This is a genomic window from Paenibacillus sp. cl130 (assembly GCF_900116035.1).
Classification (GTDB): domain Bacteria; phylum Bacillota; class Bacilli; order Paenibacillales; family Paenibacillaceae; genus Paenibacillus; species Paenibacillus polymyxa_B.
Map to the genome: position 1 here is coordinate 1 of NZ_FOYG01000003.1, position 57,671 is coordinate 57,671.

A 57,671-nucleotide genomic window follows, 5' to 3' on the forward strand; every position below is an offset into this window, starting at 1 on the left:
CTTAGTACGAGAGGACCGGGATGGACGTACCGCTGGTGTACCAGTTGTTCCGCCAGGAGCACCGCTGGGTAGCTATGTACGGAAGGGATAAGCGCTGAAAGCATCTAAGCGTGAAGCCCCCCTCAAGATGAGATTTCCCAATTAGTAAGACCCCTTGAAGACGACGAGGTAGATAGGTTGGGGGTGGAAGTGCAGTAATGCATGGAGCTGACCAATACTAATCGGTCGAGGGCTTATCCTAAGAATAAAACGCAATGAGTTTCGGATCCAGTTTTCAGGGTGTAACCTTGAAAGTATGTACAAGTGACATATGATAAGCGCATGGCTATTCATTCACACGATAAGTGATGAACCGAATAACCATACGGAAGAATTTACGATGTAAATTCATGTTTGGTGGCGATAGCGGAGGGGTTCCACACGTACCCATCCCGAACACGACCGTTAAGCCCTCCAGCGCCGATGGTACTTGGACCGCAGGGTCCTGGGAGAGTAGGACGTCGCCAAGCAAGATAAAAGAGCACAGCCTTGATGGGCTGTGCTCTTTTTGTATACCATAAGGCTTTCGCGTTTTGGAAAATATACAAGAAACCCATACATATACTCCATTCCACTAAATTAATATGATTGGGGGATAACTACAATAAAGCTTACAACACTCTGCATATCGACCGATAGTGAAGTCAAACATAATGAAATTTATAAAGCAGCAAGTCTCCAACAACAGGGAGCCTTGCTGTTTGCCGTTACTGTTTTTTGAGGGGGAAGATTAAAAGTAAGGCTATAAATTTCTAGAGAACAGGTACTTTTGAAGCGAGATAGAAACGTTTCTATTAGAGTTTGAAAAGAAAATTCATAGCTTTGGGAGAGAAAAACTCAATCCGAACTGAATTTTTTAGACGAAGAGTCAGAAAAAAATATGAAAAATATAGTCATTTAGGACTATGAAATAACAATATTTATTACAAAATTAAAGAGTTATTAATTTTGGCTTATGTGAGCTTGATACAAATTAGATCCATTATTTAGGAGGTTAAAGAGAGTTGCGGAAAAAGGCGGAATTTGTCGGATGATATCAGGTTGAATTTGTTACATTTATGTTAATGGCATGTAAAGATAAAATTGTTGTAGGATAAGGGGTTGGAGCTTCAATGTAAATCATAATGAGTTTAGTTTTACAAAATTCGTGAAAACCAAAAATTTCGTTTTAAACTAAATTAACAGATCATGATTGACAGATAACTAATACAAAAAGTGAAATTGTTGCTTTTGAAGTTTGGAAACAAATAACATAATATGGATTTTGTTTTATTTTTATGAGCTCCATCAATTTAGCCCTTTTGTCCCATGCCAAGCGGTTTTAAAGTTTGTATATTTAAAAACAGTTAGAAAGTGCTGGAAGAAAAAAAGAGATATAAGGATTTACTGTAAAATTATGAACTGCATAGAGGATGGAGGAATTCATTTGACAACTCGATCACAATCTTGGTTCGCAAAAACAGAGGTCCAACCGACTGCGAAGCTCCAACTATTTTGCTTCCCCTACGCTGGTGGTGGCGCTTACATATTTAACTCTTGGAAGTCTAGGTTCGCGCCTGATATTAACGTGTTGCCTATACAACTTCCAGGACGTGAAAGCCGCTCAACAGAAGCTCCAATGGATACTCTTCAGGACATCGTTCAATCGTTGATTCCCGCTATGGCCCCATACATGCATAAGCCGTTCGCTTTTTTTGGGCACAGTATGGGTGCACTGATTGCATTTGAAACAGCACGACAGTTGTACAGCAAAACTGGAAAGCTACCTGTGCATATCATCATATCTGGTAAATCCGCACCACATCTTCCATACTCCAAAAAACGACTCCATGATTTAGCAGACGATTCTTTCACCGAAGAGCTTCGTTTGATGCAGGGAACACCTGAAGAGGTGCTGCAAAATGCAGAATTGATGCAAATTATTATGCCTCGTCTGCGTGCAGATTTTAAGGTATGTGAAACTTATGTTTATCAGCCGGGAAATCCACTGGTATGTCCGATGACCGTTTTAGGCGGAATGAAGGATTTTGAGGTTAGCACAGATTCACTCCATGCCTGGCAACAGCATACGACATCACCTATGGATGTTCAGATGTTCGAAGGTAATCACTTTTTCATCCATGAACAAGAACAAGAAGTTATGAGCGCAGTCGAGAACATTCTTTCTACATCCTCGCCGATGGCCCACGCGGCGGCAGCTCATACAGCTTACAACACAAGCACCCTACAACCACGATTCAGACAGAGTTGAATGTCCCACACATCACGATACACTTCGTTATTACCATCTCAGCAACAATCGACAACCAACCCACAAACAAGATGCAAATTCCAGCATAGTTCAAAATCGCATTTTATTCTGTACGGATACTCATGCATCCAAACCCAGAGTTTATCTCAACGACGTCCACAGCCAATATAAAAAGTTCGCACTGAAAAAGTGTGGGCAACGAAAAGAGGGATGCCCTTGTTTCGATCAAATTCTGCTTTTCGGAGACTCGCACGTTATGTAAGGCCGTATAATCTATGGGTTTTCATAACGGTGATCGCCTCCTTGTGTTTGGCAGCTATTGACATTATTTTGGGTAAGGCTATTGAGCAAATGGCACAGGGGACATTCTCCTCTACCCAGAACATGATCTATCTGGTTGTTGGGATGACGCTAATTGGAATGCCCTGTAAGTTTGTGATGAGGTACGCTTCAGCGCGTTTTAGTGTTAGTGCTCTGCGCGACTTGAGAGGCGATCTCGTACATAAGTTTTGCGATTTACCGGTTTCCAGCGTGGAAAGGAAATTTACCGGAGATTTGGTATCCCGTCTAACCAATAATACGGCAGTATTACAGAACTTTTTTATCCAGCAGTTTTCCAATCTGTTTTATTTACCGCTTGTGTTTACGGCATCACTCATATTGCTTTTACTGACAAGCTGGAAACTGATATTGGCAAGTCTTGCGCTCATGCCAATAGGAATGATCATAACATCACTAATGAGCAAGCCGATTGAAAAATATTCCGCAGATCTTCAGGAGAAAATTGCTCATTTGAACGCTGTGGGGCAAGATGCAATCGGAGGAATCCCTATCGTCAAGGCATTCAATATGCAAGCTGTGCTGTTGAAGAAGTATATGGTGATTATGGAGGAGGTCGTCAAGCGCGGCTTAAGGCTAGAAAAGCGCTATGCAGCCATTACTCCAGTAGGTGTGATGATGCTGGCAACACCAATTATTTTGGTCATTGTATACGGAGGATACCTGATACAACATGGAGAGCTGAATGCTGGAGGCATAGTACTTTTTTTATACCTGATTTCGTTCATATTACAGCCGATTGCCATGCTGCCGACAATCATTTCGCAAATGAAGGAAGCGGGTGGAGCCGCAAAGCATTTGTTTGAGGTGCTGGATTGGCAGAATGAACGTCAGGACGGCGAAATGACCTTGGTAGATCAGAGGCGAGAGAATAGGGCGCCTCATTTGGAAGACGATGCAGATGGGGAAGCCAACCGAATGAGTGAAGGCGGAGCAGAAAGCGATGATGGCGTTGATGGTGTTGCTGTAGTCAGCTTTGAGCATTTGACCTTTGGCTACGATGAAGGGAACACAGTGCTGAAGGATATCAGCTTCCAGGCAGGGCAAGGGGATATGGTGGCGATTGTCGGTGCCAGCGGTGGCGGTAAAAGCACGATTTTCAAGCTGCTTTGCGGATTTAATGAGCCTGGAGAGCATGCCGGAACCATTCAACTATTTGGAAAGAGTTTGACAGATTGGAATTTAACAAGCCTGCGCAGTCATATTTCGATGGTATCTCAGGAGTCGTCGCTTTTTCCGGCCACCATTGCAGAAAATATCGGATATGGACGTCTGGAGGCGACTCGGGAAGAAATTGTCGAGGCGGCGAAAGCGGCACATGCGCATGATTTTATTGTTCAACTTCCCGAGGGCTATGAAACCCTGTTGAGCGAGCGGGGAGGCGGATTGTCTGGCGGTCAAAAACAGCGTATTTCTATAGCAAGAGCATTACTGAAAAATGCTCCGCTGCTTTTATTGGACGAGCCGACTTCAGCACTCGATAGTCAGTCGGAGGCTCAGGTGCAGAATGCGATGAATGCGGTAATGCAAAACCGGACGGTACTGGTCATTGCTCATCGACTGTCAACCGTACGTCAGGCGAACCGTATTATTGTACTCGATCAGGGGAGCATTGTGGAATCGGGTTCTCATGAGGAATTACTAGGTCGTGATGGTGTGTACCGAAAGCTGTATTTGAAAAATTTTGAAGAAGAACAGCATACGGCGGAAAACGGTAATTCGTTGCCTGAGGAAAGGAGTGAGCGTCGTGACCTTCAAGCAGGGGTTTTATGAATTTAAGCAGTTGATGTCCCTGATGAAGCCGCATCGAAAATGGTATTTTACCGGGCTGGTTGGCAATAGTCTGACCAATGCCAGCATCACGATTTTACTTTCTTTCGTGGTGCATTATTTGCTGAATTTTGCGGTTAATGGCGATGTACAGGAGCTATACCGAGCGGTCTATTTGGTCAGTGGTACATTTTTGGCATTAAGTCTTATTTCCCCCCTGTGCAGCTATATGTATAAACGGTGTGTAAAGCTGGCGATTGCCGATGTACGAATGAAACTATTTGGCCACATTGTCAAGCTATCGTACGAAAAAGCCGAAAAACACCATTCGGGTGATCTTGTATCCCGTATGACGAACGATGTACAGGCGCTGGAGCAGGCTTACACCGTTCATATCCGCTCGATTATACTAGAAATTTCGCTTTTCTTGGGCTCGTTGGTCATTTTGATGGTTCTGGATTGGCGATTTGGGATTATGGCGGTTTTACTTGGGCTGGCTTCAGCCTGGATAAACGCTCATTTCGCGAAGAAAATGCGAAAGACGAGTGAAGAGTTACAGGGACGGATGAGCAGGTTCACGGAACGATTGAGTGATTTGCTTTCCGGTTTGCAGACGGTGAAGTTGTTTGGGTTGAGGACAAAGGTAGGTGGACTTTGTAACGATGCAAGCGAGGACATAAACCGCATCAGCATTCGGCAGGGACGTCATATGGGCTTGCAGGATATGTGCAATTTTGTCATAGAGTTCATCACGCTGGGCGGTGTGCTTGTCGCCGGATTGATTCTGGTATCGCAGAAGCAAATGGAACTGGGGGTATTGGGACAGATTGTGCAGCTGCAAACCGGTATTTCAACGGTGTTTTTGGAGCTAGGGGCGGCTGTAACACTGTTACAAAACTCCTTGGCAGGCTTGGCGCGTATCCGCGAAATTCTGGATGAGTCGAAGGAAGAGGAGCAGTTCCCCGCGGCTAAAAAGAAGGGACCGCTGACTAGGCTTATCGATCCCGAGACGGCAGCTTTATCAGCCCGTGAATCTGGGGGATTCTATGGCGATGTTGAGAGCTTGCGTTCAGACCACGCCATTGAACAGACTCCGGCTGCGCTGGAGCTGCACGACATCACCTTTGGCTATCAGCCTGACCATCCAACGCTGCAAAGGTTAAACTTGGTCGTGCCAGAAGGGCAGGTAACCGCGCTTGTCGGCCCGAGTGGTGGTGGCAAAAGCACAGTCATGAAGCTGTTGCTGGGATTTTACCCACCGGACGAAGGTGTGCTGCGGGTTCGTGGTCGCTTGGCAGAAGAATTTCCGTTGGATGAGGTCAGGGATTTAATGGCCTATGTACCACAGGAGGCTACGCTGTTCCACGGTACAGTAGCGGATAATATCCGTTTTGGCTCACCGGCTGCCACGGATGAAGAAGTAGAGGCTGCGGCCAAAACAGCCTATGCCAGCGGCTTCATAGGCGAGCTGCCAGAGGGGTACGACACGATTGTCGGTGAACGCGGAGCCAATTTGTCCGGCGGTCAAAGACAGCGGATCGCAATTGCCCGTGCTTTGCTCAAAAATGCACCGATTTTGCTGTTGGATGAAGCGACCTCGGCTTTGGATGCAGAATCGGAATATGAAGTCCAGCAGGGCTTAAATGAGCTGATGAAGGATCGTACGACATTAGTTATTGCCCATCGATTGTCTACGATTGAACGGGCGGATACGATCTGTGTCCTTGCCGATGGCGAACTGAAAGAGCAGGGTACCCATGATCAGCTCCTTGCCGAGGGAGGTCATTATGCAGAGCTGTATGAGCTTCAATTTCGAAAGCATCCCGAGGAACAAACCGCATAAATATGCGAATTTCCTTTTTACCAATATCTATTTTGCGAGGAGAGAAACGGATGACACAGCAAGATGTTCAATTGTTTTCGCTAAGCCAGCCACAGCAACGGATTTGGTATACGGAGCTTCTGTATCCTAATCGGAACACATCAACAATTATTGCAACAGTAAAAATCAGGGGAACTGTTCGTATAGATGCCTTGCAGCAAGCAATGAACCGGGTGATTGCCCAAAATGATTCTTTCCGTATCAAGATCACTGCTCAGGATGGGATTCCATATCAATATGTAGAGCCGTTTACGGCGGAAAATATAGAAACGCTCCAAGTTGCCCCGGAAGAAGCGAATGTATGGTTAAAGCGTCATAATCCACAGCCGTTCTCATTGTTGGATTCGCAGCTGTACCGATTTGTTATCTTGCAGCTCGGAGCAGAAGAAACCTGGTTTAATTTTAAAATGCATCATATTATTTCAGATGGCGTGTCCATGAATCAGGCCATTAATGAAATCACCGGACATTATATGGATATTGTGCATGGTACAGGTCAAGATGCACCGACCAAAGGCAATCCCTATCTGGATTTTATCCAGGTAGAGCAAAGCTATGAGCAATCAGACCGTTATCAGAAGGACAAAACGTACTGGACAGAAAAGTTTGCCGATTTGCCAGAGACTACAGGTTTGAAATCATATAACCCGCTGACACTGAGCACAACTGCACGCCGGGAGAGCTTTATACTGGAACATGAGTTGTATCGTGGTGTTACGGCTTTTTGCGAGGAACATAAAATTAGTATTTTCACGTTCTTCCTGGCAGCTCTGTATATTTATTTGCATAAAGTGACTGGAGAGCAGGACCTAACCGTGGGGACACTCTATGCCAACCGTACGTCTAAGAAGGAAAAGGATACCATCGGTATGTTCGTCAGCACCGTGGCTACGCGTCTGTTAGTCGAACCAGAATCCGAACTGCTGACCTTCCTGCAAGGTGTAGGGAAGGAGCAGGCGTCCATTTTGCGGCATCAGCGTTACCCATACAACAAAATTATTCAGGATTTGCGTGAACAGCAAAGCAGTCTGGACATTCAGCGTCTGTTTGGTGCTTCCATCCAGTATCGTACATTGAGTTTCTCCCGGTTTGATGAAGCCATTCAGCAGGTAGATAACGATTTCTGCGGAGATACGGTGAACGACTTCGATATTCACATGGTTGAAATGCTGGATGACGATAGACTTGTGCTGTACCTAGATTATCGTACCGAGCTGTTTACTGAACAGGAAATTGCTCGAATTATTCGACAATTTTTGAGTGTAGCGGAGCATATGGTGCAGGGCCCACACAAGCGGATACAGGAATTGTCGCTGATCAGTGAGGAAGAACGGGCACAAATCGTCGACGTATTCAATGCTACTGCGGTGGAATATCCACACGAAGCAGGCATTCATGAGTTGTTTGAGGAACAGGCTGAACGTACACCGAATCAGACAGCAGTTGTGTTCGGAAATGCCAGTTTAACTTATGGCGAACTGAATGTTAAAGCAAATCGACTGGCTCACACGTTGCGCGGATACGGTGTTACCGCCGAGCAAACTGTAGGTATCGTTGCTGAGCGTTCCACGGATATGATTGTCGGCATGTTGGCGATTCTCAAAGCGGGCGGCGCATATGTGCCGATTGACCCTGATTATCCGGCTGAACGTGTCCGTTACCTGCTGGAAGATTCGGGGGCAAAGTTGCTGCTGGTGCAGCATGCAGAACAGCAACTGGAGGAATACACCGGAATCGTACTGGATCTGAGCGATGCTAAGGTGTACGGGGCAGAGAATGACCAAGGCTTGAATACCGTACATTGGGAGCAAAACGGGGCTTATCATGCGGATTATACCAATTATACAAATCTGAAAAATGAGATTTCAAATGAATCATCCTCGTCTGTCGTAGACAGCACTGCTGGAGAACAAGAACGTAAATTTGGAAACCGACTAGCTTATTTGATGTACACTTCGGGCACGACCGGACAGCCCAAAGGGGTTATGGTAGAACATCGCAATGTCGTGCGTTTGGTGAAAAGTACAAACTATGCGCAATTGGATGCTGATACACGCATTTTGCAAACTGGCGCCGTTGTCTTTGACGCGTCCACCTTCGAAATTTGGGGTGCGCTATTGAATGGTGGACAGCTCGTGCTGGTAAGTCAGGATGTCATTTTGGACGCTCCAAAGCTCAAGGAAGCCGTGCGCAACCATGGTATCACGACAATGTGGCTGACTGCGCCGCTCTTTAACCAGCTATCTCAGCAGGACTTGGAGCTGTTCGAGGGGGTACAAGAACTGCTGGTCGGTGGTGATGTGCTGTCCGTACCGCACATTAACCGGGTGCTGGAGGCTCATCCGTCCCTGCGGATCATTAACGGCTATGGGCCGACAGAAAATACAACTTTTTCTACAACTCATGCGATTGCCAGCGTGCAATTGGAAGCGGTGCCGATTGGGCGTCCGATTCACAACTCCACAGCGTATGTCGTAGACCGTTCCATGCAGCTTCAGCCTGTCGGGGCATGGGGGGAGTTGATCGTCGGCGGCGACGGGGTGGCACGTGGCTACCGGAACCGTCCGGATTTAACGGCTGAAAAGTTTGTAGACAGCCCGTTCCGCAGCGGAGAGCGCTGCTACCGCACAGGCGATTTGGTGCGCTGGAATGAGGACGGGACGTTGGAATACAAAGGACGGATTGACGCACAGGTGAAAATCCGGGGCTACCGGATTGAGTTGGGCGAGGTGGAAGCACAGCTGCTGAAGCTGGAGGCGGTGCAAGAAGCCGTCGTCATTGCACGTGAGGATGAGCAGGGGCAAAAGCAGCTCTGTGCATATGTAGTCACCCTTGCGAATATCGCGGCTAGCGAGCTGCGAAGTGCCTTGAGCCAAGAATTGCCGGGTTACATGGTACCGTCATATTTTGTACAGTTGGAGCAATTGCCGTTGACACCAAATGGCAAAGTGGATCGTCGGGCATTGCCGCAACCAGAAGGAAGCGTGGATTCCGGTGAGGATTACATAGCGGCACGTAATGAGGTAGAACGTACGCTAGTGTCTGTGTGGCAATCTGTACTTGGTATTGAGCATATTGGTGTGCTGGATAACTTTTTCCATCTGGGGGGCGACTCGATTAAGGCCATCCAGGTGTCTTCAAGACTGCTGCAAAATGGTTACAAGCTGGAAATGAGGGAGTTGTTCCAGTATCCGACGATTGCTGAGCTGAATGGACGAGTGCAGCGGGTGAGCCGTGTTTCCGATCAAGGAGAAGTCAGTGGAAACGTGGCATTAACACCGATTCAACACTGGTTCATTGAACAGCAGCCATCCAATCCTGAACACTATAACCAGGCTCTGATGCTGCATCGTGAGGATCGATTGGATGAAACGGCGCTTCGTCAGGCACTGCAACGCATTGTCGAGCACCATGATGCTTTGCGCATCGTATTCCGCCAAAATGCGGACGGTGGGTATGAAGCATGGAACCGTGGCGTGCAAGAAGGAGAATTGTACAGCCTCGAAGTAGTTGATTTTACAAATGAGTCTGACTTTGCTCATTTGCTGGAGAACAAAGCCAGCGAAATTCAAAGCAGTATCCGTCTAGATGAAGGCCCTTTGATGAAGCTGGGTCTGTTCCGTTGCACCGATGGAGACCATTTGTTGGTAGCGATCCACCATTTTGTGGTCGACGGTGTGTCTTGGCGTATTTTGCTAGAGGATTTGGCATCCGGTTATGAGCAGGCTTTACAGGGCGAGTCTGTCCGTTTACCCAACAAAACGGATTCCTTCCGTCTGTGGGCAGATCAGCTATCCGCTTATGCGAACAGTGGCGCGTTGGAGAATGAGCGTACGTATTGGGAGCAGATTGAGCAAGCAGGGAAGAGTCAGGCATCCTTGCCTAAAGATTACACTCGTAAATCTCAGGCTAAGCCACAGCTTCGCGATGATCGGACACTGACAGTAGCGTGGACGGTAGAAGAAACGGAACAATTCTTGAAACAAGCTCATCGCGCCTACAATACGGAAGCAAACGACCTGTTGCTGACAGCTCTGGGCACTGCAATTCAGGAGTGGGCAGGCATCCGTCAGGTGCTTGTAAATCTGGAGGGTCACGGACGGGAAGCCATTTTGCCGGATGTGATTATTACGCGGACGATCGGTTGGTTTACCAGCCAATTCCCGGTTGTACTCGATATGGGCGAGGAACAGAATGTGGGACGGCGTGTCAAGAACGTCAAAGAAGGACTGCGCCGTTTGCCGCATAAAGGAATTGGATACGGGATTTTGAGATATCTTGCTGACAGGGAAGGGGAAGCACCTTTTATCAGCGAGCCGGAAATCAGCTTTAACTATCTCGGACAATTCGATCAGGATTTAAAGAATAATGCCTTTCGCATGTCTCCTTATTCCATCGGAGCTTCCATTAGTGACACGTTAACCAAGCGGTATGCTCTGGATATCAACGGCATGATCACGGACGGTGCACTGGAGTTGACGATCAGCTACAGCAACAAAATGTTCATGAAAAAGTCAATCAAAAAGCTGGCTGATCTGCTTCAGGAGAGCTTGCGTGAGGTATTGGCTCACTGTGTGGAAAAAGAGTTGCCAGAGCTGACGCCAAGCGATTTGTCCTTCCAAGGACTGACGGCTGGAGAGCTGGATCATATTGTAGAGCAGACGGCTGCTGCGGGAGAACTGGAAAATATTTATTCGCTCACACCCATGCAAAAAGGCATCCTGTTCCACGGCTTAATGGAGCCGAAATCCGGGGCGTACTTTGAGCAGGCGACATTTGATCTGCAAGGCAGCTTTCAAGTGGAGGCTTTTGCCGAAAGCTTAAATCAACTGGTGGATCGCCATCAAATATTCAGAACTAATTTTTATAGCGGCTGGAATGAGCAGCCTTTACAGGTGGTGTACCGCCACAAACATGCCGGGTTCCGCTTTGAAGATGTGCGTTCAATGGGACAAGGAGAGCAGGACGCATACATTGCTGATTTTGCTGAGCGTGACAAAGTCGAAGGTTTTAATTTCAGCTCAGGCGAGCTGATGCGGGTGTCTGTTTTGCGTACAGGCGAGGAGTCGTACCGTTTTGTATGGAGCTTCCACCATATTTTGATGGACGGCTGGTGTTTGTTCCTGGTTGTGGGGGAAGCATTTAATACGTACTTTGCCATCCTCGAAGACCGCAAGCCGGAGCTTGTCCCGATAACGCCATACAGCGAATATATTGAATGGCTGGAGCGACAGGACAACGCGGAGGCTGAACGGTTCTGGAGTGATTACTTTGCTGGTTTCGAGCAGCAGACGGTATTGCCGCAGGCAAAACAGCTGGACGGTCACGCTAAAGAATATGAAGCGGACAAGCTTTCGTTTACACTGGGCCGCGAAGTGACGGAACGGATGAACAAGCTGGTTAAGCAAAAGCAAGTGACGGTCAACACCCTTCTGCAAGCAGCATGGGGCGTTGTGCTGCAACGGTATAACAACAGTCGGGATGTTGTATTTGGCAGTGTCGTATCCGGCAGATCAGCGGATATTCCGGGCATAGACAAAATGATTGGTTTGTTCATTAATACGGTTCCTGTACGGATTCACAGTGAGAAAGATATTACGTTTGCTGCGTTAATGAAGCAGATACAGGAGCAGGCACTGGCTTCCCGTGCTTATGAAACCTATCCGTTGTATGAAATTCAGGCCCTGACAGAGCAAAAACAGGACCTGGTGAACCATATTATGGTGTTTGAAAACTACCCAGTGGAACAGCGTATGGAGCAAATGGGTAGCCGTGGTGAGAATGGTTTTACGATTACAAATGCTTCCGTATCGGAGCAAACGAACTATGATTTCAACATTACGGTTGTGCCGGGTGATGAAATTCATGTCCATTTAGAGTACAACGCGCGAGTATTGGAACGTACAGCTATAGAGCAAATCCGCGGGCATTTGCTGCATATTATTGAAGAAGCGATTAACAGACCAGATGCGCTGGTAGATGAGCTTGAGTTGGTGACTGCTTCGGAAAAAGCGAAAATCATCGACGGTTTTGGATCAGTGGGCGTATCTGCATGGAGTGATGAAAAGCAATCAGAAGGGTTGTTCCACGCCTATGTGGAAGAACAAGCGCAGCTTGTGCCGGATCACGTGGCAGTTGTATACGAGGAGCGGCAGCTTACGTATCGCGAGCTGAACGAGCGTGGGAACCAACTTGCTCGTAGATTGCGCAATGAAGGCATTGGGCGTGAATCCATTGTTGGTATTTTGAGCGAGCGCTCGGTGGACATGCTGGTCGGCGTATTGGCGGTATGGAAAGCCGGAGGTGCATATGTACCTTTAGATGCGGATTATCCGTCTGACCGTATCCGCTTTATGCTGGAGGACAGCGGCGCTACGGTGCTACTGACTCAAACAGGTTTGCAGGAGCGTGCCCAAGCATGGCTGAATGAAAGCCGATGGGCTTTGGCCGAAGTAAAGGCTGAGGGTGAGCTGGAAACGGCGGTTAGCATTGAAACGATGGAAAGAGACAGCCTTAATGAGGGATTAAGCTTGAAATCAGATTCGGAGTCTGATAGCGAAGTAGCATCCGAATCCGCAGCGAACTTGCGTCTGCATGCCGTGCTGGCGCTGGACGATGAGTCGCTGTACACCGGGGATCCCACGGATGTGGAGCACATCAATGAGCCGCAGGATCTGGCGTACGTGATCTACACGTCCGGTACAACGGGACGTCCGAAGGGCGTCATGATTGAGCATCGCAGCTTGGTGAATACAGCCGCGGCCTACCGCCGGGATTACCGTCTGAACCAGTTCCCGGTACGCCTGTTACAGCTGGCGAGCTTCTCCTTCGACGTATTCGTCGGCGATATCGCGCGGGCGCTCTATAACGGTGGAACGATGGTCATCTGCCCGAAAGATGATCGCATTGATCCAAGCCGTCTATACGGCTGGATTCGCGACTATCAGATTACGGTGTTCGAATCAACCCCGGCCTTGATTGTACCGTTTATGCAGCATGTGCATGAACACGGGCTGGACATGAGCAGTCTGGAATTGCTGATCACCAGCTCGGATAGCTGCAGCGTGACGGATTACCGGGTGCTGCAAGAACGATTTGGTGCGGATATTCGCATTATGAACAGTTATGGCGTCACGGAAGCGGCAATCGACTCCAGCTTCTACGACGAAGAACTGTCGAAGCTGCCGGACAGCGGCAGTGTGCCGATTGGTCAGGCGTGGCTGAACGCACGATTTTACATCGTGGACAGTCAGCTGAATCCGGTACCGATCGGTGTACTGGGCGAGTTGTGCATTGGCGGTGCCGGGGTGGCACGGGGATACCTGAACCGTGCCGACCTGACGGCCGAGAAGTTCGTAGCGAATCCGTATGTAGCGGGTGAACGATTGTATCGCACAGGTGACCTCGCGCGGTGGATGCCGGACGGCAATGTGGACTTTATCGGCCGGATGGATTATCAGGTCAAAATCCGGGGATATCGGATCGAGCTGGGCGAGATTGAAACGGCAATCCAGCGGGTGCCGGGTGTGCGTCAAGCGGTAGTCATCGACCGGACGGACGAACGCGGACACAAGTATTTGTGCGGATACATCACGGGAGAAGTGGAGCTGCGGATCGAGGAGGTACAGGCCGAGCTGGAAGCAGGACTGCCAGCACATATGGTGCCTGCACGCTTGATGCGACTGGAGACCTTGCCACTGACCCACAATGGAAAAATCGACCGCAAGGCCTTGCCGGAACCGGAAGGAAGTATCCATACCGGTGCAGCCTATGTGGCTCCACGTACTACGGTAGAACAGGTTTTAGCTTCAGTGTGGGCCGGGGTGCTGGGTGCCGAAATAGTAGGCACGCAGGATAACTTCTTTGAACTGGGCGGCGATTCCATCAAAGCATTGCAAGTATCATCCCGATTGCTGCAAGCAGGGTATCGACTGGACATGAAGGATTTGTTCAGCAATCCGACGGTAGCGTCACTCAGTCCTTTGCTTCGTACAGATGGCAAGATTGCCAGTCAGGAAGAGGCAGTAGGCCAGGTAGATCTGACACCCATTCAACGGTGGTTCTTCGAGCAGCAGCCGGTAGACCTGCACCACAGCAACCAGGCGATGATGCTGTATCGAGCCGGGCGCTTTGACGTCGACGCGCTGCGCTGTACGATGGAACGCATTGTCCAGCATCATGACGCATTGCGCACTGTATTCCGTGAGACGGAGCAAGGCTATGCCGCCTGGAACCGCAGTGTGGAGGAAGGCGAGCTATACACGCTGGACATCGTAGATTTTAGCGGAGTTGAAGACGAATCCACCGCTGTAGAAGCCAAGGCGAGTGAAATTCAAGCGAGCATTCACTTGAGCGAGGGTCCACTTGTGAAGCTCGGTCTGTTCCATTGCGCTGAGGGCGATCATTTGCTAATCGTCATTCATCATTTGGTTGTGGACGGTGTATCGTGGCGCATTTTGCTGGAGGACTTGGCAGCCGGATATGAGCAGGCCGTTGCAGGTAAAACGGGTAAAGCTATTCGACTGCCGCATAAAACAGATTCATTCCAGGAATGGGCTAAACAGCTGTCAGCCTACGCAAATAGTGTGACGATGGAGCGGGAGTTTGCATACTGGCAGCATATCGAACAGGCGGAAGCCAGCCTCGCGAAGCCTCTGCCGAAGGATTTTGCGAATGACAATGCTCTGCTTGGAGACAGCGAGGTAGTGACAGTCAGCTGGACGAAGCAGGAAACCGAGCAGCTGCTCAAACAAGCTCATCGCGCGTATAACACGGAAATGAATGACCTGCTGCTGGCCGCACTCGGCAAAGCCGTGTATGAATGGTCTGGTTCCGAACGGGTGCTGGTTAACTTGGAAGGCCACGGACGGGAAGCCGTTGTACCCGACGTGGATATTACGCGCACAGTCGGCTGGTTTACGAGCCAATTTCCGGTTGTACTGGATGGAAGTCTGGGACAAGGTGGAAATACCGCTCGGCTGATTAAACGGGTCAAGGAAGGGCTGCGTCATATTCCGCAAAAAGGCATCGGTTATGGTATTTTGCGATACCTGTCAGATATGAATGTTCTGGAGAAAGCAGGCGTGCAGTTAAAGACTCAGCCTGAGATCAGTTTTAACTATCTGGGCCAATTCGATCAGGATTATAAAGGTAACGATCTGAAGCCTTCCTCCTATTCCATTGGTGTGCCTGTTAGCACGAACGCGGCTATGGATTTTGCACTAGATATCAATGGATTAATCGAGGATGGCGAGCTGATGTTCACTATTCGCTACGGTACCACACAATTCCGGCACGAAACGATTGCACGGCTTGGAGAACTACTGGCATCCGGCTTGCGTGAGGTGATTAGCCATTGCATTGCGCAGGAAAGAACGGTGTTGACCCCAAGTGATGTCTTGTTAAAACATGTAACGCTGGACGAGCTGGAGCAATTGGTGAAAGATACACAAGATATGGGTGAACTAGAAAATGTGTATGCTTTGACGCCGATGCAAAAGGGCATGCTCTTCTTCAGTCTAATGGATGAGAGTTCGGCAGCTTATTTTGAACAGGCAACCTTTGAATTGAATGGATGTTTTGATGTGGTTGCTTTCAGCAAAAGCTTTGATTTGCTCGTACAGCGTCATGAGGCGTTACGGACGAACTTTATCAGTTCATGGAAGGATGAACCTGTGCAGGTCGTCTTCCGTAATCGTAGTGGGCAATTATATTATGAAGACTTGCGCGGACTAGAAAAAGAGGAACGAGAAGCTTGTGTTGAAGCTTTTGTCATCGAGGATAAAGCGAAAGGATTCAATCTTGCAGAGGATGCACTCATTCGTGTCTCCATTTTGCAAACCGGGGATGATACGTACCACTTTGTTTGGAGCTTCCATCACATTTTGATGGATGGCTGGTGCTTGTCCTTTATGACACAGGAGGTATTCGGTAGCTATCTGGCACTGCGTGCGGGTCATGAGCCAACGCTGGAGCCTGTCACGCCGTTTAGTCGATTTATTGAATGGTTGGAGCGTCAGGACCGTGAGGCAGCCTTGCAATACTGGCGTGGATATCTGGCAGACTACGAGCAGCAAATTACGCTTCCTCAGCAAAAAACACAGCCTAAATCGATGCAAGATGGGGAATATGTTGCTGAAGATCTGGAATGTGACTTCCAGCCGGAGCTGGTTGCTCAGATCGAACGGGTGGCGAAGCAAAATCAGGTGACGGTCAACACGTTGATTCAGACCGTATGGGGCGTTCTGTTGCAAAAATATAACAACAGTTCGGATGTCGTGTTCGGTAGCGTAGTGTCTGGTCGTCCAGGCGATATTCCAGGTGTGGAGCACATGATCGGGCTATTTATTAATACGATTCCAGTGCGTGTGCAGTCTGAAGAGGGCGAAGCCTTTAACGAGCTGATGAAACGAACACAGCAGCAAGCACTGGCTTCCAATGCCTATGATGCCTTCCCGCTGTATGAAATTCAAGCACTCACCGAGCAGAAGCAGGATTTAATCAATCATATTATGATATTTGAAAATTATCCGGTGGAGCAGCAGGTAGAGCAGCTGGGAGGTAAAGGACAGGAACCATTCACGATTTCGAATGTGGTGGCTACAGAGCAAACCAACTACGATCTGAACGTAGCTGTTATGCCGGGAGAAGGTATTAAGATTCGGTTTATGTATAATACGCTCTGCTTTGATCAAGCAGGCATTGAGCGTCTGTATGGACATTTTACCCGCCTCCTGGAGCAAATTTCGCTCAACCCAAATGTTCGGGTTGAAGAGTTGGAATTGGTCACAGCAGCGGAAAAGCAACAGATTACAGCAGCATTTAATGACACTGCTTGTGCATTTCCGTCCAAACAGACGATCCATCAGCTGTTCGAGGATCAGGTGGAGTGTACGCCAGACCAAGTGGCATTGGTGTTTGGAAATCAGAGTCTGACTTATCGGGAGCTGAATGAACGGGCAAATTCATTGGCCCGAATGCTTCAAGCCCAGGGAGTAGGACCTGACAAGCTGGTCGGTCTGATGGTGCAGCGCTCAGTGGAAATGATCGTAGGTCTGCTGGCCGTTCTCAAAGCAGGTGGTGCTTATGTGCCAATCGATCCCGAATTTCCGTCCTCTCGTATTGAATACATGCTGGAAGACAGCGAGGCCGCAGTGCTTCTGACCAGTCGTGAGCTGGCAGAAGAGCACCATTGCCATGCCAATACCATGTTTCTTGAGGATGCCGCATTGTATCAGGGAGAAAGTAGCAACCTGGAGACGATTGCCCGCCCAGAGCATTTGGCTTACGTCATCTATACCTCGGGTTCGACTGGAAATCCGAAAGGAGTTATGCTCCAGCATCGCTCGGTACTCAACTTTATTACCGGGATGCGCGAAGCCATTGACTTTGAAACGAGCCAAACCATTTTGTCACTCACGACCATTTCATTCGATATTTTCGTCTTGGAAACCATCCTGCCCCTGCTGGGTGGAATGTCTGTTGTGCTTGGCGACCGCCAGCATCAGGTGAATCCGCAGGCGCTTGGTGAGTTGATTACTCAACATTCTATTGAGATGTTGCAAATGACCCCATCCCGGCTGCAAATGCTGCTGGGTCATGAAGCAGGTTCCCGCGCGCTGCGAAACGTGAAGGTCATTATGGTCGGGGGTGAAGCCCTTCCGTCCAAGCTGCTCGCAGCACTGCAAGAAATAAACGGTCCCCGCATTTATAACATGTACGGACCTACAGAAACGACGGTGTGGTCGGCCGTACAGGAACTGACCCATGCTCAAGACATTAATATCGGACGTCCCATCGCGAATACCCAAATCTATATCATGAATGCGAGTGGAGAGTTGCAGCCCGTCGGTGTGCCGGGCGAGTTATGTATTGCAGGGGAAGGATTAGCCCGTGGGTATTGGAAACGTGAAGAACTGACGGCTGAGAAATTTGTAAATAATCCATTTGCTGGTGGCAAGGCAGGCCATGAGCGGATGTACCATACAGGCGATTTGGCAAGATGGACGCCGGACGGCAACATTGAATATTTGGGGCGGATGGACCATCAGGTAAAAATCCGGGGCTACCGGATTGAACTGGGCGAGATCGAATCGCAGCTGTTGCAGGTGGAGTCGGTACAAGAAGCGGTCATCATGGCCCGTGGGGACGAAACGGGCCAAACACAGCTCGTGGCGTACTACGTCGCGAGTCAAGAACTTGGAGCCGGTGAACTGAGACATGAGCTGGGGCGGGAGCTGCCAAGCTATATGATGCCGTCGTATTTCATTCAGTTGGAGCAGATGCCGCTGACACCAAACGGTAAAATCGACCGCAAGTCCCTGCCGGCACCGGAAGGCAGCCTGCAAAGCGGAGCGGATTATGTAGAGCCGCGCACTGCACCGCAACGGGCACTCGTAGCGGTCTGGCAATCCGTCCTGGGCGTGCCAACCGTCGGAATGTTGGACAATTTCTTTGACCTGGGTGGCGATTCGATCAAGGCGATTCAAATCGTGTCCCGTGCGTTCCAGGCAGGCTACAAGCTGGACATGAAGGATTTGTTCCGCTATCCCATCGTTGCAACCCTGGCACCGCATATGCACGAGGCAAGTCGTATGGTAGATCAGGGAGAAGTGAGCGGAGAAACGGCGTTGCTTCCGATCCAGCACGGGTTCTTTGCACAGGAGCAAGTGGATGCGCATCACTTTAATCAGGCCGTTATGCTGCACCGGGAGCAGGGGTTTGACGAAGCTGCTTTGCGTCAGGCGCTTATCAAGCTGACGGAGCACCACGATGCACTGCGGATGGTGTTCAGCAAGACCGAGCAAGGCTATAAAGCATGGAACCGTGGAATACAGGAAGGCGAGCTGTATCACCTGGATGTGCTGGACTTTGGGAATTTGACGGATGAAGCCATGCTCAGCGCGGCAATTGAGGCGAAATCTAGTGAAATCCAAAGTAGTATCCAACTGCAAGAAGGACCACTGTTAAAGGCTGGTTTGTTCCACTGTGCCGATGGGGATCATCTCCTGATGGCGATTCACCATTTGGTGGTGGACGGGGTATCCTGGCGTATTTTGTTTGAGGATTTGGCTACTGCCTATGAACAGGCCGTTCATCAGGAAGTGCTTCAGCTACCGGACAAAATGGATTCCTTCCGTTCCTGGTCACAAAGACTCTCCGCATATGCGAATAGCACAGCTATGGACAGTGAACACGCCTATTGGGAGCAATGGAACGCAGCCGCTTGGGCTGACCAAGTACGTTTGCCTGAGGATCAAGCGCAGGCTGAGCCATTTACCTTGGCTGACACGGATACAGTGGTCGTCCAGCTTACAGAAGAAGAGACTGAACGGCTGTTGAAGCAAGCACACCGCGCATATAACACGGAAGTGAATGATCTGCTTCTGACTGCTTTGGGCATGATGCTGTACACATGGACCGGCCATGAACGCAGCCTGATCAACCTGGAGGGACACGGACGTGAGGATATTTTGCCGGATATGGACATTTCTCGTACGGTAGGCTGGTTTACGAGTCAATATCCGGTATTGCTGGACATCGGTCGTGATCACGCCTTGTCGGGACACATCAAACAGGTCAAAGAGAGTCTGCGTCATATTCCGAATAAAGGAATGGGCTACGGAATCTGGAGATATTTGAGTGAATCCGGCCAAGCCGTTGGTCAGCAAGCAGATGCACAGCACCTTGGTCAACATCAAGTTTTTGCCGAGCCACAAGTAAGCTTTAACTATCTCGGCCAGTTTGATCAGGACTTGCAAAATAGCGATATGCGTATGTCTCCTTACTCGATTGGATCGGTCGTTAGTGACCGGACGAAGATGAAATATGCTCTGGATGTGAGCGGAATCGTAACGAACGGCATCCTGGAACTGGGCATTCGGTATAACGGCAAAGCCTTTCGTAAGGACACCGTCCACATGCTGGCTAATCTGTTAAAATCCAATCTGCTTGAAATGATCGAGCATTGTGTTACGCAGGAGAGGACCGAATTGACTCCAAGTGATGTATTGCTAAAAGGTCTGACCCTGGAGCAATTAGATACGATTAAGGAGCAGACCAAGACGGTTGGGGAATTGGAAAATATGTATCCGTTAACCCCCATGCAAAAGGGGATGCTGTTCCATAGTCTGATGAATGCAGAAACAGGCGTGTATTTTGAGCAGGCGACCTTTGATCTGGAGGGCCACTTGGAGCCGTCCCTATTCGAGGAAAGCTTGAAGCTGCTGGTTAGCCGGCATGCTATATTACGGACGAATTTCTACAGCGGCTGGTATGGTCAACCGTTGCAGATCGTCTATCGTCATAAAAATCCGAACTTCCGTTATGAGGATGTCCGAGGCCGTGAGCACGCTATAGCTGAATTTGTGGCCCAGGATAAAGCTCAAAACTTTGATTTAGGCAAGGATGCGCTCATGCGCGTAACCGTCTTCCGCACGGGTGATAGCTCCTACCGTTTTGTATGGAGCTTCCATCATATTGTGATGGACGGTTGGTGCCTGTCGCTGGTGACGGATGAAGTGTTTGGTGCCTATGTTGCCCTACTGGAGCACAAGCAGCCAGAGCTCGCACCTGTCAAGCCGTATAGTGACTATATCGAATGGTTGGAAGATCAGGATGCACAGGAAGCGACCCGTTATTGGAGTGAGTATTTGGCGGGTTATGAGCAGCAAACCTTGTTGCCTGGTGAGAACGCACAAGCTTCTGTAGTCGCACGGGATGAAGAACCAGACGGAAGCGGTGCGGGTTCCCGTTCCGGCTATGTTTCAGAAAAGCTGCCATTTATGTTGGGTAAAGAACGGACCGCGGCATTGAACCAAATGGCCAAGCAACAACATGTCACGATTAACACCTTGCTGCAAAGCGTGTGGGGCGTTATTTTACAGCAATACAATAATCATCAGGATGTTGTATTTGGTGGTGTGGTATCTGGTCGTCCGGCAGACATTCCGGGTGTGGAGAATATGATCGGGTTGTTTATCAACACGATTCCGGTACGCATTTGCAGTGCACCGGATGCTACATTTGCAGAAGTATTGCAGCGCACACAGGAGCAGGCTTTGGCCTCTGGTGTCTATGACACGTTCCCGTTATACGACATTCAGGCACTGACTGCACAAAAACAAGACCTGATTCATCACATTATGGTCTTTGAAAACTACCCGATCGGGCAACAGATGAAGCAGATGGGCGGTTCCGGTGAGACAAGAGCACAAAATGGCTTCTCTATTGCCAATGTGGCACTTGCCGAGCAAACCAACTACGATTTCAACCTGATTGTCGTGCCTGACGAGGATATCTCCATCCTGCTTGAATACAATGCTCTGGTGTATAGTCGGTCTGCCATGGAGCGTATCCAGGGGCATATCGACCATGTCATCGGACAAATTGTGGACAATCCGAATATCCGTTTGAATGAGCTGGAATTGGTAACACCGGTAGAACAGGCACAGATCGTTCAGGTCTGGGGGGATACGGCGGCAGCCTATCCGCAGGATCAGACGTTAAGTGTGCTGTTCGAGCAGCAGGTAGCGAACACACCGGAGCAAGTGGCGGTACTATGCGGAGCGGAGTCGTTGACCTACGCGGAGCTGAATGAGCGAGCCAACCGTTTGGCTCGGACGCTACGTGCGGAAGGTGTTGAACCAGATCAGCCTGTAGGCATACTGGTTCACCGTTCGCTGGACATGATCGTAGGCATCTACGCGATCCTCAAAGCAGGCGGAGCCTACGTGCCGATCGATCCGGACTATCCGGCGGATCGTATCCGCTTTATGCTGGAGGACTCGGGCGCGAAGCTAGTTCTGACGCAATCGCATCTGGCGGAGCAAGCATCACTGAGTTTCGACGGCAAGGTGCTGGTGCTGGATCGCGAGGACATTTACCACGAAGATGGCTCGAATCTGGAGCCACTGGCCGGACCACACCATGTAGCCTATGTCATCTATACGTCCGGTTCCACGGGGAAACCGAAGGGCGTGATGGTGGAGCACCATTCTGTGCTAAATCGGAATTTGTGGATGCATGATCGTTACGGCTTGAGTGCGGAAGATACGATTCTGCAAAAGACGGCCTTCACGTTCGACGTGTCGGTGTGGGAGCTGTTCTGGTGGTCGCTGGTCGGCTCGAAGGTAAGCCTGCTGTCAGTCGGCGGGGAAAAGAACCCGGAAGACATCGTCGACACGATTGCCCGCGATGGCGTGAGCACGATGCACTTTGTACCCGCCATGCTGCATGCGTTCCTGGAATATGTAGAGCAGCAGCCACGGGAAGTGATGCAAGCGAAGCTGGGTACGTTGCGCCATGTCTTTGCCAGTGGCGAAGCATTACCGCCACAGCATGTCGCACGGTTCCAACGGCTTGTGTCGAGCCTGGCTGGAGCGAAGCTGATCAACTTGTATGGTCCAACCGAAGCGACGGTGGACGTGTCGTACTTCGATTGCGAGCCGAATGAAACCTATGCGGTCATCCCAATCGGGAAACCGATTCAAAACATTCGTCTGTACATCGTGAAGGAAGGCACGGAGCAATTGCAGCCGATCGGGGTTGCAGGGGAGCTGTGCATCGGCGGTGTCGGCGTAGCACGGGGCTATCTGAACCGACCGGAGCTGACGGCAGAGAAATTCGTAGCCGATCCGTTTGCTGGCGGGGAAGCCGGCTATGAGCGGATGTACCGCACAGGCGATTTGGCGAGATGGATGCCGGACGGGAACATTGAATATCTGGGCCGGATCGACCATCAGGTGAAAATCCGGGGTTACCGGATTGAGCTGGGCGAGGTCGAGTCGCAGCTGCTGCAAGTGGAATCGGTACGCGAAGCCGTAGTCATGGCTCGCGCGGATGAAACGGGCCAGAAACAAATGGTGGCGTACTATGTCGCCGGACAAGAGCTCGGAGCCAGCGAGCTGAGAAGTGAGCTGGGCCGGGAGCTGCCAAGCTACATGGTGCCATCGTACTTTGTACAGCTAGAGCAGATGCCGCTGAGTCCAAATGGCAAAATCGACCGCAAGGCCCTGCCAGCACCGGAAGGCAGCCTGCAAACCGGAGCCGATTATGCTGAGCCGCGTACCGCGCAAGAACGTGCTCTGGCAGCGGTCTGGCAGTCAGTACTGGGACTACAGACTGTCGGTATTTTGGACAATTTCTTTGATCTGGGCGGCGATTCGATCAAGGCGATCCAAATCGCATCGCGTGCGTTCCAGGCCGGCTATAAGCTGGACATGAAGGACTTATTCCAGTATCCAACGGTTGAAGCACTGGCACCGCATATGCACGAGGTCAGCCGTATGGCAGATCAAGGAGAAGTGAGCGGGGAAACCGCTTTGCTTCCGATCCAGCATTGGTTCTTTGCGCAGGAGCGCGAGCGTCCGCAGCACTTTAATCAGGCGGTCATGCTCTATCGTGCCGAGGGCTTTGATGAGACGGCGGTTCGCCAAGTCATGGATCACATCGTGAAGCATCATGATGCGCTTCGTACAGTTTTCCGTCAGACTTCCTCGGGTTATACGGCTTGGACACGCGGTGTAGATGAAGGCGCGTTGTATACGCTGGAAACCGCAGACTATCGTGAACAAGTAGCCTATGCGGAAGCGCTGGAAGCGAAGGCAAATGAAATCCAAAGCAGCATCGACCTGTCTGCAGGACCTCTGGTCAAACTCGGATTGTTCCGCACAGCAGAGGGAGATCATTTGCTCATAGCCATTCACCATTTGGTGATAGACGGGGTGTCGTGGCGGATTCTGTTTGAAGATTTCTCGACTGGCTACGAACAGGCGATCAAGGGCGAGTCGGTACGATTGCCCTATAAAACGGATTCCTTCCAAACATGGGCACGGGAGCTGTCGTCTTACGCCAACCGTCCTGCGGAGGCATCGGATACAGTCTACTGGAAGGAGCTGGAACAGGCCAAAGCGGAAGCGGCGCCGCTACCTAAGGATTTTGCCTATGAGGGCTCCTTGAATGCAGACAGCGAAGTGCTGACGGTAGAGTGGACCGAAGCTGAAACTCAGCAGCTGCTGAAGCAGGCCCATCGCGCCTATAACACCGAGGTCAATGATTTGCTGTTGACCGCGTTAGGATTGGCAATGCACAACTGGACAGGCGCGGGACAGGTGCTGGTGAACCTGGAGGGACATGGCCGGGAAGCGATCTTGCCAGAGGTGGATATAACACGTACGGTAGGCTGGTTTACGAGCTTGTATCCGGTGCTGCTGGAAATGGGCAAGGGAATGACACTGGCACAGCACATCAAAGAAACGAAGGAAGGTTTGCGCCGGATTCCACATAAAGGGCTGACGTATGGAACTTGGCGCTACTTGTCTCCTGCGTCCAATGCGTTTGCAGTAGAACCGGAAATCAGCTTTAACTACTTGGGACAGGTCGATCAGGATGTGCAAAACAGTGGAATCACATTGTCATCCTATAGCGCAGGGGAGACAGAGGATGCACATTCACCGTTACTCTACACGCTGGATTTGAACGCGATGATCTCGGAAGGCACGCTGCACTTGACGATCGCTTACAGTCGTAAGCAGTATCGCAAAGAAACGCTGGAACGTGTGGCGGGACTGCTACAATCCGCTTTGCAAGAGGTGATTACACATTGTGTCGCTCAGGAACAGCCGGAGCTGACGCCGAGTGATGTGTCCTTCCAGGGTCTGACGACTGGAGAACTGGAGCACATGGCAGCGCAGGCCGCACATATAGGTGAGCTGGAAAATGTATACGCGCTGACGCCGATGCAAAAGGGCATGCTCTTTTACAATCTGATGGACTCGCAATCGGGAGCTTATTTTGAACAGGCCTCCTTTGATCTGCAAGGACATTTTAATATCGATGCGTTTGCGGCAAGTTTGGATGTATTGGTGCAGCGGCATACAGCACTGCGCACGAACTTCTACAGTGGCTGGAAGGATGAACCGCTGCAGGTCGTGTACCGCAATAAGCACAGTGAACTCTATGTGGAAGATTTGCGAGATATGGAGGAAGTGCAGCAAAACGAGTACATCCTCGAATATACGCGCAAAGACAAGCAAAGAGGCTTTGATCTGGCGCAGGATGCTTTGATGCGTGTCGCCGTTTTGCGCATAGGTGAGGATGCGTACCGTTTTGTATGGAGCTTCCATCATATCGTGATGGACGGCTGGTGCTTGTCGCTGGTGACCAATGAAGTGTTTGCAAGTTATTTTTCGATACTGGCCCATAAACAGCCGGAACTGGCCCCTGTAACGCCATACAGTCAATATATCGAATGGCTGGAGCAGCAGGATCGTCAGGCCGCATCAGGTTACTGGAGCAAGGTTCTGGAAGGATATGAGGAACAGTCCCGCCTGCCACAGGCTAAAATTCAGGGCAAAACAGGATATCAGGCGGAGCGTCTAGATTTTGACTTGGGCGCGGAGCTAACGGCAGGCATTCAGCGCATAGCCAAGCGTTATCAGGTAACGATCAATACGTTGATGCAGACGGTGTGGGGCCTTTTGCTGCAAAAATATAATGGCACAGATGATGTGGTGTTTGGCAGCGTGGTATCTGGACGTCCGGCAGACATTCCGAATGTGGAGCACATCATAGGTTTGTTTATCAATACCATTCCTGTACGCATCCGCAGTCAAGTGGACAGCTTATTCTCAGACGTGATGAAGCAAACCCAGGAGCAATCCATTGCTTCCCATGCCTATGATACGTACCCGCTGTATGAAATTCTGGGGCTGTCGGAGCTTAAGCAGGATTTGATCAATCATATTCTTATTTTTGAGAACTATCCGGTAGAGGAACAATTGGAGCAATTAGGCAACGACGATGAGTCCAGCTTCAGCATCACCGGAGCCGAGTCTGTCGAGCAGACCAACTATGACTTTAACCTGGTGGTACTGCCAGGGAACACCATTCACATGAGCTTTGGTTATAATGCACTGGCCTTTGAACGGGAAAGTGTAGAGCAAATTCGAGGTCATCTGGTACAGCTGCTGGAACAGGTGACAGCGAAGCCGGACATTCGCGTACATGAGCTGGATATGGTAACCGCGCAGGAGCGCAAGCAAATTCTCAGCGTATGGGGAAATACAGCTGCTGAGTATCCAAACGAGCAAACGATTCATGGCTTGTTCGAGGCGCAAACCGTGCGGACGCCGGAGCAGACAGCCCTGTTCTTCGAAGGAGAGCAGTTGACCTATCGTGAACTGAATGCACGCGCCAATCGATTAGCTCGTACCTTGCGCAGTCAAGGTGTGACGAAGGATCGTTTGGTGGGTCTGATGACCGAGCGCTCGGTGGACATGATCGTAGGTATCTTCGGGATTTTGAAGGCCGGGGGTGCATATGTCCCCATCGATCCGACGTATCCAGAGGAGCGTATCCGCTACATGCTGGACGACTCAGGGGCGAAGCTGTTGTTGACACAAAGCCATCTGGTAGACAAAGTCACGTTTGACGGCCGCATGCTGGTGCTGGATGGAACGCAGGATGTGTACCATGAGGATCATTCCAATCTGGAGTCGTTGTCTGGTCCGAACGATCTGGCGTATGTCATTTATACGTCGGGTACAACGGGGCAGCCGAAGGGCGTAATGCTCGAGCATCATGGGCTGTGCAATCTGAAGACGTATTTTGATCAGACGCTTCGGATGAGCACGTCGGATCATGCGTTGCTGTTCGCCAGCTATTCGTTTGATGCGGCCTGCTGGGAAATCTTCCAGGCGCTGTTCTGCGGAGCCACGTTGTATGTGCCAACGTCAGAAACGATTTTGAATTACGAACGGTTTGAGCAATATATGGCGGATCATCAAATCACCGTGGCCGCTTTGCCGCCGACCTATGCGGTGTATCTGGAGCCGGAGCGGATGCCAAACCTGCGTATTCTGTTCACTGCGGGTTCTGCATCTTCAACAGAATTGGTGTACAAGTGGAAGGATCAGGTCGCGTACTACAATGGCTACGGTCCAACTGAAAACTCGGTGGCGACATCCATCTGGCCGGTATCCGAGGATGAGAGAGCCGGACAACTGATTTCTATCGGACGCCCTGTGCCGAATCATCGGGTATACATGGTGGATGTGCATGGACATTTGGCTCCGGTGGGCGTAGCGGGTGAACTGTGCGTGTCCGGTCCGGGTCTGGCTCGGGGTTATCTGGATCGTCCAGAGCTGACGGCTGAGAAATTTGTATCGAATCCGTTTGCGGCTGGCGAAGCGGGCTATGAAAGGATGTACCGTACAGGTGACTTGGCGAGATGGATGCCGGATGGCAACATCGAATATTTGGGCCGGATCGACCATCAGGTGAAAATCCGGGGCTATCGGATCGAGCTGGGTGAGGTTGAAGCACAAATTTTGAAAGTAGAAGATGTACAAGAGGTCATCGTACTGGCACAAGCGGACGAGCAAGGGCAAAACCAACTGGTGGCGTACTATGTCGCTGAACGAGATGTAAGCGCTGGTGAGCTACGCAGTTTACTGGGTGAGGAGTTGCCAAACTACATGGTGCCTCCGTATTTCATCCAGCTGGAGCAGATGCCGCTGACACCGAACGGTAAAATCGACCGCAAGGCCCTGCCGGCACCAGAAGGCAGCCTGCAAAGCGGAGCGGATTATGTAGAGCCGCGCACAGCGCTGGAGCAGACGTTAGTGTCCATTTGGCAGGCTGTATTAGGAACGAAGAGAGTCGGGATTTTGGATAATTTCTTTGATCTGGGCGGCGATTCGATCAAGGCAATCCAGGTATCCTCCCGTTTGCTGCAAGCGGGCTACAAGCTGGACATGAAGGATTTGTTCCAATATCCGTCCATTTCGATGCTGAGTGGTCATGTACACAAGGTCAGCCGTACAGCCGATCAGCGGGTAGTTTTGGGAAGCGCCAAGCTAACCCCGATTCAGCAATGGTTCTTTGGACAATCATCAGCAGAGCCGCATTATTTCAATCAGTCAGTGATGCTGTATAGAGCACAAGGCTTTGATGAAGCCGCATTGCATCAAACGGTGACCAAGGTAACGGAGCATCATGATGCGCTACGTATGATCTTCCGTCAGACCGAACAGGGCTATGAAGCGTGGAATCGCGGTTTGAACGAAGGTCAGCTATACAGTCTGGACGTTGTTGATTTGACGGGTATCGAAGACGCTGCAGATGTGGCGGTGGCGATTGAAATGAAAGCCAATGCCATCCAAAGCTCCATTCGTCTGGACGAGGGACCACTGGTGAAGCTGGGACTTTTCCGCTGCATGGATGGGGATCATTTACTGATTGCGATTCACCATTTGGTGGTGGACGGGATTTCATGGCGGATTGTGTTTGAGGATTTTGCCACGGGATATGAGCAGGCGGTTCGTGGAGAAGCCATTCGTTTGCCATATAAAACGGACTCGTTCTCCACTTGGGCAGAGCGCTTATCACAATATGCGAATAGTCCGGCCATCGAAGACGAACGCGAATACTGGCACCGTCTTGCCCAAACGGAAGTCGCATCGTTGCCTAAGGATCATGAGAGAGCAGAGGGACAACATTCTCTAATCAGAGACACTGCGACGGTGAGCGTAGCTTGGAGCGAGCAGGAAACACGACTGCTGCTGCAGGAAGCACATCGTGCGTACCACACGGAGGTCAATGATCTGCTGTTAACCGCACTCGGCACAGCATTATATAACTGGAGCGGTCAGGAGCGCGTGCTGGTCAATCTGGAGGGACATGGTCGGGAAGCCATTGTTCCAGATATCGACATCACCCGTACCGTGGGCTGGTTTACAAGCCAATATCCGGTGCTGCTGGGTGTGGACGGAAAGGCAGAAGTAGGGCAGCGAATCAAGCGGGTGAAGGAAGACCTGCGCCATGTACCGCATAAGGGCATTGGCTACGGCATTTTGAAATATATGTCTCAGGATGATGCCCATCATTCCCTTGCCTTGCAGCCTGAAATTAGCTTTAACTATTTGGGACAATTTGATCAGGACTTGGAAAATGGGGATATCGTTCTGTCTTCACATCCAGGTGGAGAGCCGATGAGTGATCATACCGTACTGGAGCATCCTTTGAATGTGAACGGAATGATTACGGCGGGCGCGCTGACACTGGAAATTCGCTATGACAGTAAGGTATATCATCAGCAAAATGTAGAAAACTTTGCGCAGCTGCTGCAGGAAAGCTTGCAGGAAGTGATCACTCATTGTGCCTCCAAAGAGCGGAGTGAGCTAACACCAAGTGATGTATTGTTCAAAGGCTTGACACTGGAGCAACTGGAGCAATTGACGGAGCAAACAGCTTCTGTGGGCGAGCTGGAAAATGTATATGCTCTTTCGCCAATGCAGAAGGGGATGCATTTCCATAGCTTGATGGAGCCGCAGTCAGGCGCCTACTTCCAGCAAGCCTCGTTTGATCAAAAAGGAAGCTTTGATGTTGAAATTTTCCGCAAGAGTCTGGATGTACTGACACAGCGTCATGAAGCGCTGCGCACGAATTTCCATATGTTTGAGACAGGGCACAGTCAGGAGCCATTGCAGATCGTGTTCCGTCACAAAGATAGCGACCTTTCCTTCCAGGATGTACGCGGCATGCAGGAAGCGGAGCAACAGGCGTATATCCAGGCGTTTAAGCTGGAGGACCAAGCTAGAGGCTTTAATCTCGGAACCGATGCACTCATGCGCGTACAGGTATTGCAAACAGATGAAGAAACGTATCATTTGGTATGGAGCTTCCATCACATTGTCATGGATGGCTGGTGCTTATCGCTGGTTACAGGCGAAGTGTTTGGTACGTACTTTGCACTGCTGGAGCAGAAGCAGCCGGAGCTTGCAGCGATTACACCGTATGGCCAATATATCGAATGGCTAGAGCGTCAGGATGAACGTGCGGCAAAAGAATACTGGAGCAGCTATTTGGCGGGCTTTGAACAGCAAACGTTGTTGCCGGGTGCAGATGCTTTATGGAAGGAGCCAACGCCGGACAGCAAGGAAAAAGAAAAGGAACATGTTCCATCCACCACAACAAGCGACACCAGCAAATATATCTCTGAAAAAATAACGGTAGATCTGGATCCAACATGGAGCGAAGCCATACACCGGATTGCGAAGCAGCAGCAGGTCACGATTAATACGCTGATGCAGAGCGTGTGGGGCCTTATTTTGCAGAAATATAACAACAATGAGGATGTTATTTTTGGTAGTGTCGTATCTGGACGTCCAACAGATATTGCCGGCGTAGAGCATATGATCGGTTTGTTCATTAATACGATCCCGGTTCGGATTCAAAGTGAACGGAATGCCACTTTTGTGGAAGTGATGCGGAAAACGCAGGAACAGGCACTGGCCTCGGGAGCCTATGACAGCTTCCCGCTATATGAGATTCAGGCGCTGACCGAGCAGAAGCAGAACCTGATTAATCACATTATGGTATTTGAGAATTATCCGGTAGAGGAGCAAGTTGAGCAGCTGGGTGAAGCTCGTCCGTCCGCTTTTGAAATTACGAATGTAGAGGTTGTTGAGCAAACGAACTATGATCTGGACTTGATTGTGATGCCCGATGAGCTTTTCCGCATCCTGTTCAGATATAACGCCAATGTATACGATCGGTCTACGATAGAGCGGATGCAGGGACATGTACTGCATGTCATCGAGCAAATTATCGACAATCCGCATATCCAAGTAAATGAGCTGGAATTGGTGACACCGGAAGAGCAGGCGCAGATCGTTCAGATGTGGGGAGATACGGCGGCAGCCTATCCGCAGGATCAGACGCTAAGTGCAATGTTTGAGCAGCAGGCGGCACGAACACCGGATCAGGTGGCAGTGTTGTGCGGAGCGGAATCGTTGACCTACGCGGAGCTGAATGAACGCGCGAACCGTTTGGCTCGGACGCTGCGTGCGGAAGGTGTTGAACCGGATCAGCCCGTGGGCATTTTGGTTCAGCGCTCTCTGGACATGATCGTAGGCATCTACGCGATCCTCAAAGCAGGCGGAGCCTACGTGCCGATCGATCCGGACTATCCGGCGGATCGCATCCGCTTTATGCTGGAGGACTCGGAAGCGAAGTTGGTACTGACGCAATCGCATCTGGCGGAGCAAGCATCACTGAGTTTTGACGGCCAGGTGCTGGTGCTGGATCGTCATGAGCAGTCTGGCCAAGACATTTACCACGAAGATGGCTCGAATCTGGAGCCACTGGCCGGACCACACCATGTAGCCTATGTCATCTATACGTCCGGCTCCACAGGCAAACCGAAGGGCGTGATGGTGGAGCACCATTCTGTGCTAAATCGGATTTTGTGGATGCATGATCGTTATGGCTTGAGTGCGGAAGATACGATTCTGCAAAAGACGGCCTTCACGTTCGACGTGTCGGTGTGGGAGCTGTTCTGGTGGTCGCTGGTCGGCTCGAAGGTGAGCTTGCTGTCGGTCGGCGGGGAAAAGAACCCGGAAGACATCGTCGACACGATTGCTCGCGATGGCGTGAGTACGATGCACTTTGTACCTGCCATGCTGCATGCGTTCCTGGAATATGTGGAGCAGCAGCCACGGGAAGTGATGCAAGCGAAGCTGGGAACGCTGCGCCACGTTTTTGCCAGTGGCGAAGCATTACCGCCACAGCATGTCGCACGGTTCCAACAGCTTGTGTCGAGCCTGGCCGGAGCAAAGCTAATCAACCTGTATGGGCCAACCGAAGCGACGGTGGACGTATCGTACTTTGATTGTGAACCGGATGAGGAATATGGAGTTATTCCGATCGGAAAACCGATTCAAAACATTCGTCTGTACATCGTGAAGGAAGGCACGGAGCAATTGCAGCCGATCGGGGTTGCGGGTGAGCTGTGCATCGGCGGTGTCGGCGTAGCCCGAGGTTATCTGAACCGTCCAGAACTGACGGCCGAGAAATTTGTGAAAGATCCGTTTGCTGGCGGGGAAGCAGGCTATGAGCGGATGTACCGCACAGGCGATTTGGCGAGATGGATGCCGGACGGCAACATTGAATATCTGGGCCGGATCGACCATCAGGTGAAAATCCGGGGTTACCGGATTGAACTGGGCGAGGTCGAATCGCAGCTGCTGCAAGTGGAATCGGTACGCGAAGCCGTAGTCACGGCTCGCGCGGATGAAACGGGCCAGAAACAAATGGTGGCGTACTATGTCGCCGGACAAGAAATGGGTGCCAGCGAGCTGAGAAGTGAGCTGGGCCGGGAGCTGCCAAGCTACATGGTGCCATCGTACTTTGTACAGCTGGAGCAAATGCCGCTGAGTTCAAATGGCAAAATTGACCGCAAGGCCCTGCCAGCACCGGAAGGCAGCCTGCAAACTGGAGCCGATTATGTCGCACCGCGGACGTGGGTGGAAGTGAAACTGGCACAAATTTGGCAGGATGTGCTGGGTCTGGCGCAGGTCGGTGTGAAGGAAAACTTCTTTGAGATTGGCGGACACTCGCTGCGGGCGACGACACTGGCCTCGAAGATTCACAAGGAGCTGAACAAACCGCTTCCACTGCGCAGTATTTTTGAAGCACCAACCATTGAACAATTAGCAGTCGTACTGGAACAGCTGGATCAAGTAACATACGCGTCCATTCCGGTAACGGAAGAACGCAGCTTCTACCCGTTATCTTCGGCGCAAAAACGACTGTATGTATTGCATCAGTTCGACCCGAATGATGTGAACTACAACATGCCGTCGGTGCTGCAAGTGAGCGGCCCGCTGGATGTGAAACGAGTAGAAGATGTGTTCCGTCAATTGATCGATCGCCATGCAACCTTGCGTACCCGCTTTGAGCTAGTGGACAATGAGCCGATGCAATGGGTTGAGGACACCGTGCCGTTCGAGGTGGAATATACGAAGGTACAGGCAGAGCGTTCGGCTTCGGATACAGATCAGGACACAGCTACAGATTTGGATACAGCTACGGACACGACGATCAGCCAGGAAGCACAAGAACGGGTTCGGCAGTTTGTCCGTCCGTTTGATCTGAAAGCTGCACCGCTGCTGCGGGTAGGCTTGGTGGACTTGGGCGTACAAGGAGCAGAGCAAGAACAACAGCATCTGCTCATGCTCGACATGCACCATATCGTTTCGGATGGTGTGTCGATGGAGGTACTGACCGATGAATTTGTCCGCTTGTATGGCGGTGAAGAGCTATCGCCATTGCGGGTTCAGTACAAAGACTATGCGGTCTGGCAGCAAAGCGAAGCCCATCAGGAGTGGATGCAGCGTCAGGAAGCGTACTGGCTGGGTACCTTCCGGGGCGGAGTGCCTGTGCTGGATCTGTCAACCGACTTTGCCCGTCCGGCGGTGCAGAGTACGGCAGGGGATACGATCGAATTCGGACTGGAGCGTGAAGTTAGCGAACGCCTGAAAGAACTGGCTTCGCAAACCGGCGCAACCCTGTATATGGTGCTGCTGGCGGCGTACACTACGCTCTTGCATAAATACACAGGCCAAGAAGATATCGTAGTGGGAACGCCGATTGCTGGAAGACCACATGCGGAACTGGAGAGCCTGGTAGGTGTCTTCATCAACACGTTGGCAATCCGCAATTATCCGTCTGGCGACCAATCGTTCCTGGATTATCTGCAAGAGGTGAAGGAGCATGCGCTCAGTGCTTATGAGCATCAGGACTATCCTTTTGAAGAGCTGGTTGAAAAGCTGAATTTGACGCGGGATACGAGCCGAAATGCGCTGTTTGACACGATGTTTGAGTTGAAAACATTGGAGCAACAGGAGTTCCAGCTGGAAGGTCTGACCTTACATTCATATCCGCTGGAAAATAATACGGCCAAATTTGATCTGAGCTTGGATGCAATAGAGCAGCCAGAAGGTATTCTGTGCAGTCTGGAATACAGCACGGCGCTGTACAAGCCTGAGACTATTGCGCGATTGGCGCAGCATTTTACCGAACTCGTACGTGCAATTACACTGCATCCACAACAGCCACTGGCAGCTTTGGAGATGGTACCTGCCGAGGAAAAAGCACAAATCATCCATGGATTTGGAAATGTGGGGGTATCGGATGTTGCTGCTGTTGAAGCAGAAGCCTTATTCCATACCTTTGTGGAAGAACAGGCACAGCTTGTGCCGGATCACGTGGCGGTGGTGTACGAGGAGCAGCAGCTTACGTACCGGAAACTGAACGAGCGTGCGAACCAATTGGCGCGTAGATTGCGGAATGAAGGCATTGGACGCGAGTCGATTGTCGGCATTTTGAGTGAGCGTTCGGTGGACATGCTGGTCGGCGTATTGGCGGTATGGAAAGCTGGAGGCGCCTATGTGCCGCTGGATGCAGACTATCCGTCCGAACGTATTCGTTTCATGTTAGAAGACAGCTGCGCCACGGTACTGTTGACCCAAACAGGCTTGCAGGACCGTGCGCAGGTCTGGCTGGATGAAAGCCGACAGGCCTTGACGGGAGGGCAGTTTAAGGCCGAGTTAGAAACAGCGGCTGGAACGATGGAATCAGGTACTCTCCATGGAACCCTGAATGGAACAGCAGATTCGCCACCTAGCGAAGCAGCATCCGAATCCGCAGCGAACTTGCGTCTGCAGACGATGCTGGCTTTGGATGATGAGTCGCTGTACATCGGTGATACCACAGACGTCGATCATATCAACGAACCGCAGGATCTGGCGTATGTGATCTACACGTCCGGGACAACAGGACGTCCGAAGGGCGTCATGATCGAACATCACAGCTTGGTCAATACGGCTGCGGCGTATCGTCGGGATTACCGTCTGAGCCAGTTCCCGGTACGACTGCTGCAGCTGGCGAGCTTCTCCTTCGACGTCTTCGTCGGGGATATCGCGCGGACGCTCTATAACGGTGGCACGATGGTTATTTGTCCGAAAGACGACCGGATTGATTTTAGCCGTTTGTATGGCTGGATTCGCGATTACCAGATTACAGTGTTCGAATCGACCCCGGCCCTGATCGTACCGTTTATGCAGCATGTGCATGAACAGGGACTGGACATGAGCAGTCTGGAACTGCTGATTACCAGCTCGGATAGCTGTAGTGTGACAGATTACCAGGTACTGCAAGAACGATTTGGCGCAGATATCCGCATTATGAACAGCTACGGCGTCACGGAAGCGGCGATTGACTCCAGCTTCTACGATGAAGAGCTGTCGAAGCTGCCAAGCAGCGGCAATGTGCCGATTGGTCAGGCGTGGCTGAACGCACGCTTCTACATCGTGGACAGCCAGCTGAATCCGGTGCCGATCGGCGTACTGGGCGAGCTGTGCATTGGCGGAGCCGGAGTGGCACGAGGCTACCTGAATCGTGCGGACTTGACGGCCGAGAAATTCGTAGCGAATCCGTATGTACCAGGTGAACGATTGTACCGCACAGGCGATTTGGCGCGGTGGATGCCGGACGGCAATGTGGACTTTATCGGCCGGATGGATGATCAGGTCAAAATCCGGGGCTTCCGGATTGAACTGGGCGAGGTGGAAGCGCAGCTGCTGACCGTGGAAGGCATTCAGAAAGCCATCGTCACCGCCTGGGAAAACGAAGACGGAGACAAGGATTTGTGTGCGTATGTCGTAGCCTCTGAGGCGCTGAATTTGCCCGAGCTGCGCAACATGCTGCAGCCCAAGCTGCCGGGTTATATGATCCCGACGTATGTTGTACAACTGGATCGTTTCCCGCTGACACCAAACGGAAAAATTGACCGCAAAGCGTTGCCTGCGCCGGAAGCGCGCCTCGAAGGAGGCACGGCGTATGTGGCACCGCGGACACTGCTGGAAGAGCAACTGGTACGTATTTGGCAAAGCGTTTTGAATCATCGGCAGATAGGCATCCAGGATAACTTCTTTGAAGTGGGAGGACATTCTCTGCGCGCCACAACACTGATGGCGAAAATCCATCAGGAGCTGAATTACAAGCTGGCCCTGCGAGATATTTTCCAATATCCGACGATTGAGCAACTGGTGCAGGTGATGGGAGAAGATCAGACGCAGCAAACGTATGTATCCATCCCTGTGGCGGAGGAGCGTGCATATTATCCCGTTTCCTCGGCGCAAAAACGGATGTACGTGCTGAGTCACCTGGAAGGCGGAGAGGTTAGCTACAATATGCCGGGCGCTTTGATTATTGAAGGTTTCTTGGATAAAACGCAACTGGAGCAAGCCTTCCGCCAGCTGATTGTCCGTCATGAAGCCTTGCGAACCCGATTCGACATGGTGGATGGCGAGGTTATTCAATGGATTGAATCGGGCGTCGCATTCAACGTGGAGCATGTGCAGGCAAGCGAAGAAGAGACCCAGCAGTACGCACAGGACTTTGTACGTGCATTTGATCTCGCACAAGCACCGTTGCTGCGGGTTCAGTTGGTGGAAACCGGACCGGAGCGTCACGTCATGCTCTATGACATGCACCATATTATTTCGGATGGCGTGACTGAAGGCATTATCGTGCAGGAGTTCTCTCAATTGTATGAAGGCAAGGAACTGCCGTCCCTGCGCATCCAGTACAAGGACTATGCCGTTTGGCAGCATGCCGATATGCAAAGTGAACGTCTTCGTGAGCAGGAAAGCTACTGGCTGAACACGATGGCTGGTGACATTCCGGCGTTGGATATGCCAACGGATTTTGCAAGACCAGCCGTACAGCGTCTGGAAGGAGCTCGATTGGAATTTGCGATCAGCCTGGAGGACAGCGAGCAGTTGAAACAGCTGGCCGCGCAAACCGGCTCCACCTTGTACATGGTGTTGCTGGCCGCGTATAGCACGCTCTTGCATAAATATTCGGGGCAGGAGGACATCATCGTCGGCACGCCGATTGCCGGAAGACCGCATGCGGAACTGGAGGGCTTGGTAGGCGTATTCCTCAACACGCTGGCGATCCGCAATTATCCGTCTGGCGACAAAACGTTCCTGAATTACTTGCAAGAGGTGAAAGAGCATGCGCTCAGTGCTTATGAACATCAGGAGTATCCTTTTGAAGAACTGGTTGAAAAGCTGAATTTAACGCGGGATACGAGCCGGAATGCGCTGTTTGACACGATGTTTGAGTTGAAAACATTTGAGCAGCAGGAGTTCGAACTGGAGGGTCTGACCTTTAAGACGTATCCGACGGACAATCATACGGCCAAGTTTGATCTGACTTTGGATGCAGTGGAGCAACCGGAGGGTATTCTGTGCAGTCTGGAATACAGCACGGCGCTGTACAAGCCTGAAACCATCGCGCGATTGGCACAGCATTTTACCGAGCTTGTTCGTGCAATTACCCTTCATCCGCAGCAGTCACTGGCAGCTTTGGAGATGGTAACCGTCGAGGAAAAGGCACAAATCATCTACGGTTTTGGAGATGTAGGGGTATCGGATGTTGCTGCGGTAGAAGCAGGAGCACTGTTCCATACCTTTGTGGAAGAACAAGCGCAGCTTGTACCGGATCACGTGGCGGTGGTGTACGAGGAGCAGCAGCTTACGTACCGCACACTGAACGAGCGTGCGAACCAATTGGCGCGCAGACTGCGAAATGAAGGTATTGGCCGCGAGTCGATTGTCGGCATTTTGAGTGAACGTTCGGTCGACATGCTGGTCGGCGTATTGGCAGTGTGGAAAGCTGGAGGCGCATATGTGCCGCTAGATGCAGACTATCCGTCCGAACGCATTCGTTTCATGCTGGAGGACAGTGGTGCTACGGTGCTACTGACCCAGACGGGATTGCAGGAGCGTGCACAAGTCTGGTTGGATGAAAGCGAAGCTACAGTCGAACCCGCAACGCACTTGCGTCTGCATACCGTGCTGGCGCTGGACGATGAGTCGCTGTATACCGGAGACACCACCGATATCGAGCACATCAACGAACCGCAGGATCTGGCCTATGTGATCTACACCTCCGGTACAACGGGACGTCCGAAGGGCGTCATGATTGAGCATCGCAGCTTGGTGAATACGGCTGCGGCGTATCGTCGGGATTACCGTCTGAACCGGTTCCCGGTACGATTGCTACAACTGGCAAGCTTCTCCTTCGACGTGTTCGTCGGCGATATTGCGCGGACGCTTTATAACGGCGGCACGATGGTCATCTGTCCGAAGGACGACCGGATTGATCCAAGCCGTCTGTATGGCTGGATTCGCGATTACCAGATTACGGTATTCGAATCGACCCCGGCCCTGATCGTACCGTTTATGCAGCATGTATATGAACAGGGACTGGACATGAGCAGCCTGGAATTGCTGATTACCAGCTCGGATAGCTGCAGCGTGACGGATTACCGGGTGCTGCAAGAACGATTTGGCGCAGATATTCGCATTATGAACAGCTACGGCGTCACGGAAGCAGCGATTGACTCTAGCTTCTATGATGAAGAGCTGTCGAAGCTGCCAAGCAGCGGCAGTGTACCGATTGGCCAAGCGTGGCTGAACGCGCGCTTCTACATCGTGGACAGCCAGCTGAATCCGGTGCTGATCGGTGTACTGGGTGAGCTGTGTATTGGCGGAGCTGGGGTAGCACGGGGCTACCTGAACCGTGCAGACCTGACGGCCGAGAAATTTGTAGCGAACCCGTACGTACCGGGTGAACGATTGTACCGCACAGGCGACTTGGCGCGGTGGATGCAGGACGGCAATGTGGACTTTATCGGCCGGATGGACTATCAAGTGAAAATCCGGGGCTACCGGATCGAGCTGGGTGAGATTGAAACGGCGATCCAGCGGGTGCCGGGTGTGCGTCAAGCGGTAGTCATCGACCGGACGGATGAGCGTGGACACAAGTATTTGTGCGGATACATCACAGGAGAAGCAGAGCTGCGGATTGAGGAGGTACAGGCCGAGCTGGAAGCCGGACTGCCAGCACATATGGTACCTGCACGCTTGATGCGTCTGGAGACCTTGCCACTGACCCACAACGGCAAAATCGACCGCAAGGCCTTGCCGGAACCGGAAGGAAGCATCCATACCGGTGCAGCCTATGTGGCACCGCGTACCACGGTGGAACAAGTATTGGCTGCGGTATGGGCCGGGGTGCTCGGTGTGGAAGCGGTAGGCACGCAGGATAACTTCTTCGAACTGGGTGGCGATTCGATCAAGGCCTTGCAAGTATCATCCCGATTGCTGCAAGCAGGTTATCGACTGGAGATGAAAGACCTGTTCAGTCATCCAACCGTGTCTGCATTGGCACTGAAAGTCCAAACGGTGACCCGATTGGCGGATCAGAGCGAAGTGGTGGGCGCTGTGAAGCTGACACCCGTTCAACAATGGTTCTTTGAGCAGAACCTGACGGATGCTCATCATCATAACCAGTCCATTATGCTGCATAGCAAGGACGGTTTTAATGAAACGGCCCTGCGCACAGCGATGGATCACGTCGTGAGCCATCACGACGCACTGCGTATCATTTTCCGTCCTACGGAGTACGGATATGAAGCTTGGAACCGTGCGGTTGGGGAGGGCGAGCTGTATACGCTGGATCGGGCCGACTTCAGAAATGAGTCTGAGGTATCTGCGGCGATCGAGGCCAAAGTAAATGAAATTCAAGCGGGTATTCATGTAAGCGAAGGACCGCTGGTGAAGCTGGGGCTGTTCCATTGTCCCGATGGAGATCATTTGCTGATGGCGATTCATCACTTAGTGGTGGATACCGTATCTTGGCGCATTTTGTTTGAGGATATTACGACCGCCTACGAGCAGGCATTGAACGGACAAGCGGCTCGTCTTCCGCACAAAACGGATTCGTTCCGCACCTGGGCTGATGGGCAGTCTCAATATGCGAACGGCCCGGCCATGGTAGCAGAACTCGCATTCTGGCAAGAAATTGAACAGGGAATGTATGAGCCGCTTCCAAAAGACGAATCCCATTCTCATTCCTTGAATAGGGACAGCGAGAACATTACGGTCACGTGGACAGCTCAGGAAACGGAGCAGCTGTTAAAACAGGCACATCGTGCCTACAACACGGATATGAATGATTTGCTGCTTACCGCATTGGGACTGACTATTTATCGCTGGGCGGGCCTGGAACGAGTGCTCGTGAGCCTGGAAGGTCATGGACGGGAGTCCATTTTGCCAGAACTGGATATTACGCGCACCGTGGGCTGGTTTACGACTCAATTCCCGGTTGTGCTGGATATGAGCATGGGGCAAGACCTTTCACAACGCATCAAACATGTGAAAGAAGGACTACGCCGCATTCCGCAAAAGGGCATTGGCTACGGGATGTTGAGATACCTGTCCGCAGCACGTGAGCAAGAGCGTTTTGTAACCGAACCTGAAATCAGCTTTAACTATTTGGGACAATTTGACCAAGATATGCAAAATCAATCCATTGGCGTATCTCCTTACTCTAGCGGTGCAGAGCTTAGCGCCCATGCAGCTAGAACGCACACGCTGGATATGAACGGACTGATTTCGGAAGGCGAGCTGCAATTGACGATCAGCTACAGCAAGCAGGAGTATCGCCATGAAACGATGGAGCAGCTAGCTGAAGCGTTTAGAATCAGTTTGCAGGAAATCATTACGCATTGCACAAGCCGCAAACAGCAAGAGCTGACGCCAAGCGATGTCATGCTTAACAATGTAACCATGGCCGAGCTGGATCAGTTGGTAGAGCAGACTCGTGACATGGGGGAACTGGAAAATGTATATGCGCTGACGCCGATGCAAAAAGGCATGTTGTTCCATAGTCTGATGGATGCAGAGTCGGGAGCTTATTTTGAACAAACGACCTTTGATTTGCACGGACGCTTCCAAGCGGATATTTTCCAAGATAGCTTGAATCATTTGGCGCAGCGGCATGAGATATTTAGGGCCAATTTCATCAGCGGTTGGCAGGATGAGCCTGTGCAGGTTATTTTCCGCCGCAAGGATGTTGGTTTCAAATGTGAAGATTTGCGTCATCTGAATGATCAGGAACGTGACGCGTATGTGCAGGAATTTATTCGCAAGGACAAGGCAGCCGGATTCGATTTGTCCCGGGATGCGTTGATGCGCGTGGCGATTTTACGAACAGGTGACGAGGATTATTATTTTGTGTGGAGCTCTCATCACATCTTGATGGATGGCTGGTGTGTGGCGTTAGTCACGGATGAGGTGTTTGAGGCTTATTTTGCAGCCGTGGAGCATAGAGAGCCGAAGCTTGCCCCCGTTACTCCATACAGTCAGTATATTGAGTGGCTTGAAGCACAGGATGTAGGGGCTGCAGCTTCCTATTGGAAGGATTATTTGCTCGGCTATGATCAGCAAACTTCGATTCCGACCGGAAAAGTAGGCGTGAAAGCGGACGGTGCACAATTTGAGCATATCCTGTGCGATCTGGGCAAGGACTTGACCGGACGTATGGAAATGGTGGCCAAGCAGCACCACGTGACCACCAATACATTGCTGCAAACAGCTTGGGGCTTGCTGCTCCAAAAGTACAACGGTAGTGACGACGCTGTTTTTGGCGGTGTAGTGTCTGGTCGTCCAGCGGATATTTCGGGGATCGAAAATATGGTGGGCTTGTTCATTAACACCATTCCAATACGGATCCGCAGCGGGGCTGAGGACACCTTTGCCGACATGATCAGAACGAATCAGAAGCAGGCGCTGACTTCTCAAGATTATGAAACGTATCCGCTGTATGAAATTCAAGCCTTGAGCGAGCAAAAGCAAGATCTGATCAACCACATTATCGTGTTTGAAAACTATCCGGTGGAGGAGCAGGTCGAGCAACTTGGCGAAGGTGCAGAGTCGGATTTTGAAATTCGCAATGCCGGCATGATTGAACAAACCAACTATGATTTCAATCTGGTCGTCATGCCGCAGGAAGCGATGAAAATCCGATTTGAATACAATGCGAAGTTATATGATCGTGAAGCCGTTGAACGGACTCAGGGCCATCTGATACAGCTGTTGGAGCAGGTGGTGACGAAGCCGGACATTCGAGTGCAGGAGCTGGATATGGTAAGTGAGCAGGAGCGTGAGCAAATTCTCAGCGTATGGGGAAATACAGTTGCTGAGTATCCAAGCGGGCAAACGATCCATGGCTTGTTCGAGACACAAACGGCGCAGACACCGGAGCAGGCAGCGTTGTTCTTCGAAGGAGAGCAACTGACCTATCGCGAGCTGAATTCACGTGCGAATCGTCTGGCTCGTACCTTGCGTAACCAAGGCGTGACGAAGGATCGTTTGGTGGGTCTGATGACCGAGCGTTCGGTGGACATGATCGTGGGCATCTTCGGGATTTTAAAAGCCGGGGGTGCATATGTCCCCATCGATCCGACGTATCCAGAGGAGCGTATCCGCTACATGCTAGACGACTCGGGTGCGAAGCTGCTGTTGACGCAAAGCCATCTGGTGGACAAAGCAGCTATCGACGGTCACGTGCTGGTGCTAGATGGGGAGCAAACGGTGTATCACGAGGATGATTCCAATTTGGAGTCGTTGTCTGGTCCGAACGATCTGGCGTATGTCATTTATACGTCGGGTACAACGGGGCAGCCGAAGGGTGTTATGTTGGAGCATCGCGGTCTATGCAATCTGAAAACGTATTTTGATCAGGCGCTCAAGATCCGCACGTCGGATCATACGTTGCTGTTCGCCAGCTATTCGTTTGATGCGGCTTGCTGGGAAATCTTCCAGGCGCTGTTCTGCGGAGCCACGTTGTATGTGCCAACGTCAGAAACGATTTTGAATTACGAACGGTTTGAGCAATATATGGCGGATCATCAAATCACCGTGGCCGCTTTGCCGCCGACCTATGCGGTGTATCTGGAGCCGGAGCGGATGCCAAACCTGCGTATTCTGTTCACTGCGGGTTCTGCATCTTCAACAGAATTGGTGTACAAGTGGAAGGATCAGGTCGCGTACTACAATGGCTACGGTCCAACTGAAAACTCGGTGGCGACATCCATCTGGCCGGTATCCGAGGATGAGAGAGCAGGACAACTGATTTCCATCGGACGCCCTGTGCCGAATCATCGGGTATACATGGTGGATGTGCATGGACATTTGGCTCCGGTGGGCGTAGCGGGTGAACTGTGCGTGTCCGGTCCGGGTCTGGCTCGGGGTTATCTGGATCGTCCAGAGCTGACGGCTGAGAAATTTGTATCGAATCCGTTTGCGGCTGGCGAAGCGGGCTATGAAAGGATGTACCGTACAGGTGACTTGGCGAGATGGATGCCGGACGGCAACATCGAATATTTGGGCCGGATCGACCATCAGGTGAAAATCCGGGGCTACCGGATCGAGCTGGGTGAGGTCGAGGCACAAATTTTGAAAGTGGAGGACGTACAAGAGGTCATCGTACTGGCACAAGCGGACGAACAGGGGCAAAACCAACTGGTGGCGTACTATGTTGCTGAACGGGAAGTGAGCACTGGTGAGCTGCGCAGCTTACTGAGCGAGGAGCTTCCAAACTACATGGTGCCTTCGTATTTGGTGCAGCTGGAGCAGATGCCGTTGACACCGAACGGTAAAATCGACCGCAAGGCACTGCCAACACCGGAAGGCAGCCTGCAAAGCGGAGCGGATTATGTAGCACCGCGGACATGGGTGGAAGTGAAGCTGGCGCAAATTTGGCAGGATGTGCTGGGTCTGGCACAGGTCGGTGTGAAGGAAAACTTCTTCGAGATTGGCGGACACTCGTTGCGGGCGACGACGCTGGCCTCGAAAATTCACAAGGAGCTGAACAAGCCGCTTCCACTACGCAGTATTTTTGAAGCGCCAACGATTGAACAACTGGCAGCGGTCATGGAAGGTCTGGATCAAGTGACGTATGCGTCCATTCCGGTGACGGAAGAACGCAGCTCCTACCCGCTTTCCTCGGCGCAAAAACGACTGTATGTGCTGCATCAGTTCGACCCGAATGATGTGAACTACAACATGCCGTCAGTGCTGCAAGTGAGTGGCCCGCTAGACGTGAAGCGAGTGGAGGACGTGTTCCGTCAACTGATCGCCCGTCATGCAACGTTGCGTACCCACTTTGAACTGGTGGACAGTGAGCCGGTGCAATGGATTGAGGACACCGTGCCGTTCGAGGTGGAATATACGAAGGTACAGGTAGAGGGTGCGACTGCGGACACGATGGTCAGCAAGGAAGCACAAGAACGTGTGCAACAGTTTGTACGTCCGTTCGATCTGCAAGTCGCTCCGCTGCTGCGGGTAGGCTTGGTAGATTTGGGTGTACAAGGAAACGAGCAGGAACCGCAGCATTTGCTCATGCTCGATATGCACCATATCGTCTCGGATGGTGTGTCCATGGGAGTACTGACCGATGAATTTGTCCGCTTATACGACGGTGAAGAGCTTTCGCCAATGCGTATCCAGTACAAGGATTATGCGGTATGGCAGCAAAGCGAAGCCCATCAAGAGTGGATGCAACGTCAGGAAGCGTACTGGCTCGACACCTTCCGGGGTGAACTGCCTGTGCTGGATCTACCTACGGACTTTGCCCGTCCGTCGGTACGAAGTACGGCAGGTGATACGGTGGTGTTCGGGCTGGAGCGCGAAGCTAGCGAACGTCTGAAGGAACTGGCGGCGCACACAGGCTCTACGCTGTATATGGTGCTGCTGGCTGCGTACACCGCGCTCTTACACCAATACAGCGGGCAAGAAGATATTGTGGTCGGCACACCGATTGCCGGACGACCGCATGCAGATTTGGAACCGATCCTCGGGATGTTCGTCGGTACGTTGGCATTGCGAAACTATCCGACAGCGGAACATACCTTCCGCAGCTACGTGGAAGAAGTGAAAGTTTGTGCTCTGCAAGCCTATGAACATCAGGACTACCCATTTGAGGAACTGGTGGAAAAGCTAAATGTTAAGCGGGATATGAGCCGCCATCCGCTGTTTGATACGATGTTTACCCTGCAAACCACCGAGGAAGGCGAGTTGCAGCTGGCAGATCTGAGCTTCCGTCCATACGGCTTGGAACAAACGCCAGCGAAGTTTGATTTGACGCTGGAAGCCAGAGAGGAAGAGGCAGGTATCCAGTTCGGATTGCAGTATGCAACTGCGTTGTACGAGCGCGAAACGGTAGAACGGATGACGCGTCACTTTGTTCGCTTGGCCGAAGCCGTCGCGGCGAACCCGGATGCGAAATTGGGTGAGCTGGAGTTGATTACGGCAGAAGAAACCGAGCAGATTCTGAAGGTGTTCAATGATCCGAATGCGCACAGCCTGCTTGGAGCATTACAAGGCCGTTCGCTCAGCGAGCGCTTTGAAGAGCAAGCGAAGCGCAACCCTGAGCGGATAGCAGTTGTGTCTGGTGCCACCGCGCTGACCTACACTGAGCTGAATGAGAGTGCGAACCAATTGGCTCGTGTGTTACGAGCGGAAGGGGTCGAAGCAGATCAACCGGTTGGCGTATTGCTGGAACGTTCTGCGGATATTCTGGTGAGCATTCTGGGGGTACTTAAGGCCGGAGGCGCATATGTACCAATGGATACGGTGTATCCACAGGAGCGCATCGACTACATGCTCCAAGACAGTGGGGCCAAGGTCGTGATTACAAGCAGAGTCGCCAACCTGTCGCTCAGCTTGCCATCCACAGTTCGAGCTGTAGTCTTGGATGACGAGGACGTTCAAGCTCAGTTGGGAGCACAGGATGCGGGCAATCTGATCCCTGTCGCCGGTCCGCACAACCTGGCCTATATGATTTACACGTCAGGTACCACCGGTCAGCCGAAAGGGGTCATGATCGAGCAGGGCAGTGTTAGCAATCTGGTAGATGCTTTATTGGAACGAGTATACAGCCGTTATGAACAGCCGCTTCATGTCGCATGGCTGTCGGCATTTGTATTTGACGCTTCAGTGAAGCAAATCTTTGCCAGCTTGCTGTTAGGCCACACCCTGCATGTGGTGTCCCGTGACGTCAGTCTGAGCGGAGAGCATTTGATCGCCTACTACCGCACGCACCGGATTGATCTGTCGGACGGCACACCTGCACATCTGCATATTTTGAACGAAAGCGTCAGTGTGACGGAAGCGCCGGAAGTGAAACATTACCTGATCGGTGGCGAAGCATTATCCGTGCAGCTGGTAAATGTGTTCCTGCACAAGTGGTCTGGGTATCGTCCGGTCATTACAAACGTGTACGGTCCGACCGAAACCACGGTAGATGCGACCGCTTATACGATTGAAGATGTGGAAGCCCTGAACGCACTGCTGGAAAAAGGGGAGCATACGGTATCCATCGGAACGCCGATAGCGAACAAGTCGGTGTACATCCTGAACAGCCAGCAACAGCTGGTACCGATCGGTATCGCAGGTGAGCTTTATATCGGAGGTGCAGGCGTGGGACGAGGATACCTGAACCTGCCGGAACTGACGGCAGAGAAGTTCATCCCGAATCCGTTCGCTGATGCGGCAGCAGCCGATCCAGCGGACAGCACTCACGCAAGCCGGATGTACCGGACGGGCGACCTGGCACGGTGGATGCCAGACGGCAGTATTGAGTATTTGGGCCGGATCGACCACCAGGTGAAAATCCGGGGCTACCGGATCGAGCTGGGCGAGGTGGAAGCGCAGCTGCTGACCGTGGATGGCATTCAGAAAGCCGTGGTCACAGCATGGGACAACGAAGACGGACACAAGGATCTGTGTGCCTATATCATAGCTTCAGAGTCCCTGAGTTTGCCGGAGCTGCGCAATGCGTTGCAGCCGAAGCTGCCGGATTACATGATCCCGACGTATGTGGTACAACTGGATCGTTTCCCGCTGACACCGAACGGGAAAATCGACCGCAAGGCGTTGCCGGCACCGGAAGCACGCCTCGAAGGAGGCCTGGAGTACGTTGCACCGCGGACGCCGCTGGAAGCCAAGCTAGCCCAAATCTGGCAGGATGTCTTGAAGCTGTCCAGCGTAGGAGTCACCGACTCATTCTTTGACGTGGGCGGACACTCCCTGCGGGCAACGACGCTGGTGGCCAAAATCCATCAGGAACTGGACAGCCGGATTACGCTGCGTGAGGTGTTCCAACACTTAACGATTGAGCAGCAAGCCCAGCTCATCGCAACGCACGGTACAGACACCTATACGGTGATCCCTACGGTGGCGCAACAGGCGTACTACCCGGTTTCCTCGGCTCAAAAAAGACTGTACATTTTGAGCCATCTGGAAGGTGGGGATCTCAGCTACAATATGCCGGGTGTATTAACTGTGGAGGGGCCGCTTCAGGCCGATCGGCTGGAGGATGCGTTCCGTCAGTTAATAGCCCGTCATGAAACGCTGCGGGCTTCCTTTGAAATGCTGGAAGGCGAGGTCGTTCAGCGAATTTACGATCAAGTGGAGTTTGCAGTAGAGCACCTGCAGGCCAGAGAGTCCGAAGCCGAAGCCTATATCGAGTCCTTTGTACGCAGCTTTGATCTTCGCCAGGCACCACTGCTGCGTGTCCGTCTCATTCAAACTGGACCAGAGCGCCACCTCCTGATGTACGACATGCACCATATTATTTCAGACGGTGTATCGTCTAACAATATCGTGCAGGAGCTGGTACAACTGTACGAGGGGCAGGAATTGGAGCAGCTGCAAATTCAGTACAAGGACTATGCCGTATGGCAGCAGCAGGAGACGCAGCGTGAGTCATACCAACGCCGGGAACACTTCTGGCTGGAGCATTTAGCCGGAGAATTGCCGATACTGGATTTGCCAATTGCTTATCCTAGACCTGCTGTTCGCAGCTTCGAGGGTGCGATGTATGAATTTACAGTGGACGCGAATGTATCTGAGCAACTGCGCCGAATTGCGGCACAGACTGGAAGTACGCTGTACATGGTGCTATTGAGTGCCTACACCGTTCTGCTGTCCAAATACAGCGGTCAGGACGATTTGATCATCGGTACGCCAGTAGCAGGACGCTTGTTACCTGAACTGGAGCCGCTGATCGGAATGTTCGTCAACACGCTAGCCATCCGGCATCAGCCGAAGGGCAACCAAACGTTCCACAGCTACTTGCTGGAAGCCAGAGATCGTACGCTGCAAGCCTTCGAGCATCAGGATTATCCACTGGAAGAGTTGGTGGAAAAGCTGGATGTAGCACGGGATGCAAGCCGTAACCCGTTATTCGACACTATGTTTGTACTGCAAAATACGGAGTCACAGGAAGCGAAGCTTGAGACGCTGTCCTTCAGCCCGTATGTTCAGGAGCATCGTATCTCTAAATTCGATTTGACTTTGTCCATGAGTGATGAAGATGGGGAAATCAAGGGTTCCTTTGAATATTGCACGAAGCTGTTTGGGGCCAACGCTATTGAGAGATTAACCAGAGATTTGATAGCGATCCTGTCCCAGGTTGGGATCAATCCAGATTTGCTGTTAAGCGGTATTCAGGTGAACACGGACGAGCAGCCAGAAGGCTTCTCGCCGGATTCCATCGACTTTGTTTTCTAAATCAGTTTTCTAAGATGCAATGATTTCACTTTGCTGTGCAGAGGGCGGCGGCTTGTCCGACTGCCCTTGCCTGCAAAGTATTCTTTTTCTGACACAACGCTCATGTACGTAACAACGCACCATCCAACCGGGGGAACAGGCCCCGAGAAGCAGGAGGGATGTCATTGAAAGCCTTATTTGAGAAGGAAAAAAATTACTGGAGTCATAAACTGGAATCTGAGGATCATATCATCTGCCTACCATACACCAACCATGTGTCCAGAAGTACAACTGTAACGAGTTTAAATTCCCATACGTACACACTCACATTTCCAACTGAAATTTCCCAAAGAATATCATCTATAACAGGTGGCGCTCCATGGGCCGTGTTTATGGTCCTGCTTGCTGGAGTAGAGAGCTTATTGCATAAATACACAGGTGAGGAACGTGTGCTGCTGGGCATCCCGGTAGCCAAGTCTGGCAACGGTGCTACAAAGCCGATCAACCATCTGCTTTTATTGAAAAATACGCTGGATTCCAGCACAACCTTCAAAGCTTTGCTGTCTCAAATCAAAACCTCTGTCGGCGAAGCTATTGAACATCAAAACATTCCTTTTTGGAACTATTCTGAATTACTTGACATTCAACGTAATGAGGATGAAAAGCCTCTTATTCACACCACAGTATCCTTGCAAAATATTCATATTTCTGATTTTTTAAATCACGTACAATCTGAACTGGATTTCCAGTTTCAATGGGAACATGAAGCGGTCTCCCTGAACGTAAAGTATAGTAGCGACCGTTATAGCGAGACGACGATTGAGCACTTTGTTGAGCAGCTTCTGCGGCTGTACACTATTGTTTTGCAGCAGCCAGAGTTGGCGATTTCCACAGCACAAGTACTGTCAGAGCAAGAAGTAGAGCAGCTGGTCCATACCTTCAACGATACAACTGTGGATTATCCACGTCATGCGTCTATTCATGAATTGTTCGTGAAACAGGCGAAGCAGGCACCACAGCAGGTGGCGGTAGTGTGTGGGCAAGATAGCCTAACCTATGCAGAATTGAATGAAAAGGCCAACCGACTGGCTCATTCTTTACGTAAGCAGGGAATCCGCACCGAGCAGACGGTCGGCATTGTAGCTGAACGCTCGATCGAGATGATTGTCGGTATGCTCGGAATTCTCAAAGCAGGTGGAGCGTATGTACCCATTGATTCTGATTACCCGGATGAGCGTATACGCTATTTGCTGCAGGATTCCGGTGCGGACATACTGCTCGTGCAGCGAATGGAACATCGGCCCACTGATTTTAAGGGAATGGTGCTTGACCTTAGCGATGCTGCAATTTATGGAACGGATGATGCTGATCGTTACGATCCAATTTTGCCGAATGATCACGGGACGAATACTGATCCGGGATACGTGGACTGCCTAGATCCGTTCTACTCCATTTTCGCCAGTCCCGAACTTGCTTCTACGACAACCATACAACCAGAAACCATGCAACCAAAAGCTACGCAATCAGAACAAGCAGAACAAATACAGCAGGCTTATGCAGCTGGAGAACAACCGAAGGCGAGCGCAGCTGGTCGTTTGGCCTATATTATGTACACCTCAGGGACTACAGGCCAGCCCAAAGGGGTTATGGTGGAGCACCGTAATGTCGTGCGTTTGGTGACAAACACAAATTATGCACGCTTGAATGCCGACACGCGCATTTTGCAGACCGGGTCTGTTGTCTTTGACGCGTCCACCTTCGAAATTTGGGGTGCGTTATTGAACGGTGGACAGCTGGTGCTGGTGAGTCAGGATGTTATTTTGGACGCTCCCAAGCTCAAGGAAGTTGTTCGCAATCACGGCATTACCACGATGTGGCTGACCGCACCACTCTTTAATCAGCTATCCCAGCAGGACTTGGAACTATTTGAGGGGATGCGGGAGCTATTGGTTGGTGGTGATGTGCTGTCCGTACCGCATATTAACCGGGTATTGGAGGCCCATCCGAATCTACATATCATTAACGGCTACGGTCCGACGGAAAATACGACCTTTTCCACCACACATGCCATTACCGGCGTTCAATCGGCATCTGTGCCCATTGGTAGCCCGATCCATAACTCGACGGCATATGTCGTGGACCGTTCGATGCAGCTTCAGCCTATTGGAGCGTGGGGGGAGCTGATCGTCGGCGGTGACGGGGTGGCTCGCGGATATCGCAACCGCCCAGACCTGACGACTGAAAAGTTTATTGACAGCCCATTCCGTGGCGGCGAACGCTGCTATCGTACAGGGGACCTGGTGCGTTGGAATGCGGACGGGACGCTGGAATATAAGGGACGGATCGACGCGCAGGTAAAAATCCGGGGCTACCGGATCGAGCTGGGCGAGGTGGAAGCACAGCTGTTGAAGCTGGAGGCAGTCCGAGAAGCTGTTGTAATTGCACATGAAGATGAACAGGGGCAAAAGCTGCTCTGCGCATATGTGGTCACCCATGCGGAAGTAGCGACAAGTGAGCTGCGTAGCGCTTTGAGTCAGGAGCTGCCGGGCTACATGGTACCGTCGTATTTTGTACAGCTAGAGCAATTGCCACTGACGCCCAACGGCAAGGTGGATCGCCGAGCGTTGCCACAGCCAGAGGGAGGTGTAAGCTCAGGCGCAGAATATGTACCTCCTCAAAATCAATTACAAGCACAACTGGCTAGCATCTGGAAAGATGTGCTGGAGCTTGAGCGCATTGGGATTAAGGATAACTTTTTTGAGGCAGGAGGACATTCCCTGCGGGCGACACATGTCATATCACTCATCTATAAGGAATTGCATAAAAATGTGCAGCTAAAGGATCTGTTCCAGCACCCAACAATCGAACAGCTGGCGCAGGTTATTGAAGCACTGGAGCAAACCAACTATGAATCCATCTCTGTTACGGAAAATAAGCCATTTTATGCGGTCTCTTCGGCTCAAAAACGGATGTATATCCTCAATCAGCTTGATGGAGCGGGAATTAGCTATAACATACCTGGTGCCCTGACTCTGACCGGTTCACTTGATCACAAGGCACTGGATAACGCGTTCCGTCAGCTTATTGACCGCCATGAAACATTGCGCACAAGTTTTGAGACCATGAACGGTGAACCTGTCCAGCGAGTACATGACGAGGTTCCTTTTTGCATGGAATTGACCTATGCTCACGGAGCTGCCCCAAAGGAAACGGATGAGCTGGTACGTAACTTTGTCCAACCATTCGATCTGGGGCAGGCTCCGTTATTCCGAGTTGGTTTGATTGAAACAGACCCAGAGCATCATATTTTGCTCATGGATATGCATCATATCATTTCGGACGGCACCTCTATAAATGTACTAATTCAGGACTTCATTCATTTATATGCAGGCGACACGCTGCCATCGCTGCGCATTCAGTATAAAGACTACGCCGCTTGGCAACAGAAACAGCAGCAAAGTGAACGCTACCGGGAACAGGAAAACTACTGGCTCAATACCTTCGCAGGAGAGCTACCTGTGCTAGATCTACCGACTGATTATCCACGTCCGGCGGTGAGAAGCTTTGAAGGAGATATGCTGGAATTTACGCTTGACCAACGACAAAGCGAAGGCTTAATAAGCATTGCGGTGCAGACGGAATCGACATTATATATGGTGCTGTTGGCTGCCTATTCGGCTTTGCTTAGCCACTATAGCGGGCAGGAGGATATTATAGTCGGTTCGCCAATTGCAGGGCGACCCCATGCAGATCTTGGCAGTCTGATCGGGATGTTCGTGAATACACTGGCAATCCGTAATTATCCAGAAGGCGGGAAAACGTTCCGCGATTATGTGTTGGAGGTCAAGGAAAACGCGTTAAAGGCTTTTGAACATCAGGATTATCCGTTTGAAGAGCTGGTGGAGAAGCTGGGCGTGGATCGAGATTTAAGCCGTAATCCGTTATTTGATACCATGTTTGCACTGCAAAACTTAGAGCAAAAAGAGCAGCAGCTGGCGGGGCTTCAATTGGCATCCTATCCAAGTGAACAAACGACGGCCAAATTTGATTTGAGTCTGTTCGCAGTGGAGGATGGAGAACAAATTTCCTGTGCTCTTCAATACGGAACTCGGCTGTACAAACGGGAAACCATTGAACGACTGACTGAACATTTGCAGCAGCTTATCAATGCGGTTATAGAACAGCCGGATATCGTTCTTTCGGCTATTGAAATGGTTTCGGCCCAAGAAAAAGAGCTGCTTGTGCAGAGATTCAATGATACGGTAGCAGACTATCCGTATCCACGAGATCAAGCACTGCATGTGCTGTTCGAGGAACAGGTAGCGCAATCACCAGATCGGCTGGCCGTCACCTTTGCGGACATGCAGCTTACCTACCGCGAGCTGAATGAACGTGCCGACCGTCTGGCACACATACTCGCTTCCCATGGGATACGGCGCGGCTCCGAGCCAGAGACACAGCGAGTAGGGATTATGGCTGAACGCTCCATTGAAATGGTCGTCGGTATGCTGGCGATTTTGAAGGTCGGAGGGGCTTACGTTCCCATTGATCCCGATTATCCTGAGGAGCGTATCCGTTATTTACTGGAGGATTCCAGTGCTGGGCTGTTACTGTTACAGCGACGTGAGCAGACCCCTTTTGAACCCGGCATTCCGGTCATCGATTTGAGTGATGAACAACGATGGAATAGCAAATCTGAAGGTGACGCTCATACCGATGGAACAATTGCGATTACAACAGGGGGATCTTCCTCCGATCTTGCGTATGTGATCTACACCTCTGGTACGACAGGCAAACCGAAGGGCGTGATGATTGAGCACCATAATGTCGTGCGCCTAGTGAAAAACAAAAGCTATGCCATGCTTGATGAAAATACACGTATGCTGCAATTGGGTGCAGTTGTGTTCGATGCCTCCACATTTGAAATTTGGGGAACGCTGCTGAACGGGGGACAACTGTATGTGGTAAGTCATGATACTATTCTGGATGCCTCCAAGCTCAAGCAGGCGATTGACAAGTATCGTGTTAACACGATGTTCATGACCACGGCTTTATTCAATCAGTATTCGCAGCAAGAAATCGGAGTGTTTGCGTCCTTGAAGGAGTTGCTCGTGGGTGGTGATGTGTTGTCTGTACCACACGTCAATCGTGTGTTGAAGGAGTACCCGCAGCTTCGCCTGGCCAATATTTATGGGCCGACGGAGAACACCACCTTTTCCACCATCTATGACATTACAGAACCGCAAACCCAGGCTATTCCCATTGGACGTCCAATTGATCACTCGACCGCTTATGTGGTCAATCGTTCGTTGAAGCTGCAGCCTATCGGAGCCTGGGGAGAGCTGATCGTCGGTGGCGACGGTGTTGGGCGAGGATATCTGAATCGGCCCGAGCTTACGGCGGAAAAATTTATTGAAAGTCCATTCCGGTCTGGAGAATATTGCTATCGTACAGGGGACTTAGTGCGTTGGCGTGCTGATGGTGTGCTGGAGTACAAGGGAAGAATGGATGAACAGGTCAAAATTCGCGGCTACCGCATTGAACTGGGTGAAATTGAAACCCGTTTGTCCACGATTCCAGGTGTGAAGGAATCGGTTGTTACCGTGCGGCAGGATGATCACGGACAAAAACAGCTGTGTGCCTATTTTGCAACAGACAGTGAATTGAGCGCCAGCGACTTACGTAACATTTTGTCGCAGAATCTGCCTGGCTATATGGTGCCGTCCTACTTTGTGCAGCTCTCCAGACTGCCTTTGACGCTGAATGGCAAAGTAGACCGCAGGGCACTGCCCGCACCTGAGCACAATCTCGATACAGGTATGGATTATATGGCACCCGAGACGGATGTTCAACAGGCACTGGCTACGGCTTGGGGAGCCATTCTTGGTATCCCGAAAGTCGGAATACAGGATAACTTTTTCCATTTGGGTGGTGACTCCATCAAGGCCATCCAAGTATCGTCCCGCTTGTTTCAGGCTGGATACAAGCTGGAAATGAAGGACTTGTTCAAATACCCGACAATTGCGGGACTAAGCACATATATTCAGCCTGTTAACCGAATAGCCGAGCAGGGCGAGGTTACAGGAAATGTAGTGCTTACACCGATTCAGCGCTGGTTTTTTGAACAGCCAACGGAAGAACCACACTATTTTAACCAATCTGTCATGCTCTATCGTCAGGAAGGCTATGACGAACAGGCACTACGGCGGGCGCTCCATCAGATTACTTCGCACCATGATGCATTGCGTATGGTTTTTAGTTTGTCGGAGAACGGATGTACAGCATGGAACCGCAGTGTAGAGGAAGGCGAACCGTACCATCTGGAATGCTTTGACTATAATGACAGCGATGTAAACAAGCAAGATTTGGCGAAGATAATTGAAGCGAAATGCAATGAAATTCAATCTGGTATTTCCCTAAGCGAAGGTCCGCTGATGAGACTGGGGCTGTTCCGTTGCCCGGATGGAGATCATCTGCTGGTCGTGATTCATCATTTGGCGGTGGACGGAGTATCCTGGCGCATATTATTCGAGGATTTGGCGACTGCCTATGATCAAGCCTCCAAGGGTGAACAGGTGATTCAGCTGCCTCATAAAACAGATTCGTTCCAAACATGGGCCGAGCAGCTGCACGCTTATGCCAACAGTCCAGCTATGGAACGTGAGCGAGCGTATTGGGGGAAACTTGCACAAGCGGATCCGGCTCCTTTGCCGCAGGATTACGGGCATAACGAGCACGAAAAGCCATTGATTGGCGATAGTGAGTCGGTTACTGCTTTGTGGACACATGCAGAGACAGAGCAACTGCTCAAGCAGGCCAATCGTGCCTACCGTACAGAAATTAATGACCTGTTGTTGACGGCGGTAGGAATGGCATTGCAAGCATGGAGCGGACATGAGCGTTTCCTGATTAATCTGGAGGGACATGGACGTGAAGCCATTTTACCAGAGGTGGACATTACTCGAACGATAGGGTGGTTTACAAGCCAATATCCTGTTTTGCTCGATATGCCGGAAGAACTGGCACTTTCGCAACGGATTAAGCGTGTGAAGGAAGGACTGCGCGGCATTCCGCAAAAAGGGATTGGCTACGGTGTACTGAAATATTTAGCCGACCGTCAGACACAGGCACAGGAGGCATCTCCAGCCATATTTACGACAGATCCCGAAATCAGCTTTAACTATTTGGGACAGTTCGATCAGGATATGAAAGGGAACGACTTGCAATCATCCTCATATGAGGGTGGGATGCCGTTGAGCCCGACCATGGCTCGAACGTATACGCTGGATTTTGGCGGCATTATTTCGGGGGGCCAACTGGGTCTGACGATTAGCTATAGTCGTACCAGCTATAGACCGGAGACCATCGAGCGATTGGCGAAATTCCTGGAATCGAGCCTGCGTGAAATTTTGGCGCATTGCATCCATAAAGAACACCCGGAGCTTACCCCAAGTGATATTTCTTATAAAGGAATGAGTGTGGAGGGCTTGGACAGCCTCTTATCTGAAATGGGTGCTGCGGGTGAGATCGACAATGTATATGCACTGACCCCGATGCAGAAAGGGATGCTGTTTCACAGCCAGCTAGATAGTCAAGCAGCTGCGAATGACGCGTATTTTGAGCAGGTTTCTTATGATATGCGAGGTCAGATGGACATTCGGGCTTTTGCAGAAAGCCTGAATATTCTGGTTCGGCGACATGAGGCGCTGCGTACACATTTTTATTTTGGCAGAGATACGAAACCGTTGCAGGTGGTGTATCGAAATCGGGATTGCGGCTTTCAATATGAAGATTTACACCATCTAGATGAGGATGCAAAAGATACCTGGGTGAAAAATTTCAAGCTACAAGATAAAGCACGGGGCTTTGATCTGCGTCGGGATGTCCTGCTGCGTGTAGCGATTTTACGTACCGGAGAAGACAGCTATCATTTTGTATGGAGCTTTCATCATATCGTCATGGACGGCTGGTGTCTGTCCCTTATAAACAAAGAAGTGTTTGAAAGCTATGCAGCACTTCAGGAGGGCAGAGTACCAGAACTGGCACCGGCAGTGCCGTACAGCCGCTTTATTGAATGGCTGGAAGCACAGGATCGCAAGGCGGCAACCGACTACTGGAGCAGCTATTTATCCGGATATGAGCAGCAAACAGCGTTACCAGCTGTAAAATCCGGTCGCAAGAGTGAAGGCAACACGGCTAGTGATTGGGTGACGGTTTTGGAACGTGAGTTGACCCTCCGGGTGGAGGAGACGGCTAAGCGATATCAAGTGACCATGAATACGTTATTACAAACCGCATGGGGGATTGTGCTGCAAAAATATAACAACCACAGTGATGTCGTATTTGGCAGTGTCGTCTCAGGCCGTCCATCAGATATTATCGGGGTAGAGGATATTATCGGCTTGTTCATTAATACCATTCCCGTTCGCATTCTTAGTGAGGCAGGGGAATCTTTTGCAGAAGTTATGAAGAAAACGCAGGAGCAGGCGCTGGCTTCTCATGCATATGATACGTATCCACTGTTTGAGATTCAGGCATTGACCGACCAGAAACAGGATTTAATTAACCATATTATGGTGTTTGAAAATTATCCAGTAGATGAGCAGGTCGAGGAACTGGGAAGTGACGGGCAGGATACATTCTCGATTTCCAATGTGGTGGCTGCAGAGCAGACTAACTATGATCTGAGCTTAGTCGTTATGCCGGGAGAATGCATCAAGATTCGTTTTATGTATAACGCGTTAAGTTATGATCAAACAGGCATTGAGCGTCTGCATGGACATTTTGTGAACCTGTTGGAGCAAGTTTTGCTTAACCCGAATGTTTGCGTAGAAGAGCTGGAACTGGTTACAGCGGCGGAAAAACAACAAATTACAGGAGAGTTTAATGACACTGCCTCTGCATATCCAAGCAATCACTCGATCCAAAAACTGTTTGAGGAGCAGGCAGAGCGCACGCCGGATCATATTGCCGTAGCTTTGGGTCATCAATCATTGACCTATCGGGAACTCAATGAGATAGCCAACCGTTTAGCGCATACGCTGCGTGATGCAGGGGTGAAATCCGATGAACCTGTGGGCATTTTGACGGAGCGCTCACTGGATATGATTACGGGAACACTCGCTATTTTGAAGGC

General features: G+C 51.0%; 5 protein-coding genes and 2 rRNA genes (1 of these 7 running past the window's edge). All 7 read left to right on the forward strand.

Translation table 11 applies throughout. The features are described 5' to 3' along the window. A 23S ribosomal RNA gene (locus BM358_RS09590) occupies positions 1 to 241 on the forward strand; the annotation flags it as partial. A 151-nt stretch (positions 242 to 392) separates the two neighbouring features. After that, positions 393 to 509 (forward strand): 5S ribosomal RNA (gene rrf, locus BM358_RS09595). Between the two features lie 956 nt (positions 510 to 1,465). Then, on the forward strand, positions 1,466 to 2,290 hold the full coding sequence (locus tag BM358_RS09600) for a thioesterase II family protein (RefSeq protein WP_028541396.1): 825 nt from the start codon (positions 1,466 to 1,468) through the stop codon (positions 2,288 to 2,290). Positions 2,291 to 2,506: 216 nt separating this feature from the next. Then, entirely contained in the window at positions 2,507 to 4,402 is a 1,896-nt protein-coding gene (locus tag BM358_RS09605; protein WP_028541395.1) for an ABC transporter ATP-binding protein, read from the forward strand. Continuing rightward, the gene (locus tag BM358_RS09610) at positions 4,377 to 6,242 is read left to right on the forward strand and encodes an ABC transporter ATP-binding protein (RefSeq protein ID WP_028541394.1); all 1,866 of its coding nucleotides are present in this window, start codon (positions 4,377 to 4,379) and stop codon (positions 6,240 to 6,242) included. Before BM358_RS09605 ends, BM358_RS09610 begins: the two co-directional genes overlap by 26 nt. Positions 6,243 to 6,292: 50 nt before the next feature. Continuing rightward, positions 6,293 to 48,556 (forward strand): non-ribosomal peptide synthase/polyketide synthase, encoded by a 42,264-nt coding sequence (locus BM358_RS09615; RefSeq protein WP_049828403.1) that lies wholly within the window; start codon positions 6,293 to 6,295, stop codon positions 48,554 to 48,556. A 164-nt stretch (positions 48,557 to 48,720) separates the two neighbouring features. Further along, positions 48,721 to 57,671 carry the 5' portion of a non-ribosomal peptide synthetase gene (locus tag BM358_RS09620; protein WP_028541393.1) on the forward strand. The gene runs 2,263 nt beyond the window's last position, so only the first 8,951 of its 11,214 coding nucleotides appear in the window; the start codon lies at positions 48,721 to 48,723; the stop codon falls past the right edge of the window.

Excerpts from the sequence above, each read along its gene's own strand:
- BM358_RS09615 (WP_049828403.1), top strand. The coding sequence starts at position 6,293 with ATGACACAGCAAGATGTTCAATTGTTTTCGCTAAGCCAGCCACAGCAA.